50 protein-coding genes and 1 pseudogene (2 of these 51 cut by a window edge) are annotated in these 57,671 nt (G+C 55.9%); 21 read left to right on the forward strand and 30 right to left on the reverse strand.

The genetic code is table 11. The features are described from left to right. Window positions 1–1,102, reverse strand: partial view of an alpha-2-macroglobulin family protein gene (locus tag HMPREF0201_RS15755; protein ID WP_016537744.1) — the 5' end (the start) only. It extends 3,866 nt beyond the left edge of the window; 1,102 of the gene's 4,968 nt are visible here — the first part of the coding sequence; its start codon is at window positions 1,100–1,102; its stop codon lies off the left edge, out of view. A 317-nt stretch (window positions 1,103–1,419) separates the two neighbouring features. Between HMPREF0201_RS15755 and HMPREF0201_RS15760 the strand changes: the two genes are divergently transcribed. From HMPREF0201_RS15760 to HMPREF0201_RS15775, 4 genes are all read left to right on the forward strand, one after another. Then, window positions 1,420–2,964 (forward strand): PTS transporter subunit EIIC, encoded by a 1,545-nt coding sequence (locus HMPREF0201_RS15760; RefSeq protein ID WP_039898628.1) that lies wholly within the window; start codon window positions 1,420–1,422, stop codon window positions 2,962–2,964. Window positions 2,965–2,975: 11 nt separating this feature from the next. Continuing rightward, window positions 2,976–4,340: a 6-phospho-alpha-glucosidase gene (locus HMPREF0201_RS15765; protein ID WP_016537747.1), complete on the forward strand. Its 1,365-nt coding sequence runs from the start codon at window positions 2,976–2,978 to the stop codon at window positions 4,338–4,340. 101 nt (window positions 4,341–4,441) lie between these two features. Then, window positions 4,442–5,287 (forward strand): 3-mercaptopyruvate sulfurtransferase, encoded by an 846-nt coding sequence (gene sseA / locus HMPREF0201_RS15770; protein WP_016537748.1) that lies wholly within the window; start codon window positions 4,442–4,444, stop codon window positions 5,285–5,287. Next, on the forward strand, window positions 5,287–6,060 hold the full coding sequence (locus HMPREF0201_RS15775) for a MurR/RpiR family transcriptional regulator (protein ID WP_016537749.1): 774 nt from the start codon (window positions 5,287–5,289) through the stop codon (window positions 6,058–6,060). The genes sseA and HMPREF0201_RS15775 overlap by 1 nt, the downstream gene beginning before the upstream one ends. Before the next feature lie 25 nt (window positions 6,061–6,085). Here HMPREF0201_RS15775 and sseB read toward each other — a convergent pair whose 3' ends face one another. The 11 genes from sseB to trmJ form a co-directional block, all read right to left on the reverse strand. Beyond that, window positions 6,086–6,865 carry an enhanced serine sensitivity protein SseB gene (gene sseB / locus HMPREF0201_RS15780; RefSeq protein WP_016537750.1) on the reverse strand — a complete coding sequence of 260 codons (780 nt, stop codon included), beginning with the start codon at window positions 6,863–6,865 and terminating at the stop codon, window positions 6,086–6,088. A 179-nt stretch (window positions 6,866–7,044) separates the two neighbouring features. After that, the gene (gene pepB, locus HMPREF0201_RS15785; protein ID WP_039898631.1) at window positions 7,045–8,331 is read right to left on the reverse strand and encodes an aminopeptidase PepB; all 1,287 of its coding nucleotides are present in this window, start codon (window positions 8,329–8,331) and stop codon (window positions 7,045–7,047) included. A gap of 66 nt (window positions 8,332–8,397) precedes the next feature. Then, on the reverse strand, window positions 8,398–8,598 hold the full coding sequence (gene iscX / locus HMPREF0201_RS15790) for a Fe-S cluster assembly protein IscX (RefSeq protein ID WP_016537752.1): 201 nt from the start codon (window positions 8,596–8,598) through the stop codon (window positions 8,398–8,400). Between the two features lie 10 nt (window positions 8,599–8,608). Further along, a complete protein-coding gene (fdx, locus tag HMPREF0201_RS15795; RefSeq protein ID WP_016537753.1) occupies window positions 8,609–8,944 on the reverse strand; it encodes an ISC system 2Fe-2S type ferredoxin in 336 nt (111 codons plus the stop codon). A gap of 1 nt (window position 8,945) precedes the next feature. Then, complete coding sequence (gene hscA / locus HMPREF0201_RS15800) at window positions 8,946–10,796, reverse strand: Fe-S protein assembly chaperone HscA (RefSeq protein ID WP_016537754.1); 1,851 nt, start codon at window positions 10,794–10,796, stop codon at window positions 8,946–8,948. Between the two features lie 35 nt (window positions 10,797–10,831). Further along, window positions 10,832–11,347 carry a co-chaperone HscB gene (hscB, locus tag HMPREF0201_RS15805; RefSeq protein WP_016537755.1) on the reverse strand — a complete coding sequence of 172 codons (516 nt, stop codon included), beginning with the start codon at window positions 11,345–11,347 and terminating at the stop codon, window positions 10,832–10,834. Window positions 11,348–11,433: 86 nt separating this feature from the next. Then, window positions 11,434–11,757, reverse strand: a complete 324-nt coding sequence (iscA, locus tag HMPREF0201_RS15810) for an iron-sulfur cluster assembly protein IscA (RefSeq protein ID WP_016537756.1) — start codon at window positions 11,755–11,757, stop codon at window positions 11,434–11,436. A gap of 69 nt (window positions 11,758–11,826) precedes the next feature. After that, entirely contained in the window at window positions 11,827–12,219 is a 393-nt protein-coding gene (gene iscU / locus HMPREF0201_RS15815) for a Fe-S cluster assembly scaffold IscU (protein ID WP_016537757.1), read from the reverse strand. A 41-nt stretch (window positions 12,220–12,260) separates the two neighbouring features. Next, window positions 12,261–13,475, reverse strand: a complete 1,215-nt coding sequence (gene iscS / locus HMPREF0201_RS15820; protein WP_016537758.1) for a cysteine desulfurase — start codon at window positions 13,473–13,475, stop codon at window positions 12,261–12,263. A gap of 116 nt (window positions 13,476–13,591) precedes the next feature. Beyond that, window positions 13,592–14,080 (reverse strand): Fe-S cluster assembly transcriptional regulator IscR, encoded by a 489-nt coding sequence (gene iscR, locus HMPREF0201_RS15825; RefSeq protein ID WP_016537759.1) that lies wholly within the window; start codon window positions 14,078–14,080, stop codon window positions 13,592–13,594. 130 nt (window positions 14,081–14,210) lie between these two features. Then, complete coding sequence (gene trmJ / locus HMPREF0201_RS15830; RefSeq protein WP_039899389.1) at window positions 14,211–14,948, reverse strand: tRNA (cytosine(32)/uridine(32)-2'-O)-methyltransferase TrmJ; 738 nt, start codon at window positions 14,946–14,948, stop codon at window positions 14,211–14,213. A 119-nt stretch (window positions 14,949–15,067) separates the two neighbouring features. On the opposite strand from trmJ, the gene suhB reads away from it, so the two are divergent. Continuing rightward, window positions 15,068–15,874 carry an inositol-1-monophosphatase gene (suhB, locus tag HMPREF0201_RS15835; RefSeq protein ID WP_115586338.1) on the forward strand — a complete coding sequence of 269 codons (807 nt, stop codon included), beginning with the start codon at window positions 15,068–15,070 and terminating at the stop codon, window positions 15,872–15,874. Between the two features lie 56 nt (window positions 15,875–15,930). Here suhB and HMPREF0201_RS15840 read toward each other — a convergent pair whose 3' ends face one another. Both HMPREF0201_RS15840 and HMPREF0201_RS15845 read right to left on the reverse strand, forming a co-directional pair. Continuing rightward, complete coding sequence (locus tag HMPREF0201_RS15840) at window positions 15,931–16,914, reverse strand: nickel/cobalt transporter (RefSeq protein ID WP_016537762.1); 984 nt, start codon at window positions 16,912–16,914, stop codon at window positions 15,931–15,933. Then, complete coding sequence (locus HMPREF0201_RS15845) at window positions 16,905–17,528, reverse strand: DUF1007 family protein (RefSeq protein WP_115586381.1); 624 nt, start codon at window positions 17,526–17,528, stop codon at window positions 16,905–16,907. The genes HMPREF0201_RS15840 and HMPREF0201_RS15845 overlap by 10 nt, the downstream gene beginning before the upstream one ends. A 149-nt stretch (window positions 17,529–17,677) precedes the next feature. Between HMPREF0201_RS15845 and csiE the strand changes: the two genes are divergently transcribed. Next, complete coding sequence (csiE, locus tag HMPREF0201_RS15850; protein ID WP_039898634.1) at window positions 17,678–18,958, forward strand: stationary phase inducible protein CsiE; 1,281 nt, start codon at window positions 17,678–17,680, stop codon at window positions 18,956–18,958. On the opposite strand, the gene HMPREF0201_RS15855 is transcribed toward csiE, so the two are convergent. The 4 genes from HMPREF0201_RS15855 to HMPREF0201_RS15870 form a co-directional block, all read right to left on the reverse strand. Further along, a complete protein-coding gene (locus HMPREF0201_RS15855; protein ID WP_016537765.1) occupies window positions 18,955–20,094 on the reverse strand; it encodes a 3-phenylpropionate MFS transporter in 1,140 nt (379 codons plus the stop codon). The two genes, csiE and HMPREF0201_RS15855, sit on opposite strands and share 4 nt — an antisense overlap. A gap of 93 nt (window positions 20,095–20,187) precedes the next feature. Further along, window positions 20,188–21,009, reverse strand: a complete 822-nt coding sequence (locus HMPREF0201_RS15860) for an aldose 1-epimerase (protein WP_016537766.1) — start codon at window positions 21,007–21,009, stop codon at window positions 20,188–20,190. Next, on the reverse strand, window positions 21,009–22,448 hold the full coding sequence (locus HMPREF0201_RS15865) for a sugar porter family MFS transporter (RefSeq protein ID WP_016537767.1): 1,440 nt from the start codon (window positions 22,446–22,448) through the stop codon (window positions 21,009–21,011). Before HMPREF0201_RS15865 ends, HMPREF0201_RS15860 begins: the two co-directional genes overlap by 1 nt. A gap of 66 nt (window positions 22,449–22,514) precedes the next feature. Next, window positions 22,515–25,787: a DUF5107 domain-containing protein gene (locus HMPREF0201_RS15870; protein WP_016537768.1), complete on the reverse strand. Its 3,273-nt coding sequence runs from the start codon at window positions 25,785–25,787 to the stop codon at window positions 22,515–22,517. A gap of 115 nt (window positions 25,788–25,902) precedes the next feature. Between HMPREF0201_RS15870 and HMPREF0201_RS15875 the strand changes: the two genes are divergently transcribed. From HMPREF0201_RS15875 to HMPREF0201_RS15925, 11 genes are all read left to right on the forward strand, one after another. Continuing rightward, complete coding sequence (locus HMPREF0201_RS15875; RefSeq protein WP_016537769.1) at window positions 25,903–27,099, forward strand: ROK family protein; 1,197 nt, start codon at window positions 25,903–25,905, stop codon at window positions 27,097–27,099. A 244-nt stretch (window positions 27,100–27,343) separates the two neighbouring features. Next, on the forward strand, window positions 27,344–28,735 hold the full coding sequence (locus HMPREF0201_RS15880; protein ID WP_055696371.1) for an MFS transporter: 1,392 nt from the start codon (window positions 27,344–27,346) through the stop codon (window positions 28,733–28,735). Continuing rightward, on the forward strand, window positions 28,732–30,930 hold the full coding sequence (locus HMPREF0201_RS15885; protein ID WP_016537771.1) for an alpha-galactosidase: 2,199 nt from the start codon (window positions 28,732–28,734) through the stop codon (window positions 30,928–30,930). The genes HMPREF0201_RS15880 and HMPREF0201_RS15885 overlap by 4 nt, the downstream gene beginning before the upstream one ends. A gap of 112 nt (window positions 30,931–31,042) precedes the next feature. Continuing rightward, a complete protein-coding gene (locus HMPREF0201_RS15890) occupies window positions 31,043–32,461 on the forward strand; it encodes an OprD family outer membrane porin (protein WP_016537772.1) in 1,419 nt (472 codons plus the stop codon). Between the two features lie 100 nt (window positions 32,462–32,561). Beyond that, complete coding sequence (locus HMPREF0201_RS15895) at window positions 32,562–32,984, forward strand: DoxX family protein (protein WP_039898637.1); 423 nt, start codon at window positions 32,562–32,564, stop codon at window positions 32,982–32,984. A 396-nt stretch (window positions 32,985–33,380) separates the two neighbouring features. Then, window positions 33,381–34,364, forward strand: coding sequence for an autoinducer 2 ABC transporter substrate-binding protein (locus HMPREF0201_RS15900; RefSeq protein WP_016537774.1), 984 nt, complete (start codon window positions 33,381–33,383; stop codon window positions 34,362–34,364). Window positions 34,365–34,470: 106 nt separating this feature from the next. Further along, window positions 34,471–35,970, forward strand: a complete 1,500-nt coding sequence (locus tag HMPREF0201_RS15905) for a sugar ABC transporter ATP-binding protein (RefSeq protein ID WP_016537775.1) — start codon at window positions 34,471–34,473, stop codon at window positions 35,968–35,970. After that, complete coding sequence (locus HMPREF0201_RS15910; RefSeq protein ID WP_016537776.1) at window positions 35,963–36,952, forward strand: ABC transporter permease; 990 nt, start codon at window positions 35,963–35,965, stop codon at window positions 36,950–36,952. The genes HMPREF0201_RS15905 and HMPREF0201_RS15910 overlap by 8 nt, the downstream gene beginning before the upstream one ends. Before the next feature lies 1 nt (window position 36,953). After that, window positions 36,954–37,907 carry an ABC transporter permease gene (locus HMPREF0201_RS15915; RefSeq protein ID WP_039898644.1) on the forward strand — a complete coding sequence of 318 codons (954 nt, stop codon included), beginning with the start codon at window positions 36,954–36,956 and terminating at the stop codon, window positions 37,905–37,907. 16 nt (window positions 37,908–37,923) lie between these two features. Then, window positions 37,924–39,561: an FGGY-family carbohydrate kinase gene (locus HMPREF0201_RS15920; protein ID WP_016537778.1), complete on the forward strand. Its 1,638-nt coding sequence runs from the start codon at window positions 37,924–37,926 to the stop codon at window positions 39,559–39,561. Further along, window positions 39,558–40,157: a KpsF/GutQ family sugar-phosphate isomerase gene (locus tag HMPREF0201_RS15925; protein WP_016537779.1), complete on the forward strand. Its 600-nt coding sequence runs from the start codon at window positions 39,558–39,560 to the stop codon at window positions 40,155–40,157. The genes HMPREF0201_RS15920 and HMPREF0201_RS15925 overlap by 4 nt, the downstream gene beginning before the upstream one ends. A 48-nt stretch (window positions 40,158–40,205) precedes the next feature. Here HMPREF0201_RS15925 and glyA read toward each other — a convergent pair whose 3' ends face one another. Next, window positions 40,206–41,459, reverse strand: coding sequence for a serine hydroxymethyltransferase (gene glyA, locus HMPREF0201_RS15930; protein ID WP_016537780.1), 1,254 nt, complete (start codon window positions 41,457–41,459; stop codon window positions 40,206–40,208). 329 nt (window positions 41,460–41,788) lie between these two features. Here glyA and hmpA point away from each other — a divergent pair, with 329 nt between their 5' ends. Beyond that, a complete protein-coding gene (hmpA, locus tag HMPREF0201_RS15935) occupies window positions 41,789–42,979 on the forward strand; it encodes an NO-inducible flavohemoprotein (RefSeq protein ID WP_039898647.1) in 1,191 nt (396 codons plus the stop codon). A gap of 83 nt (window positions 42,980–43,062) precedes the next feature. Here the strand turns inward: hmpA and glnB are convergent, their stop codons facing one another. The 5 genes from glnB to purL all read right to left on the reverse strand — a co-directional run bounded on the left by glnB (window position 43,063) and on the right by purL (window position 51,532). Further along, the gene (gene glnB, locus HMPREF0201_RS15940) at window positions 43,063–43,401 is read right to left on the reverse strand and encodes a nitrogen regulatory protein P-II (protein ID WP_002438074.1); all 339 of its coding nucleotides are present in this window, start codon (window positions 43,399–43,401) and stop codon (window positions 43,063–43,065) included. A 65-nt stretch (window positions 43,402–43,466) separates the two neighbouring features. Further along, a complete protein-coding gene (gene glrR, locus HMPREF0201_RS15945) occupies window positions 43,467–44,804 on the reverse strand; it encodes a two-component system response regulator GlrR (RefSeq protein WP_016537783.1) in 1,338 nt (445 codons plus the stop codon). Continuing rightward, window positions 44,801–45,559, reverse strand: a complete 759-nt coding sequence (gene qseG / locus HMPREF0201_RS15950) for a two-component system QseEF-associated lipoprotein QseG (protein WP_016537784.1) — start codon at window positions 45,557–45,559, stop codon at window positions 44,801–44,803. The genes glrR and qseG overlap by 4 nt, the downstream gene beginning before the upstream one ends. Continuing rightward, window positions 45,552–46,988 (reverse strand): sensor histidine kinase, encoded by a 1,437-nt coding sequence (locus HMPREF0201_RS15955; RefSeq protein WP_016537785.1) that lies wholly within the window; start codon window positions 46,986–46,988, stop codon window positions 45,552–45,554. The genes qseG and HMPREF0201_RS15955 overlap by 8 nt, the downstream gene beginning before the upstream one ends. A 656-nt stretch (window positions 46,989–47,644) precedes the next feature. Further along, window positions 47,645–51,532, reverse strand: a complete 3,888-nt coding sequence (purL, locus tag HMPREF0201_RS15960; protein WP_016537786.1) for a phosphoribosylformylglycinamidine synthase — start codon at window positions 51,530–51,532, stop codon at window positions 47,645–47,647. A 248-nt stretch (window positions 51,533–51,780) separates the two neighbouring features. Between purL and mltF the strand changes: the two genes are divergently transcribed. Beyond that, entirely contained in the window at window positions 51,781–53,331 is a 1,551-nt protein-coding gene (gene mltF / locus HMPREF0201_RS15965; RefSeq protein WP_016537787.1) for a membrane-bound lytic murein transglycosylase MltF, read from the forward strand. Here the strand turns inward: mltF and tadA are convergent. Beyond that, a complete protein-coding gene (gene tadA / locus HMPREF0201_RS22635; protein WP_071704108.1) occupies window positions 53,222–53,725 on the reverse strand; it encodes a tRNA adenosine(34) deaminase TadA in 504 nt (167 codons plus the stop codon). The genes mltF and tadA overlap by 110 nt on opposite strands. Before the next feature lie 64 nt (window positions 53,726–53,789). Next, window positions 53,790–54,461 (reverse strand): phosphatidylglycerophosphatase C, encoded by a 672-nt coding sequence (gene yfhb, locus HMPREF0201_RS15975; protein WP_016537789.1) that lies wholly within the window; start codon window positions 54,459–54,461, stop codon window positions 53,790–53,792. A 184-nt stretch (window positions 54,462–54,645) separates the two neighbouring features. On the opposite strand from yfhb, the gene HMPREF0201_RS15980 reads away from it, so the two are divergent. Continuing rightward, on the forward strand, window positions 54,646–55,494 hold the full coding sequence (locus HMPREF0201_RS15980; protein ID WP_039898653.1) for a MurR/RpiR family transcriptional regulator: 849 nt from the start codon (window positions 54,646–54,648) through the stop codon (window positions 55,492–55,494). Window positions 55,495–55,588: 94 nt separating this feature from the next. Continuing rightward, a pseudogene (locus tag HMPREF0201_RS22640) lies at window positions 55,589–55,744 on the forward strand (tail fiber assembly protein); the annotation flags it as partial. A gap of 1 nt (window position 55,745) precedes the next feature. Here the strand turns inward: HMPREF0201_RS22640 and HMPREF0201_RS15985 are convergent. The 4 genes in view from HMPREF0201_RS15985 to HMPREF0201_RS16000 are tightly spaced (at most 1 nt apart) and all read right to left on the reverse strand, a layout consistent with a single transcriptional unit that may run on beyond the window. After that, the gene (locus HMPREF0201_RS15985) at window positions 55,746–56,177 is read right to left on the reverse strand and encodes a tail fiber assembly protein (protein ID WP_016537791.1); all 432 of its coding nucleotides are present in this window, start codon (window positions 56,175–56,177) and stop codon (window positions 55,746–55,748) included. Window position 56,178: 1 nt separating this feature from the next. Next, window positions 56,179–56,838, reverse strand: coding sequence for a gp53-like domain-containing protein (locus HMPREF0201_RS15990; RefSeq protein WP_016537792.1), 660 nt, complete (start codon window positions 56,836–56,838; stop codon window positions 56,179–56,181). Continuing rightward, a complete protein-coding gene (locus HMPREF0201_RS15995) occupies window positions 56,838–57,518 on the reverse strand; it encodes a DUF2612 domain-containing protein (RefSeq protein WP_016537793.1) in 681 nt (226 codons plus the stop codon). Before HMPREF0201_RS15995 ends, HMPREF0201_RS15990 begins: the two co-directional genes overlap by 1 nt. Next, window positions 57,515–57,671: the 3' portion of a baseplate J/gp47 family protein gene (locus HMPREF0201_RS16000; protein WP_016537794.1), read on the reverse strand. Its footprint extends 1,043 nt past the window's final position; only the last 157 of its 1,200 coding nucleotides appear in the window; the start codon falls outside the window, past its right edge; the stop codon is at window positions 57,515–57,517. Before HMPREF0201_RS16000 ends, HMPREF0201_RS15995 begins: the two co-directional genes overlap by 4 nt.

The raw sequence follows: 57,671 nt of genomic DNA on the forward strand, positions 1-57,671 counted from the left end.
GGCGGCTAAGGTCGAGCAAAGAGGTTTGCTCTCCGCTACGGGCGAGCAGCAGCGTTCCTTTATTGAGTTTCTCCAGCGTTGCGTGGCCGTCACCGTCGCTCTTACCCTGGCCAACCGCCTGCCCTTTCTCATTTAGCAGCACGATCTCTACGCCGGCCTGAGCCGCGCCGTTTTCAAGGCTCTGGGTAAAAACATCCAGCCTGTCGTGGTAGCGGTGAACGGAGAGGCCAATATCGCTAAGCGTGAATAGCGTTGCGGCATTGCTGTAGGCGTAGTGGCCCGCCTGATTCATCACGGCAAGATAAACGCCTGGCTGCTGAAGCGGCTTGATATCCCCCAGCGGCAGCAGCAGCTTTTCACGCGTGTTGCGGGCAGGATTAAGGTCGAACCGGCCGGTATACACCAGGTCCGCCAGCTTCAGCAGGTTGTCGGACTCCCAGTTAGAGACTGAATTGCGGTACTGCCACTGGCTAACAAACGAGCTTAACGAGCTTTCTTTTACGCGATAGAAGTTAACGTCCACCTTATCGACGTTAAGCGCCATCACCGGCAGCCCGGCAATCACTTTGGTTGGCAGGAGCGAACCGCGGCTGGCAAAGCCCACGCTCGGCTGTACATCACGAGTGGTAATTTGCTTTTCAAAGTTAGCCTCAAGCGTCGCTTTGTTTAGCGCGACCAGGCCGCTGTCTACGGAGACAATCAGGCTTCGTTTCGGCTCAAGATGGCGCAGGCGCAGCTCTTTTAACGAGCCGGAAAGCTCCCAGGCACCGTCCACTTTACCGCTGGTTTTATCCACCAGATGGGCGACTTTATTGAAGTCCTGATTGGGGTCCAGGGGAATAGAAAAGGTTAAAACCAGCGTACTGGCACCGTCCAGCTGCACTTCAGAGGCATCCAGCAGCTTAAGCGGTTTACCGGCGGACTGCTGCGCCAGCTTCTCAAGCTGCGAGGCATCCGGCTTTGCTTCAGGTGCGCCGTTTTTTGCCACCGCAGCAGCAGAGTCTGGTGCTGCCGTCTGCTGCTTGCTTTTATCGTCACAACCCCAGAGTGCCAGCATGCCGCACACCAGCGCAGCAAGGCCAGCAAAACGTAGTGAATTCATTGTTTCATCCCTGGCCAACAAGGCCCGCTAAACATTACGTAGAGCAAGTATTATGCGGATTAGCGAGAAAAGCGAAAGTCCAACCTCCAGTCTTGCGTGGCACCTCGAAAATTTCGCCCGGCTCCGGGGAAAAATCCGTCTTCAACACGCGCCTGATTTGCCGCAGATCACACTCTAAAAGGTTACATGTAACCTTCCGGGTTATTTGTTTTTAAAACAATCGCATAGTTAGCAAACGCCGGGGAACTGCTGTTACCTTTTAAGCCTGCCGCAGCGGTAATGCGATGTCTGTGAAATCAATAATAAGAGACAGCCAAATGAAGAATGCCGTCAATGCCCTACAAAATTTCGGAAAATCACTCTACGGCCCGGTGCTCATTCTGCCCATCGTTGGGCTGTTTATTGCCTTCGGTAACGTCTTAGGCAACGGTAACCTGGCTGAATACCTGCCGTTTCTCGGCCACTCCGCCATTCAGCACTCAGGCCAGCTGATTGCTAAGTCGGCGGTTTCGGTGCTGGCTAACCTGGCGCTGATTTTTGCCGTCGGTATTCCCATCGGGCTTGCCAGCCGCGACAAGGGCTACGCCGCACTTATCGGCCTGGTGACGTTTATCGTCTTTATCAACGCCATGAGCGTGGTGCTTCAGCTACAGGGCAAGCTGGTGCCCGTAGAGCAGATGCGTACGGCCGGTCAAAGCATGGTGCTGGGCGTTCAGGTGCTGGAGATGGGCGTGTTCGCCGGGATCCTCACGGGCGCGCTTTCCGGCTATTTATACAATCGCTATTCAGGCGTGCAATTTTCCGGGGCCATGGCTATCTATTCCGGGCACTGTTTCGTGGCCATCATCATGCTGCCTGTATCCATGCTGCTGGGCGTAATAATGAGCGAGCTGTGGCCTTTTGCTCAGCAGGGTATCAGCGCCCTCGCGCTGGCGATAAAAGGGGCAGGAGCCTTTGGCGTGGCTATTTACGGCTTTCTTGAGCGTATTTTAGTCCCGACCGGTCTGCATCATCTTGTCTACACCCCGTTCCTTTATACCGAGCTGGGCGGCACCGCCGACGTCTGCGGGAACGTCTACCAGGGTGCACGCAATATTTATTTCGCCGAAATGGCCTGCCCAACCGTGCGCCAGCTAAGCGACACGGTAGTCTGGGATGCGCGCGGCATCAGCAAAATGTTCGGCCTGCCCGCCGCCGCCCTCGCTATGTACATGACGGCCAAACCCGAGCGCAAGGCCGCCGCTAAAGCCATTCTGATCCCGGCAGCTCTCACCTCATTATTAGTTGGCGTGACCGAGCCGCTGGAGTTCTCTTTCCTGTTTGTCGCCCCGATGCTGTTCGGCGTTCATGCCGTGCTGACCGGTCTGGGGATGATGCTGTTTTATCTGCTGGGCGTTCACGCTATCGGCGCTAACGGCCTGATTGACTTCATTCTTTACAACCTGCCGTTGGGCACGACCAAATCCAACTGGCCGATGTACATCGTGGTCGGGCTCACGATGTCGGTCATCTACTTCCTGGTGTTCCGTTTCCTGATCCGCAAGTTCGATATGAAAACGCCGGGCCGCGAGGATGAAAGCCAGGAAACCCGCCTCTACAGCAAGCAGGAATACCAGGCGCAGGGCAATAACGACGGGCTGGGTGAGGCCATTATCAAAGGATTAGGCGGCCGCGCCAATATTGAGGTGGTCGATAACTGCTACACCCGCCTGCGCGTCACGGTTCTCGACGTAACCACGATAGATGAGCCACGCCTGAAGGCCACTGGAGCCAAAGGGGTGATCAAGCAAGGCAATAATGTTCAGGTGGTCTACGGGCTGCATGTCAAAAAAATGCGTGAAGCCGTAGAAGCCTTTCTCTAAAGGAGCCAAAAATGTTTAAACCCCCGTTTATTTTGTCCATCGCCGGTGGCGGCAGCACCTATACCCCCGGCATCGTTAAGAGCCTGATGGTGCGCCTGGAGGATTTCCCGCTGGCCGAAATTCGTCTGTACGATATTGACGGCGAGCGCCAGGCCATCATTGCTCCGGTGGTAGAGAAAGTCATTCGTGACCATAGCCAAAGCATCAAATTCACCGTTACCACCGACCCGGAAGTGGCCTTCAGCGGAGCGCATTTTGTCTTCGCCCAGATGCGCGTCGGCCAGTATAAAATGCGTGAGCAGGACGAAAAAATCCCCCTGCGCCACGGCGTTGTTGGCCAGGAGACCTGCGGCCCTGGCGGGCTGGCCTACGGGCTGCGTACAATTCTGCCGATGGTCGAGCTGTGCGATCTCGTTGAACGCTATGCCCACCGGAAGGCATGGATAGTGAACTACTCCAACCCGGCAGCTATCGTCGCCGAAGGCGTGCGCCGCCTGCGCCCGAATGCCAGAGTGCTGAATATCTGCGATATGCCGGTGGCGGCGATGCGTAATATGGGCGCCATTTTAGGCGTCGATCGCCATAAGCTTGAGGTTGACTACTTCGGCCTCAACCACTTCGGCTGGTTTACCCGCGTACTGGTTGACGGCGAAGATCGTCTGCCGGAGCTTCGTCGGCATATCGCGAAATTTGGCCTGCTGACCGAAGATGCCGCGCAAACCGATCCTCAGCATTCCGATCCGTCATGGGTTAAAACCTGGCGTAATATCAAACCGATAATGGATCACTTCCCGGATTACCTGCCGAACCCTTATTTGCAGTATTACCTGATGCCCAATGACATCGTCGGGCATCAGGATCCTGACTATACCCGCGCCAACGAGGTGATGGATGGCCGGGAGAAAAAACTGTTCGCCGCAGCCGCTGAGTACCAGCGCACGGGAATATTGCCGGATGCTTTCCACGTCGGAGTACACGGCGCATTTATTGTCGATGTCGCCTGCTCGCTGGCCTTCGACCTGCGCCAGCGCCATCTGGTTATCGTGGAGAACAAAGGGGCTATCGCCAATCTGCCTTATGACGCAATGGTTGAAGTCCCCGCCTATATCACCAGCGAAGGGCCGGAGCCGGTTCGTATGGGAGCCGCACCGCTATTCCAGCAGACGCTTCTGATGCAGCAGCTCGCCAGCGAACAGCTGCTGGTGGAGGCGACAATTGAGGGGTGTTACGAAAAGGCGCTTCAGGCCTTTACCCTCAACCGCACCGTGCCCACCATGCAGCACGCCAAAGCCATTCTCGATGAAATGATTGAGGCAAACCGGGATTACTGGCCGCAGCTCCAGCAAGCGTGGCGCAACGGTGAGTCGGTGGATTAAATCAGTTTTAAGAAGTAACTCGCGGCGTGAAAGAAGGTTGCTTGCTGGCTGGCGGAAAAACACCGACAATCCGATTTTCCTTGATGAATCGGAGACCTAACATGTCTACCTCTTTCTTCGTCGCGGGCGACTGGCTCGCAGAACATATTAACGATGACGATATCCAGATTCTGGATGCCCGCATGGCTCCTCCGGGGCAGGAACACCGTGACCTGCCGGGCGAGTACCGTTCAGGGCATCTGCCCGGTGCCGTTTATTTTGATATTGAGGCGCTCTCCGATCACACCAGCCCGCTGCCCCACATGATGCCGCGCGCCGAAGCGTTCGCCGTGGCAATGCGCGAGCTGGGCGTCAGCAGCGACAAACATCTGGTAGTTTACGACGAAGGTAACCTGTTCTCCGCCCCGCGCGCGTGGTGGATGCTGCGTACTTTTGGCGTGCAAAAAGTATCAATTCTTGCCGGAGGCCTCGCAGACTGGCAGCGCGAAGAGCTGCCGCTGGAACAGGGCGATGTTGTTTTGCCGGAAGGCGAGTTCGAGGTGAACTTCGATCCTATGGTCATCAAACGTCTGACCGACGTGCTGCTGGTCAGCCACGAAGGCACGGCGCAGATTGTGGATGCCCGCCCGGCACCACGTTTCAATGCCGAGGCCGATGAACCGCGCCCGGGTCTGAAACGCGGCCATATTCCCGGAGCGCTTAACGTCCCCTGGGTGGAGCTGGTTGAAAACGGCCAGTTGAAAACAACCGAAGAGCTGAGCGCAATTTTTGAACGCCAGGGCGTGAGCTTTGAGCAACCTATTATTGCCAGCTGCGGTTCCGGCGTAACGGCGGCGGTCGTGGTGTTGGCATTAACCACTCTCGGGGTGAACGGAGTTTCGCTTTACGACGGCTCGTGGAGTGAATGGGGCGCACGCGCCGATTTGCCGGTTGAACCCGCGCAATAATGGATAACCGGCTGGCCGGATTGCTGGAGCGCGGGGAAGCATTGACCCGCGCTGAATATCGGGTTCTCTCGCATCTGACTGCCCATCCGCTGCTGGTGGGCAACATTACGGTACGCGCCCTTGCGCAGGCCACCTTTGTCTCCAGCGCGACCATTATGCGGCTGTGCCATAAGCTGGGGTTTAGCGGCTATAGCGAATTTATCTGGCATTGCAAACAGCTGCTGTCCGGCACCCCACGCATCGCCAGCCAGCCGGTAAATCCACAGGCCGCTCCGCCGCAGCTCTTCGAACGTTTTATCGCCAACTATCAGCAAACCTTTCGCTGGGTGACGCCCGAGCTAATGGCCCGTTTTACCGAGCTTCTGCGGGAAAAAGAGAGCTTTTATCTCTACGGGGCCGGTTTTTCCTATCTTTTTGCCGAGTACCTGACTAAAAAACTGCAAGTTCTGGGAAAGACGGCGTTTATCTCAGGCCCGGGAGACAGCAGAGGCATATTTCTCAGCAATGCCGCTAAATATCAGGTTTTTATCGCTATTTCACGCAGCGGTGAGACAGAACAGGTTCTGGACAAAGCAAGAATTGCCCAAAACGTGGGGATGACAATAGTCGCCTTTACCCGCGCCTCGCCAAACCCGTTGGCGGAGATGGCCGATCTGCATTTCCCACTCTATGACGAAGCAGTGCACTACGCAGCCGAAGCGGCGGACATTACGTCATTTGAATCAAATCTGGTGATGCTGATAGATTTGCTGTTATTGCAGGCAACAGAGTAGCCCCTCCAGGCAGAGGGGAAACTCATCAGATAATGCGGTTTTGTTTGAAATCGCGCAGGAAACTGCCCCAGCGGCGCTCATAAAACGGCGTGATGTGGGCAATCATAAAGTGGCTGATACCCTTCTCACCTTCCACTACCTGGCAGATATCAACCGGCTCGTCGCCCGGTAAGGTATCCGTGGCCACGCTTCCGGCCTGGCGAATAATCGCTTCAATCTCACAGCCCTCGGCCTCGATGCCGATCAGCAAGTTTGGCTCTTCATCCGCCTGCTCTTTGATGGAGCAGATAAACGCCCGCTTCACCGTTTTCAGGTTTTTAAACAGCGTGGTCAGAGAGTCAACCATCTGCGCCGGGGGGTCGGCAACTTCGGAAAGCAGCAGCGAAGCCCCACCTTCCAGGACTTCCTGCTGGCTCAGCGGATCGCTTTCCGCGCTTACCAGATGGCTTATCTCGTTCGGGGTAAACTCTTTGCCGGTCGGCAGCTTCGCATTGAGGAACAGCGCTTCGCCCAGCGTCATTTCAAACAAGGTGCGTACGGGCATGACCACAAACGCCTGCTCGTGGCTAACGGCTTCCTGCAAAGCTTCCAGCGACGTAAAGAATGGAATAACCGAAGTGCCGTCTTCTTTTTCCCAGTGCTGTAATTCGACCGCGCTATCGGCGTCGATGGCTTCACCTTCTGCGGCATTGCCTGGCACCCAAACGGTGGACTCCAGCAGGGTACGGAAAAAGGCCGGGCGATGCGCCGGTTCGTTTGCCGCCTGCTCAAGCAGGGTTTCTAGTTCGTTTTTTGGTTCTGACATTGTGGTTCCGGGATAAAGCTAAAGAGGTTTTACCCTCACCCTAACCCTCTCCCTGGAAGGGAGAGGGGACTGTTCGGCGTTCGCTCTCCCTGGAAGAGAGAGGACCGTTCGGCGTTCACTCTATCCGAACTCTTTTCCCCCTCTCCCCTATGGGGAGAGGGCCGGGGTGAGGGGCAGTATTACTTAGCCAGTAACAGGTTGGCAATCGCACGTACGCCCAAACCGGTCGCACCCGCAGACCACTGCTCAACCGCACCTTTACGGTAGGTTGCGGAGCAGTCTACGTGCACCCAACCCTGGTGGTAGTTTTCAACGAAGTGGGACAGGAAGCCCGCAGCGGTGCTTGCGCCAGCCGGGTAAGAGGCATTGGCGGTGTTGTTCAGCTCGGCAAAGTTAGAGGGCAGCTGGCTGCGGTGGAATTCGGCCAGCGGCAGGCGCCAGAACGGCTCGTTTTCTTCAGCGGCGCTTGCCAGCAGGCGAGCAGCCAGCTTGTCGTCGAAGCTGAACACGGCATGATAATCATTGCCCAGAGCGGTCTTCGCCGCGCCGGTCAGGGTGGCGCAGTCGATAATCAGCTCTGGTTTCTGAGCCGCAGCGTCAATCAGGCCGTCGGCCAGCACCAGGCGCCCTTCCGCATCGGTGTTCATCACTTCAACGGTTTTGCCGTTGCGGTAGGTGATGATGTCGCCGAGTTTCATGGCGTTGCCGCTGATCATATTGTCCGCGCAGCACAGGTAGAGCTTCACGCGTTTGTCCAGACCGCGAGCGATAGCAAAGGCCAGCGCGCCGGTAATGGTGGCCGCGCCGCCCATATCTGATTTCATCGAGTCCATGAAAGCGGTCTGTTTGATGCTGTAGCCACCGGAATCAAAGGTGATACCCTTCCCGACAAGACATGCATACACCGGAGCTTCCGGGTTGCCGGTTGGGTTATAGTCCAGCGCCAGCAGAACCGGCGCGCGGTCAGAACCACGGCCAACGGTATGGATCCCGGCGTAGTTTTGCTCGCGCAGGTCTTCGCCTTTGGTAATACGGTAGGAAACATGGTCGCAGGCTACGTCACACAGAAGATCGACAGCGCGGGAAGCCAGCTGCTCAGGGCCCAGCTCTTCTGCCGGAGTGTTAATAGTGTGGCGAACCCAGTCGATGACTTTCAGGCGCGTATCCAGCTCTTTCTGCTCAGACTCGCTCAGTACCGCCCAGTCAACTTTACGGCTGCCTTTCGGAGCGCGATAGCCCTGCCAGAAGGCCCAGCTCTTATCAACGTCCCAGCCTTCACCGGCCAACTGAACATGTTTCAGCCCCTGGCCGTCAATTTTGCGCGCCGCGCGCTGAATAAGACCGAGGTCGTCTTTACCGGTCAGGTGTAGGGTAATGCCGTCGTTATTGATGCTATACGTCGCCTTTTCGCCCCAGCGTGCGTCCGCTGGCTGCGTGGAAAGGGTGATTTTCATGGCTTCAGTCATTTTCCAATCCTTCATTGTTCAGCACAGGCAAAATGCAAAAACGGGCCGCTCAGGGCGGCCCGTCTGTTATTCTGCTTCATCTAACCAGACAAGCAAAATCGCTTCCAGCACTTTTTCGTTAGAAGCGTTTGGATCGTCATCAAACTCTTCCAGTTCGCAGATCCACTGGTGCATATCGGTGAAACGCACCGTCTTCGGATCGAGATCCGGGCGGCTGTCATACAGCGCTTCGCCGATTTCGCGGCTGTCAGTCCACTTCAGTCCCATGCGGCTCCCGTTAGTGTTCGCGTGCGTGGTTGATGGTATAACGCGGCATCTCAACCACCAGGTCTTCGTCGCTGACGCGAGCCTGGCAGCTCAGGCGGCTCTCAGGCTCCAGACCCCATGCTTTATCCAGCATGTCGTCTTCATCCTCGGTGCTTTCCGCAAGGGAATCGAAGCCTTCACGCACCACACAGTGGCAGGTGGTGCAGGCACAGGACTTCTCACAGGCGTGCTCAATTTCGATACCGTTGCGCAGGGCAACGTCGAGAATGGTTTCACCTTTTTGCGCTTCCAGAACTGCGCCATCCGGACAGAGGTCCTGATGAGGCAGAAAAACAATCTTTGGCATATTAAACCTCGTCCACGGAGTGGCCGGTCAGCGCGGTACGGATCGATTGATCCATGCGGCGTGCGGCAAACTCCTGGGTTTGCTTGTCTACGTTTTTGATTTCATTTTGAATAGCGTCGGCATCGTCACCGGCCGCGGCAGCGCTTAAGGCAGCCATGGCGTTGTCGATGTCGGAACGCTCTGCGGCGCTTAGCAGCGCGGCATCCGCCGTCAGTGCGCTGTTCAAACTCTCCAGCACGCGGGCAGCTTCGACTTTTTGCTCCGCCAGCATACGTGCCTGCACGTCATGCTCGGCGTAACTCATGGAGTCCTGAATCATACCGGCAATTTCGCCGTCGCTCAGGCCATAAGAAGGTTTAACCTGGATAGAGGATTCCACGCCGGTGGATTTCTCCATCGCCGTTACGCTCAACAGGCCATCGGCATCTACCTGGAAGGTTACGCGAATATGCGCCCCGCCGGCGGACATTGCCGGAATACCGCGCAGGGTAAAACGAGCCAGAGAGCGGCAATCCTGCACCAGCTCGCGCTCGCCCTGCAATACGTGGATAGACATCGCGGTCTGCCCATCTTTGAAAGTGGTGAATTCCTGAGCACGCGCCACCGGGATCGTGGTATTACGCGGAATAACCTTCTCGACCAGGCCGCCCATGGTTTCCAGGCCAAGCGACAGCGGGATAACGTCCAGCAGCAGCATTTCGCTGTCAGGCTTGTTGCCAACCAGGATATCGGCCTGAATAGCCGCCCCAATCGCCACAACTTTATCCGGGTCGATGGAGGTCAGCGGGGTGCGGCCGAAGAATTCGCCTACGCGCTCACGCACCAGAGGTACGCGGGTTGAGCCGCCGACCATCACCACTTCCAGCACTTCTTCTGCTTCCACGCCCGCATCTTTCAACGCGCGACGGCAGGCCAGCAGCGTGCGCTTAACCAGGGAAGCAATCAGCTCGTTGAACTGGTCACGGGTGACTTCGCCTTTCCAGCCAGCCACTTCTACGCTGGCAGTTGCGGCATCGCTCAGCGCAATTTTTGCAGCAATAGCGGCATCCAGCAGCTGGCGCTGTACCCGGTCGTCGCTGCGGTCGGCAATACCGGCCTGTTCGCGCAGCCAGTCGGCAAGCAGGTGATCGAAGTCGTCGCCGCCCAGGGCAGAGTCACCGCCGGTCGCCAGCACTTCAAACACGCCGCGGCTAAGGCGCAGGATAGAAATGTCAAAGGTGCCGCCGCCCAGGTCGTAAACGGCAATTACGCCTTCTTTACCCGAGTCCAGGCCGTAGGCAATTGCCGCCGCCGTTGGCTCGTTGAGCAGGCGCAAAACGTGCAGGCCCGCGAGGCGAGCGGCATCTTTAGTGCCCTGGCGCTGCGCGTCGTCGAAATAGGCCGGAACGGTAATCACCACGCCGTCCAGCTCTCCGGCCAGCGCTTCGGTTGCGCGCGCAGCAAGCGTTTTGAGGATATCGGCAGAAACGCGAACGGGGTTTAACAGCCCCGCCGGGGTGTTAATCATCGGCAGACCGTTTTCACTCGCCTGCAAATGGTAAGGAAGATGCGGGTAGCGCGCCTGGATGTCCGCCAGAGAGCGGCCCATCATGCGTTTTACCGAGCTAATGGTGTTCGCGGGGTCCTGTGCTGCCTGCGCACGGGCTTCCCAGCCAACCAGGTGACCCTGCTGCTGGTAATGGACAACGGAAGGCAGCAGCGCGCGGCCTTCGTGGTCGACCAGGGCTTGTGCCTGCCCGCTGCGCACGGTGGCAACCAGCGAGTTGGTGGTGCCAAGATCGATACCTGCGGCCAGCCTGCGCTGGTGCGGCGCAGCCATCATGCCGGGCTCACTAATTTGTAATAAGGCCATGTTTCGCTTCCAAAAATCGGGCCTGAGTTCAGGCGTTAAAAGTCGAGCAGTTTTTCTTCTAGTTGTTCTATTTGGCTCTGTAATTTGTCGAGGAAACGCAGCTTGCGAACGGTGTCCGCCGCCTGTTCCCACTGCTGGTCATCCAGTTGCTGTACCATCTGCGCGCTGCGGTTTTTCACCATCGTTTTTACGCGCCCGGCAAAGCTTTCCAGCCCGTCGCCGTCTTTTTTCTGTTCGATTTCGTCCAGCTCTTCGCGCAGCTCAAGTTGTTCCATCAGGAACGCGGTATCGCGCACGGTATGCTGTTCATTAGCCAGATCGAAGCCGTTCAGGGAGAGGAGATATTCGGCGCGGGCAAGCGGGTGGCGCAGCGTCTGCCAGGCCTGGTTGATGGTTGCGGATTGGCTTACCGCCAGCAATTGCTCCGCCTGAGGGCGGCTGGCGTATTTGTCCGGATGGAACTGGCGCTGCAGCTCCTGGTAACGGGTAGCCAGATGCTGAAGGTCAAGGGTATAGCCTGGCGTTAGCCCAAACAGGGTAAAGTAATCCATAACAGACTCGGGTACATGTCAGGTTAGTGCTGTGTGGTAAAGCAAAATCCCCCACGGGCCGAAGCCGGTGGGGGTGATAAGCGGGATCAGACGTGGAAGCTTTCGCCGCAGCCACACTCGTCCTTAACGTTAGGGTTAGTGAATTTAAACCCTTCGTTAAGACCTTCTTTGACGAAGTCGAGCTCGGTCCCGTTTAAGAATTGCAGGCTTTTACCATCGATAACTACCTTCACACCTTTGTCTTCGAACACGGTGTCATCCGCCATCGGTTCGTCAACAAATTCCAGAACGTAAGCCATCCCGGAGCAGCCTGAAGTACGCACGCCCAGACGCAAACCAAACCCTTTACCGCGGTTGGTCAGGAAGGCATTTACGCGGGCAGCAGCGCTGTCGCTAAGGGTAATCGACATACAACAACCTCAATCAGAATATTAACTCGTCATACTTCGAGCCGCTGCCGGGCAGCAGGCTCGAATTATTTAGAGTTGTTTTGTTTCACGTTTGCTTTTGTAATCCGCGATAGCCGCCTTAATAGCGTCCTCAGCAAGGATTGAGCAGTGAATTTTCACCGGCGGCAGTTCGAGCTCGTCTGCGATGTCGGTGTTTTTAATCGCCTGCGCTTCGTCCAGGGACTTGCCCTTCACCCACTCGGTTACCAGCGAGCTGGAAGCAATCGCCGAGCCGCAGCCGTAGGTTTTGAAACGCGCGTCTTCAATAATACCGTCATTGTTGACTTTGATCTGCAACTTCATCACGTCGCCGCACGCAGGTGCACCCACCATGCCAGAGCCAACGCTGTCGTCGCTGTTGTCGAAAGAACCGACGTTGCGCGGGTTTTCGTAGTGATCAATTACTTTTTCGCTGTAAGCCATTTTACTTCTCCAGAATCTGAAATCGACGTCTCTACAGACGATTAATGGTGAGCCCATTCGATGGAATTAATATCCACGCCCTGCTTGAACATTTCCCACAGCGGAGAAAGGTCGCGCAGACGGCCGATGGACTTACGTACCAGCTCGATGGTGTAGTCGATCTCTTCTTCAGTGGTAAAACGACCCAGAGAGAAACGGATGGAGCTGTGAGCCAGTTCGTCACTCATCCCCAGCGCGCGCAGCACGTAAGACGGCTCAAGGCTGGCAGAAGTACAGGCGGAACCTGAGGAAACCGCGAGGTCTTTCAGCGCCATAATCAGTGACTCACCTTCAACGTAGTTGAAGCTTACGTTGAGGATGTTAGGCGCGCCGTGTTCCAGGTCGCCGTTCAGGTAAACTTCTTCCATATCCTTCACGCCGTTCCACAAACGGTTACGCAGCGTGCGCAGACGGGCCATTTCGGTCTCCATCTCCACTTTCGCGATACGGTAAGCTTCACCCATGCCGACAATCTGGTGAACAGGCAGAGTACCAGAACGCATGCCGCGCTCGTGGCCGCCGCCGTGGATCTGGGCTTCAATGCGGATACGTGGCTTACGGCGCACGTAAAGCGCACCAATGCCTTTCGGGCCATAAATTTTGTGGCCGGAGAAGGACATCAGGTCAACTTTCAGCTGGCTCAGATCGATAGGCAGTTTGCCCACGCTCTGGGTCGCATCAACGTGGAAGATAATCCCGCGGGAACGGCACATTTCGCCGATAGCAGCGATATCCTGCACCACGCCGATTTCGTTGTTCACGTGCATGATGGAAACCAGGATGGTGTCATCACGCATGGCGGCTTCCAGCGCCTTCAGGTCAACGATGCCGTTGCTCTGCGGGGCCAGATAAGTCACGTCGAAACCTTCACGTTCCAGCTGACGACAGGTGTCCAGCACGGCTTTGTGTTCGGTTTTGACGGTGATGATGTGCTTGCCTTTCTTCTGGTAGAAGTTAGCGGCACCTTTAATCGCCAGGTTGTCAGACTCGGTCGCGCCGGAGGTGAAAACAATTTCACGCGGGTCAGCGCCAACCAGCTCTGCGATTTGGTTACGGGCGATATCAACGGCTTCTTCAGCCTGCCAGCCAAAGCGGTGGGAACGGGAGGCCGGGTTACCGAAGGTTCCGTCCATTGTCAAAAACTGCATCATCTTCTCGGCAACACGCGGGTCAACCGGCGTAGTAGCAGAGTAGTCGAGGTAAATCGGTAATTTCATTGCTCTTAAGCTCCGTACATCACTTCAATACGAAGAATCAGGCTTAAAATATGCTGCCGTTATAGACAGGGAGCGTCGCTCCCCCAACCTGATTCTAAAAATTCGTGTTCTTCTGCTTATGCGCGCAGTTTGACGTCAATAGCGTCCTGAGAACGGGTGCTGCGATGGTTTTCGTTGTGCTGACGGTCGGCCACATCCAGAACTTCCTGGTTGTTCACCAGTTCACCGAGGGTAATGTTGTTCAGGAAGCCGGTCAGACGATCGCTCAGGTCGCGCCACAGCGCATGGGTCAGGCATTTATCGCCGCCCTGGCAGCCGCCTTTACCCTGACAACGGGTCGCGTCCACGGACTCATCAACGGCGCTGATCACTTCGCCAACGGCGATGCTGCTCGCATCTTTACCCAGCAGATAACCACCGCCAGGACCGCGCACGCTGGCAACCAGGCCATTTTTACGCAGGCGGGAGAACAGCTGCTCCAGATAGGAGAGCGAAATACCCTGACGTTCAGAAATATCGGCCAGCGGAACCGGGCCAGATTCAGAGTTCAGCGCAACGTCAAGCATCGCGGTTACGGCATAGCGCCCTTTTGATGTCAGTCTCATGTCTTACTTAACCTCAAATAGCCCCTCGAGCCGGGGGTTTTTTAAAAGTGTGATTGTCACATAGCAGGTCGCAAGTCTGACATTCCTGAGTAAATTGGTCAACTATTTAACCTACCAATTTACTCAAGTATTATTGGCCCGATTTTTTGGGGTTTTCCAGCGACGCCAGCATGCCGCGCAGGATGTTTAATTCCTGACTTTCCGGGCGGGCGCGGGTGAATAAGCGGCGCAGTCTGTTCATCACCTGGCCTGGGTGAGTCGGACGGATAAAGCCGCTTTCCTGCAGCGCCTTTTCGAGGTGGCCATAGAAGCGCTCTAAATCATCCACCAGCGGGTATGGCGCATCTTCCTCTTCTTTAGAGGCTTCTGGCTGTTCCTGAGTGGCAAGCCAGGCAATGCGCACTTCATAGGCGAGGATTTGCACCGCCATCGCGAGGTTAAGGGAGCTGTATTCCGGGTTAGCCTGAATAGCCACATGATAGTGGCACTTTTGCAGCTCTTCGTTGGTCAGGCCAACGCGCTCGCGGCCAAAGACGATAGCAACCGGCGCATGCTGCGCTTCGCTGATGCTTTTCAGGCCGCATTCACGCGGGTCGAGCATCGGCCACGGTAATGTGCGGGAGCGGGCGCTGGTGCCAACCACCAGGCTGCATCCTGCCAGCGCTTCATCAAGCGTATCGACAATTTTAGCGTCGCCGATAACATCGCTGGCGCCAGCCGCCAGGGCAATAGCCTGAGAGTCAGGTTTTACCAGCGGATTCACCAGCCACAGGTTAGTTAAGCCCATGGTTTTCATAGCACGGGCCACGGAGCCCATGTTGCCGGTATGCGAAGTTTCGACCAGCACGATTCGTACGTTTTGCAGCATTATCATTCACAGCCTGGGAAGAATATCGCAATATCTTATCATATCCCTGAGACATATTCCGAACGCTCTGCTATACTCCGCCGCGATTTCCGTTCTTTAACATCCAGCGAGAGAGACCGATGCAACATCCTATGTTGACCATCGCCGTGCGTGCTGCGCGCAAGGCGGGTAATGTAATTGCCAAACACTACGAAACTCCTGATTCCGTAGAAACCAGTCAGAAAGGCAGTAATGACTTTGTGACCAACGTCGATAAAGCCGCCGAAGCGATGATTATCGAAACAATCCGCAAATCTTACCCGCAGCACACCATTATCACCGAAGAAAGCGGTGAACATGCAGGCGAAGATACGGATGTGCAATGGGTTATCGATCCGCTGGATGGCACCACCAACTTCATCAAACGTCTGCCACACTTCGCCGTCTCTATCGCTGTTCGCATTAAAGGCCGCACCGAAGTTGCCGTGGTCTACGATCCAATGCGTAATGAACTGTTTACCGCTACCCGTGGCCAGGGCGCACAGCTCAACGGCTACCGTCTGCGCGGCAGCACCGCTCGCGACCTGGATGGCACCATCCTGGCGACCGGTTTCCCGTTCAAACAGAAACAACACGCAACCACCTACATCAATCTCGTTGGCAAGCTGTTCACCCAGTGCGCGGACTTCCGCCGTACCGGTTCTGCCGCGCTGGACCTGGCCTACGTTGCCGCTGGCCGCGTAGACGGTTTCTTCGAAATTGGCCTGAAGCCGTGGGATTTTGCCGCTGGCGAACTGCTGGCTCGTGAAGCGGGCAGCCTGGTTTGCGATTTCACCGGCGGCCACAACTACCTGCTGACCGGTAACATCGTTGCGGGTAACCCACGCGTAGTTAAGGCGATGCTGTCTACTATGCGTGAAGAGCTGAGCGACGCGCTGAAGCGCTAAGTTTTGCTGTACCCTCCCCCGCTTACCGCAAGCGAGGGAGGGTTAATTTTCAAACATCAAAAAGGCCGAATTCCTCGCGCCATCGGCTGCACGCTCAGCCACATAATCACCGCCGCAGCTATCAAAATAACGCCCCCAGCCAGAGCAAGCGTTGACCAGCCAACCTGCCGCCACAATACCGGCGCCTGATTGCCGCTCAATCTTACGGCCAGCGTACGGAAGCTATGCACCAGCAACGCCAGCCCTGAAATCGTTATTGAGGTACCCGCCGCCATTGCCAGCGCCGACAGCACGCCCCAGCCAAACACGCCGATAACTTTGCTGAACAGCAGCACCATAATCGCGCCTGAACACGGCCTCATTCCCATCGAGAGCACAATCATCAGCCGCGCACGCCAGTCGCTCCCGGCAGCCAGCTGCTTTTCGTCCGGCATATGCTGATGCCCGCAGCCGCAATGAGCATGATGAACATGGTGCGGGGTAAACGAGGTGAATTTGGGTTTGCGTTTCAGCAACACGCCCAGCCTTCGCAGAGCCCGCCAGCTCAGCATTCCCCCGAGCACGCCCACCAGTAAATAGCTTCCTTTTTCCAGCCAGAAGCTGCTCAGGTGCAGCTGGCGTGAGGGCAGCGCCAGGACGACCAGCACAACCACCACCAGCAATATTGCCACCAGCCCCTGGAGCAGAGAGGCGGCAAACGTCAACCGCAGGCTGCTTGCTATCTTTGAAGGATGAGTGGCAAGCCAGGTGGTTATCACAATCTTGCCGTGCCCCGGCCCCAGGGCATGCAGCACGCCGTACACAAAGCTAAATGAAAGCAACGACCAGCCAGCGCGGGTCGGGTTTTCCGCTACCTGCCGCAGCAGCCCGCTCAGCTCCTGGTTGATTGCACGCTGCCAGCTGGCGGAATTTAGTAAAATCTGCGGCCAGTAAATCCACAGGCTATAGAGCCCGGCAGCGGCGAATAAAAGAAACAGCGCCAGCGGCCAGAGGTGAACCCATCGGCGGGAAGCGGCGGAAGAAGAGGCAATTACTGACATGCTAACGTCACCTCCTGGGCAAACTGCTTCCCGAGATCCATATCCTCCGGCGGCGCGTCGGCTTTATCCAGCGACTGCGCAAACAGCAGCGTCTCTTCGTTCGGTTTTGGCGTGTGAACGGAAACTTTGCAGCTCGCAGCCAGCTCCTGCGGCAGGTGAACATCCTGAGGGTGGTCGTAGCTCATATCGACAAAATAAGTCGGGTCGAAGGTTGAGAAACGGTAGGTCTGCCCTTTCAGCGGCTGCGGGTGCGCCAGCGGCAGAATAAAGGTTAAAACGGCCTGGTGATTAGCCCGGCTAAGGCCGTATTCCGGCGGTAAATTGTTGAACTTCACTTTTTCACCGTTGTGCCAGAACTCGGTGAAATAGTGCTGGCCGAGCACGTTGGCCATGACATCTGCCGCCAGCTTTTTCCAGACCGGCGAGCCGGGTTTAGCGTCTCCTGCGTCATACAACAGATCTGCTGAAGTAATATCGTCCATCGTCCACTGCATTTTAAGGCCGGTTAACTGCCCGTCTGCCGCCACCGGCGTCGTGACGAGAGAGATAAAACTGTGGGGATGAGCCTGCACGCATGCGGCAGAAAACCCTGTTAATAGTGCAACTACTCCCATCAGGCTGATTCTTTTGTCGCCCATGCTTCCCTCAAGATTTAAATTCTGTGAGCCAGCCGTAATTCCGTGATGAAAAACTAAAAATGGCGATATATTCGCCGAAAGCTTTAGCTATTCTTATCATCTGACACCAAATTCAGGACTGCCAGATGATGACACTGCTGACTCCGCCGCCATCTGTGCTTTCCAGTTCGCAGCGCCGCTGCCACCTGCTTTTGATGCTTTACCTTCCGGAGCAGGACGTTACGCCGGAGGCGATTGCCAGCATCAACGGCGTGGACCAGACGCAAACCCTGCAAGATATAGCCGACACGGGCCTCGAGATCCAGAGTTATCACCGTCTCTCTCTGGCTCAGCAGCAGGACGGCAGCTATCGGATTGAAGGCACGGCGCTCGACCGCCGTCTCTGCCTGCTGCACTGGCTGCGCAGGTCGCTGCGTCTTTGCCCGCAGTTTGTGCTGCACCATTTCAGCCCGGCGCTGAAGGCTCAGCTCAAAGAGCTCGGGATAATCAAAGCCCTTTATGATGAAACCAACTTACGTGCGCTGGTCAACCTGTGCGCTCGCCGCCTGCAAAGGCAGTACGACAGCCGTGACAGCCAGTTTCTGACGCTGTTCTTGCAGTACTGCCTTTATCAACATCATTCCGGTAGTTCCCCGCAGCTCTCTGCACGCCAGCGGGAATGGAGCCAATTGCGCCCGGAGTTTTCCGTGGCCCGGGAAATTGCCCGCCACTGGCAGCGGCGCGTCATGCAGCCCGCAGACCAGGACGAGCAACACTTCCTGGCGCTGCTGTTTCAACTGTTAAGGATCCCCGACCCGCTCAATGACCAGCATCCCCAGGACACGCGCCTGCGCGGCGAAATTGGCCTGATGATTGAGCGTTTTCACCGCCTCGCCGGGCTCTCTTTTAGCGACGAACAAGGGCTAAGCGACCAGCTTTATATTCACCTGGCCCAGGCGCTGAACCGCTGCCAGTTTGATATCGGTATCGACCATAGCCTGCCGGAGGAGATAACCCGCCTCTACCCGCGCCTGATGCGCACCTCACGGGAGGCGCTGGCCAGTTTAGAGCAGCATTATGAGATTCGTTTTTCGGATGCGGAAGCGGGTCTGGTCGCGGTGATATTTGGCGCCTGGCTGATGCAGGAAAGCGATATTCAGGAAAAACAGGTACTTCTGCTTACCGGCGACGACAAAGCGCTGGAGCAGCAAATAGAGCAACAGCTGCGTGAGCTAACGTTGCTGCCCCTCAATATTAAACACCTTGCGGTTCAGGAGTTTCAGAGTCGGGGCGCGCCGCGAGAGGTGGTGCTGGTTATCACGCCCTACGCCACCTCTTTGCCGCTGTTCTCGCCGCCGCTTATCCACGCCACGCTGCCGCTGGGAGAGCATCAGCAATTGCGGATAAAACAGCTGCTCGAATCCTAGCTGCTAGGGGCGACTTTCGGCCTCAGGAATAGAGCCGGGAGTGCCACCAGAGCCATTACCCAGAACATCCCGCCCTGCAAATGCTGGTACAGGAAGCCGGAGAAAATCGTCATCACGGCTATTCCACCGCCCATTGCCACCGCAGAATAGACGGCCTGAAGGCGAATAACTTCCCCACCTTTGCGGGCGGAGATATAACGCATCGCCGCAAGATGGCAAATAGTAAAGCTGCCGCAGTGCAGGATCTGGGCAACAATAAGCCACGGCAGATCGGTGGTTGAGGCCATCAGGCCCCAGCGGATCACTCCGGTGACGGTAGAGAGCAGCAGTAAATCGCGGGCGCTCCAGCGGCGGAACAGCTTATTGCTAAGCGCAAAGATAACGATTTCAGCCACTACGCCAAGCGACCACAGATAGCCGACCACCGAAGCGGAATATCCCGCTCCCTGCCAGTAAATGGCGCTGAAACCGTAATAAGCAGCATGCGCCCCCTGGAGCAGAGAAACGCAGGCCAGAAAACGCCAGGCGCTGATTATCAACCCTTTCCATGCAGGCCAGCCCGCCGACTCCTGATGCCGGGCTTCGCCCTGGGGCATAATAGAAGGCCGCAGCATCATGCCGATTAACATCGACGCCGCACCGATAGTCAGCAGCACCTGAATCGCCTGATAGCTAAACTCGCTCACCAGCTTCCCGGTAAGAGCCGAGCCAATCACAAACGCCAGCGAACCCCAGAGCCGCACGCGCCCGTAGTCCATGGTGATTTGCCGCTGCCAGGTTCCGGCTAATGCGTCGGTCAGCGGCACCAGCGGCGAAAAGAACAGGTTAAAACCGACCATCGTCAGCAGCAGCCAGAGCGAAGCATGGCCCAGCCAGAAACCGGCGGCAAAGATAAGGGTAACGAGGGCTAACAGGCGGAGAGCAAAAACAAGGCGGGAAGGATCGGTCACTCGGGGGGCTAACAGTAAACTACCGAGGAAACGGGCGATTAAACCAGACCCCAGCAGCAACCCGATGGTTTCGGGGGGAAGCCCTACGCCTTTGAGCCAGACGCTCCAGAAAGGCAAAAACACGCCATAACTAAAGAAATAGGTAAAGTAGCTGAGCGCCAGCCAGCGCGTGGAATGCAAAACCATGATCCCTCCCGTTTTGGAGGCGTTAGTGTCGGGGATAGCCGGCCGGCATGCAAGTAAACATTAACAGAGCAATAACACATATCAAAACAAAGGTTAATCGACCTCAACTACCATTTCCAGACGGGTTGTCTCTGCTCGCCCCAGCCTCACTAAACCCGGCATCCCCGGCAGGTTATGGGCGTTGACCGGATGCGTTTGCGGCTCCAGGCAGATAAACGGTTGGTTCTGCATTCGGAACACCATCAGATAAGGCGTTGGGCATGAAAGGCGCACCCGCATGGCGCCGCTTTCAATCAGCGCATTCCCGTTCCAGCCCGAATAACCCACGTTCAGCCATCCATCGGCAGGAACCTGTCCCGAAGAAAAATCCGTTTGCTCCGTTAGCTCCCCTTGCCACTCGAGAGGCAGATGGTGCTCGCCTTCCGGCCAGTAGCCGCTGGCCAGAAACTGCACCCGGCTTTGCGGTTCAAGCGCAAAGTATGGATGCAGTCCCAGACCGTATACCATGGCTTTATCGCCCAGATGCGTTAGCTCTAGACTTACCCGAAGCTGGTTTTCCACCAGCTTGTAGGTTAAGTGCGCAAGGTAATCAAACCCGCAGGCATGGCGGCTTTCCAGGCTCAGGGTCAGTTGCTGCGGATGATGCTTCTCAACCTGCCAACGCTTTATCCAGCCGTCGCCGTGCAGGAAAAAGCGCTCGTCGACGGGGCTTTGGGGCAAAGCTATCTGCTCGCCGCCCAGCCGAAATTGATTCCCTTCCACCCGGTTAGCCAGGGGCAACATCGGGAACAGCGCCGGTTCGGCAGGATAGAAAACCGGCTTGTTGTGTTTAAGCGACTCGAAGCTGAAGACTGAAGCCCCCTGAGGGGCAACAGTTAAACTCAGAGAGGCATTTTGCAGTCGCAAAATATCCATCAGCGCAGCGCCTTTGCAGCAGATGCGGGAGCAGAATGAATACGCCCGGACGCCAGCTGCTGTTCCAGAGCCTCCAGGCTAACGCCTTTGGTTTCAGGCACGAAGCGGCGCACATAGATAAAGCCTGCGGCACAGATAGCGCCATACAGCAGGAAGCTCCCGGCAGCACCCAGCCCGGCGTTCAGCAGCGGGAAGGTGTAGGTCAGCAGGAAACAGGCCACCCAAAGCGCCAGCGTCCCCAGCGACATCGCCAGACCGCGCACGCGGTTAGGGAAAATTTCCGACAGCAGAACCCAGGTCACCGGAGCAAGCGTCAGCGCATAAGTAGCAATCGCGGCCAGCACCAGAATGAGAACCGGCAGGCCGAGTATGCCCAACCCATAGGCTGCGCCAATCAACGCATAGATAATGGTCAGCCCGGACGCGCCAAACAGCATCAGCTTGCGGCGGCCGATTTTATCCACCAGCGGCAATGCAGCGATGGTGAACACCAAGTTGATAAGACCCGTAGCCACAATGGATTTTAATGTGCTGTTAATATCAAACCCGGCGGAGGCAAAAATCTCCTGCGCGTAGTTGAAAATGACGTTGATCCCGCACCACTGCTGGAACACCGCCAGCACCATGCCGATGATAATTATCGGACGAACCTTCGGCTCCCACAGCGCCGACCACGACACTTTCTGAGTATCCTGGCTTAGGGTTTTCTGAATATCCTTCAGCGTTTCGTCGGCGTAGCTTTTGCTGCCGATGCGGCTGAGCATCTGGTGAGCCCGTTCGCTCTTCCCGGCGCGAACCAGCCAGCGCGGAGATTCAGGCACAAAGAACATCAGAATCAAAAACGCCGCGGCCGGTACCACGCCTGAGCCAAACATCCAGCGCCAGCCAACCTGCCCGTTCCAGCTGGCGCTAATCTCCTGCAAAGTGGCGTGGCTGGCGACGGGTTCAGCAATCATCAGGTTAACAAGTTGGGCGGCCAGCACCCCGATAACGATAGTCAGCTGGTTTACCGCCACAAAACGCCCACGCTGGGCCGCCGGGCTGATTTCTGCGATGTACATCGGGCTAAGGGCGGAGGCAAGTCCAATCCCCACTCCGCCGACAATGCGCCAGGCCACAAACAGATCGAAATGACTCGCCATCGCGGTTCCCCAGGCCGATAAGGTAAACAATAACGCCGCGATAATAAGCGGAATCTTGCGGCCATATTTGTCGGCACACCAGCCGGAGAGCAGCGCACCAACCACGCAGCCCACCAGCGCGGAACTCATCGCCCAGCCGGAAATGGCCGGGTCGGTAATCGAGAAATAAGCTTCGTAGAAGGGTTTTGCCCCGCCGATAACCACCCAGTCATAGCCGAACAGCAGCCCGCCGCAGGCCGCGACCAGACAGATGGTCCAGACGTAGCCCATGCGTAATTGCGATTGCATACGATCCATGGTCGATCCTCATCTTGCATTTGTAGGGTAAGAGAGCGGGCGCTCATCGTCGCCCGCTGGTTATTTTCACAACATGCCGATGCTCAGGGCCTGACGAAGCAGATGCGCTTTGTCGTGGGCCGGGTTAAGCGCCAGTAACTCATCAATAAGCCGGTTGAACGCGAGGGTATCGCCGAGGCCGAGATGACCAAGCGCCTCGACAAAAAGGCAGTGCTGGAGATGCGCCCTGAGTGGGTTACCATCCAGCGCAATCAGGTCAGGCAACGAGACGGCAAAGAAATCAGGTTCTACCGCATCGTCGCGGTGCTGCCGCGCCCACTCGATAAAGGCGCTGAACTTCTGCTGCGCCGCTTCAGGCTCGCCAAGCTGCTTTTGTGCCATGGCCTGGTAAAAGAGATAATCCACCGGCTGGTCGTTGTAATAGCGCCCGGCCTCAAGCGTAGAGCCACCCTTCAGAGCCTCGCGATAGCAAGCCTTAGCGGCATCGGCACGCTGCTGCTGTTGGGCGCAGCGGCCAAGCAGATACCAGATATCGTTATCGCTCTGGCCCACCAGGCGGCCTTCCCCGAGGTTTTCCGGGTAGCGCAGCGCCTGCTGGAGCAACTCTTCAGCAAGGCCCGGTTCGCCTTTTTCGATATGCGCCAGAGCACGCAGCTGCTGGTTAATCAGATACTGTCCGGTCACTTTCCCTTCCCCACCTTCCCACGGGTGGAACTTACGTTCGGCCAGCACGCGAGCTGCCTGCTCATGTTTGCCATGCTGATGCCAGAGGCTAAGCAGTTCGGCGGTGAGATCGTCGCGCTTCAGGGCTACGTCACGCTGCGCTTCAAGCCGGGCAAGACGTTCTGCCGTTGGGCGGGCATTCAGCTTTAACAGGAAGTCGAGTTCAAACAGGAAGCGGCCGTTGTCTGGCTCAAGCTCAACGGCGCGCTGGAGCAGGGCTTCGGCACGCCGGGCGTCCTGCTGCTTATTCCAGGCGTGGATCGCCAGGACGCGCTGTACCGCAGCAAATTCAGGCATCTCCTGAGCACAGAACTCCCAGCAAGCCAGCGCTTCAGCGTAGCGGCGTTTGCTGTACCAGAAGCAGCCCAGCAGATATTGAGCAAAGCCGTCCTGCGGCAGACGCATCAGCATCTGAACCTCATCAAGCGTGTTGGGGAAGCGAACCCGCAGGGCAAATTGCTGCTGAGCCAGGGAAAGATAGCGGGCCTGCCGCTGAGGGTCGGTTTCCAGCGAGGCCTGCCAAAGCAGCGGCATTGACTCTTTTGAAGCCAGCACCTCAAGCAGCTCGCGGGCGGCATGCTCTGCGCCAAAGCTCATCAGCCAGCCCGCCAGCACGCTGGCGTTGGTGCCGCGCTGCCCGGTGACCCGCAGCAGTTCGAGTTTGTCTTGCTCCTCGCCGGTGATTGCCCAGCGGGCGTAATGCAGGGCGTAACTTAGCGGCCAGCTTGCAAGCTGCTGCGTTACCCACTCCAGCGCCTGCCCCCGCTCTCCGCTTTGTTGCAGGACCAGCGCCTTCAGCCCCATCGCCAGATTGTTGGAAGCATTGAATTGCAGACTTTGTGAAACCAGAGTCAGCGCTCGGCCCGTGTCGCCTTTACGCATCGCCAGCCGGGCCAGAGCATAGAACGCCGCATCCCGGCAATTGCCGCTCCAGCTTGCCTTGTAATAGTCGTCGAAAGCGCCGTCATAATCGCCGAGACGCTCTTTTGCCGCCCCGCGCAGCTGGCTGGCATCGCCGTTCTGCGGATTTTTATTCAGGCGATGGGCTCTCAGCAGAGCCGCATCCGCATATTCCTGAGCCTTTTGCCAGTTGCCGCGGTTAAATTCGAGCGTTCCAAGCGCAACGTTGCAGCGGTAGTCGAGCGGGTCAATTTCCAGCGCGCGCAGGTAATAGTCGAAGGCGGAGCGGCTGGCGTGCAGGTACTGCTCCAGATGCTGGCCGATGAAGTACAGCTCGTCGCAATTATCAATCTGCTGCGGCCTGGCCGGAGCCTGCGCGGCCTGAGGCAGGGGCAGCTCTTTAGCAATGTGCTCGCAGTAATCAAGCACCACCGCGCCGGAAGCATCAATCAGCGAGAGCGTCAGGCGTTGCGGCCAGCTTTCTTCCAGCCGCTGCTGCCAGACTTCCGCCGGAGCCAGAGAAAGAGATGTCTGCCAAAGTGGGTTATCGCCATCGCTAATTACCAGCGTCATATCGGCCAGCGGGGCAATCGCATATACGCCGAGCGCCAGCGCATCGCCATCCCGCTCCAGCTTGATTGCCGCCTGAGTGTTGGCATTTTGTACAGTACCGAGCCCGCTGTAAGGCAGGAAGTTCTGCACAAATACTTTCTCTTCGTACGGCGCAATCCAGGTGAAATCCGGCTGGTTGTCGGTGAACACGCCGGTCATCAGCTCGATATAAGGGCCGTTGCTGTCGGTCAGGTTGCGATCCCAGGCCAGGCCAAAATCACAATTGCCCCAGGTCCACTGCTTTTTGCCCGGCGAAACGTGGTGATCGGCAATATGCAGCAGCCCGCCCTGCTCGCCGTGGTGGTAAGCACCAACGAAGTCATAATCGGACTTGTCCGCCATATAAGAAGTCGGCACCGGGATATTTTTGTAGCGCGAGATATCAACCCCGGCGGAATAATCCACTTTGTAGTAGGTGCCGTGGGCAATCGGGAAAGCCGAAACATCGCGTTTGCCGTGGTCGAACACCGCCGTTACGTCAGGCGGGAATACGCTTTGATGCTCGTCGCCGCCCTTCACCGCCGGATTGGCCCACCACAGGAAATGGCGCGGCGTGGCGTTGCCGTTAAACACTTTGCCGGTGATTTCGATCAGCGCTTTTTCCGGGTACAGCGTAAATCCGGTCATCACCTGCAGGCCACGCATCGGCTCAACTTCACCCAGCCAGACGGTTTGCGCCCCGCTGTCGTGCTGCTGGAAGGTCACATCCACCGGCATAAACGTGGTCGGGCGGTGGTGCTGCGGCCAGTTAAATTCAATCCCGCCGGAGATCCACGGCCCTACCAGGCCAACCAGCGCGGGCTTAACGACCTCGTTGTAGTAAACGAAGTCACGCTGCATCACTTTGTCCCAGGCGCGGTGGATGCGCCCACCCAGCTCCGGCAGCAGCATGACGCGAATAAAATCATTCTCCAGCCATACCGCCTGGTACTCACGAATTTCACGTTTTCCGGTCAGGGTGTCTATCACGCCGTAGGGATAAACCGCGCCGGAAGATCCCTGATACACGCGATTTTCCAGGAACATCGGGTTCGGATCTTCTGCTCCGGTGGTCCAGGTGGGAAGTGAGATCGTTTCCTGCCAGACTTTAACGGCTCCGTACATAGCAACTCTCCAGTAAACAAATAATAGTGAATGGGGTGTTGCCGACAGTTTGAAACAGCCGCTTATGATTTAATCGCTTAATGCTCACGCAATATAGTTAACGAGGTTTAGTGAAATGCAGGAGTCGGGTCTCAACAATCAGCGGGTGCGCCAGCTCAACCGGCAAACCCTGATGAAGCTGGTATGGCGGCACAAGCGGCTGAGTAAATCGCAGTTTGCCCAGCATACCGGGCTGTCTATTCCGGCAGTCAGCAATATTCTTGAGGAGCTGGTGGATGAGGGCAAACTCAGCCACTCCAGCGAAAACCTCAGCAGCCGCGGGCTAAATAGCGGCAGCTATCAGATACCGCCGGACGGCGACTACATTCTCTGCATGAACGTGACGCCCACCAGCATTGAAAGCCAGCTATGCAGCGCGCAGCTCACGCCGCAGGGCGATTTTGAACGACGGTCGATTGTCGCCCCCACGCCGCAGGCCCTGCTCTCGGCAATAGAAGCCATCTGGCACCAGCAGCGCAAAAGCTGGCCGCAAAAGAAAATCAATCTGGCGCTCGGCATTCACGGTCAGGTCGACCCGGTTACCGGCGTGTCGCAGACCATGCCTCAGGCCCCGTGGCGCGAGGCGGTTGAGATTAAATATCTGCTGGAAGAGAAGCTGGACGTCGAAGTACTGCTGGATAACGACTGCGTAATGCTGGCCCTGGCGGAGAAGTGGCAAAACGCCGGAAACCGCGAGGATTTTTGCGTACTCAACGTCGATTATGGCATCGGCTCTTCGTTCGTCATCAACGGGCAAATTTATCGCGGCAATCTCTACGGCAGCGGGCAAATTGGCCACACCATCGTCAACCCCGACGGCATGGCCTGCGACTGCGGCCGCTACGGCTGCCTGGAAACCGTTGCCTCATTAAGTGCGCTAAAAAAGCAGGCCCGTATCTGGCTAAAAACGCACCCGGAGGCGCAGCATCATGACCCGGAAAAACTCACCTCGCGCCAGCTTGTGCAGGCGCTACATGCGGGTGATGAAAGGGTCGCTCGCTGGGTTGAAGACTCGGCCAATGCCATTGGGCTTAGCCTGTATAACTTCCTTAATATCCTCAACATCAACCAAATCTGGTTCTATGGCCGCAGCTGCGAATTTGGCGATAACTGGCTGAACGCCATTAAACAGCGCATCGGCTTTAATCCCTTCGACCATGGCGATGCGTTAAAAAGCAATGCCACGCAAATAAACTTCGGCCAGCTCACGCGCGCCCAGCAGGTCATGGGGATTGGCTATGTATATGTAGAGTCCGGGCTGGGTAATGAATAATTCAGGTTAAATTAAAGTTTATTTTACTTTCATTCAAAACCCAGAAACCAAACCCATAAACACATTATGGCTAATTGATTAATTAGCCAGTTAGTAATTTATGTTTACTGAATTATAAATCCTCGCGCAAAGTCTGGCTCAAGGCGGGCACCTACAATGAGCCTGGTTTGCTATTGCTCATTTTAATGTGAAAAGAATCCGAATTTACCGCGATTAACAATTCCTATACTCAGGAGAGCTCCAAATGGAATTAGCCCGCGCATGTGAAGAAAGGGAACCGGAACGAACAGCCTTGCCCCGCGATAAAGTTTCATGGTCTACCGCCATCTCTTATGGCATGGGTAGCTTCGGCGCCAACGTGATGTATGCATTTATCGCTATTTACCTGATGCTCTATTACACCGACAGCTTCGGCATTAAAGCCGCCGCCGTTGGTTTATTATTTCTGATTGCACGGCTGGTTGATGGCGCGACAGATATTGCGCTCGGTATATTGGTTGATAATACCAACACCCGCCTCGGAAAATTTCGCCCGTGGATTTTAGTGGGCAGTATTTTAGTCTCATTGACCACCGTAGCCTGCTTTCTCAGCCCTGATTTATCGGAAGCTGGGAAGCTGGTTTATGCCTATTCAACCTATATTTTGTGGAGCATTTGCTTTGCCATTATCGACATTCCTTATTGGTCATTATCGGCGGCAATAACGCAAAACCCCACGGAACGAACCAAGGTTATTACTATCCCGCGGACGATTGCCACATTTGGCTTTTTATCGGTCAGTGCCGCCACGCTGTGGCTGGTAAAATTCGTCGGCAGCTGGTGGGGTGTGGCGCTAATTTATAGCCTTATTTTTCTCGCCTGTATGCTGATTACCTTTTTTGGCGTTAAGGAAAAACATGTTGTCCCACGCAAGGAGCGACAGAGCTTTAAGGGTTTCTGGACGCTGCTAAAACAGCATCGCCCGCTGCGTTTATTGCTTATAGGCATGTTCTTACTGGAAATGATTGGCGTTATTCGCGGCACCTTCCAGCTCTATTTCTTTATTTATAATCTGAATGCCGAAATGATGCTCGGCGCATTCCTCACGGTCTCCATGGTGGCCCAGGTGCTGGGCGCGATTTGCTCGCCTTTTATCTCGGCAAAAATAGGCAAAAAGAATACCGCTCTTTATAGCAGCGCGCTGATGGGCCTGGCCTGTATGACGCTTTTCTTTTTCCAGAGCAATATTATTTTGATTTTTGCCGTCGGCGCTCTGGCACCGTTCTGCGGCGGGATTGGTCAAATATCTCTTTATTCTATGGTGGCGGACTGCGTCGAATACGGTGAATGGCGCAGCGGCAACCGTTCGGAAGGGATGGTTTTCTCGCTCAATATATTCAAAACCAAACTGTCAGGCGCCATTGGCGGTGCTATTGGCGGTTTTATGCTCTCCTGGGCTGACTACATTCCCCATCAGGTTCAGGCCGTTGAAACGGCGATGTGGATTGGACTGCTGTTTACCTTAATCCCCGGACTGCTAACCCTGGTTAGTCTGATCCCACTCGCGCGCTACGAAATAACCGAGAAGCGCTTCTACGAAATCCTCGACGATATTCACCAACGTAATGCCACATCTTCCCCGGAGGCAAAAGTATGATTAGCTGGAATGCTGAGCAGCAGAGTTTTCATCTGCATAACGACCATATCAGTTACGTGCTGGGCATTGTGCACCAACGCTATCTGGTTCATTGCTACTGGGGCAAGCGCATTGCCACCTGCACCAACGTGCACGACTATCCGAAACTGGATCGTTCTTCATTTTCACCAACACCTTCCGGCTGGCCTGACAGAACCTTTTCTCTGGATACCGTTCTGCAGGAGTACCCGGGGCACGGAGCGGGAGATTACCGCGAACCGGCTTTCGAAGTGCGCTACGCGGACGGTAATCAGGTCAGCAACCTGCATTACTTTTCCCACCGCATCGTTGCCGGAAAAACGGCCCTTGAAGGTCTTCCCGCCACCTGGGCTACCGCGCAGGAGGATGTGGAAACGCTAGCGATCACGCTCGCCGACCCGATCACAGATTTGCAGGTAGAGTTGAGTTACACCATTTTTCGCGACCAGCCAATTATCACCCGCAGCGCACGCATCACTAACAAAGCCGGGGCTCCCCTGCGCCTGATTCGCGCCCTGAGCTGTGCTCTGGATTTCCCGGACGCCGATTTTGAGCAAATCCAGTTCCCCGGAGCCTGGGCCAGAGAGCGCCAGCTTCACCGCCAGCCGCTGCACCCCGGCATAACGGTGCTGGACAGTAAACGCGGCGCAAGCAGCACACACCAGCAGCCGTTTATCGGCCTGGTTCGCCCGGAAACCACCGAAATGCAGGGCGAAGCCTGGGGGTTACATCTGGTCTATAGCGGTAATTTTACCGCCCGTACAGAGGTTGACGCCTATAGTCAGACCCGCGTTCTACTGGGTATTAATCCACACGGTTTTGGCTGGCAGTTAGCGCCGGGTGAGACATTCCAGACGCCGGAAGCGGTGCTGGCATGGTCGGATAAAGGCTTGAATGGCCTGTCGCAGTCGCTGCATCGGCTGTACCGCGATAATCTGGTACGCGGTGAACATCGGCACCGGACTCGCCCTATCCTCGCCAACAACTGGGAGTCCACCTACTTTGATTTTGACCAGCAGGAGTTGCTGCACTTTGCCGAAAATGCGAAACGGCTCGGTGTGGAGTTACTGATGCTGGACGACGGCTGGTTCGGCCAGCGCGACGCCGATACCTCATCGCTGGGTGACTGGTTTGTCAATCGCCAGAAATTCCCGGACGGGCTGCGCCCGCTAATCGACAAAGTGCATCATCTGGGGATGAAATTCGGCCTGTGGTTTGAACCAGAGATGATCTCACGGCGTAGCGAGCTGTTTGCCAGCCACCCGGACTGGGTGATTCATGCAGGAGAGCAGCCGCTGTCAGAAGGCCGCAATCAGTACATTTTAGATTTAGGCCGCAAGGAAGTACGTGACAATATCCTTGCCCAGCTCAGCACATTCCTGGACGCCCACCCGGTGGATTACATCAAGTGGGATATGAACCGAAATATGACAGAAGTCGGCTCCGCCGCCGCCCAACCAGGACAGCAGCAGGAAACGGCCCACCGCTACATGCTGGGCCTTTATGCCCTGCTCGAAGCCCTGACCGCGCGCTACCCGCACATTCTTTTTGAATGCTGCGCCGGAGGCGGTGGCCGCTTCGATCCGGGCATGCTGTATTACATGCCTCAGGCCTGGGTGAGCGATAATACCGACGCCGCCTCACGGGTCCATATCCAATATTCAACCAGCCTACTCTACCCGCCGGTTGTGCAGTGCGCCCATGTCTCAGAAGTGCCAAATCACCAGATGGGGCGCTCGACCAGCATGGAGATGCGCGGTGCAGTTGCCATGAGCGGCAACTACGGGCTGATGCTCGACCTGATGCGCAATGATAGCGAGCGTGACCAGGCCGTGATGCAGCAAATCGCCTTCTATAAAACGCATCGCCAGTTGCTGCAATTCGGCACCTTCTGGCGGCTGGTCAGCCCCTGGGAAAACGCCGATTTTGCAGCATGGATGTTCGTCTCACCGGACAAAAGCGAAGCCCTGCTGATGGCATTCTCCCTCGTCAGCCAGGCCTCGGCTCCGCTGCGTAAACTCCGCCTCGCCGGGTTGGATCCCTCCGCCCGGTATCAGATAGACCAGACCGATAGCCCAAGGGGCGGCGACGAGCTGATGTACAGGGGCATCTATATCGATCCTCCGCTCTGCCGCGACTACATTAGCCGCATCTGGCATCTGACACGCCTCCCATAGCCTGCGGGGGCTAACGCCCCCGGTTTTCACGCGTTGTTTAGTTATCTTCACAAGGAAGAGGAACTTCCCTATGCGCAATTTAAGCTGCCGTTCTCTGCCGCTCGCGGTACTGATGGCGACCGTTGTTATTCCTGTTTTTACCCCGGCCAGAGCCGCAGGCTTTGTGGATGACTCTATTTTGACCGGCGGCGTCTACTACTCTCAGCGCTACCGCGATAAGCGAGATATGACGCCGGGCAGCCCGAATTATGGCCAGTACGTCGAAGACCTTCATCACGCCACATTTAACGCCAACCTCGATTTTAGCTCGGGCTTTATTGGCGACACTTTCGGCTTCGATGTTGCCGGTTTTGTCGCTGAAAATCTGGCAACCGGTAATGCCGCACACCCAAATGAGATCGGCTTAAGTTCGGCCAACCAGCGCTGGGGCGAGCACTGGGCGGGTGATAAAGGCGGCTTCAATCTCTACAAAGCGTCGCTGAAATTTAAATATGACAATTATTGGGCGCGCGCGGGCTACATTCAGCCTACCGGCCAGACGCTGCTCGGCGTCCACTGGGGCTTCGTTCCCGGCGCTTATCAAGGCGCTGAGATAGGCGGCAACTGGGACTTCGGCGAATCGGGTGCGCTTTCCAGCTCTTACTTCTGGGCCAATAAATACAAGGCGCCGTGGTATACGGAAATGTACGAATTCCGCGCCGCCGATAACACAAGCAAAGTCGATTACGTGCACGCCCTTGGCCTGCGTTACGACTTTAAAAACAAACTTGTCCTGGAAGCCTCCTGGGCGCAGGCCGCTGATTTTATGGATCAGTATATGGGCAAAGTGTCCTATAGCTTCCCGGTGGCGGAGCGTGACCTGCGCATCAGCTATCAGTTTTACGGCGCAAAGGATAAAGTTGGTAGCAATACTCACGCCGCCTACGGTTCGGTGAATGATGAATACGACGGACTGGCGTGGTTACAGGGTATTACGCTTGGCTACACCGTCGATCCTCTGGATTTTCGTCTTGAGGCCCAAACGGTCAGGGCTCCGGGGAATCAGGGCTTCTTTCTCCAGCGCATCACCCCGGCCTACGCCAGCTCTAACGGGCGCATGGACATCTGGTGGGATGCCGCCTCCGACTTCAACGCCAACGGTGAAACGTCGGTTTTCGGCGGCGTGACATACGACCTGAAAAACTACGATTTAGCCGGTTGGGCCGTTGGCGCGGGTTATGTCTATGCCTGGGGCGCAAAGCCCTGCACTACCTGCACAGTGAACGGAGAACAGGCCGACCAAAGCCAGCGTATCAATGAATCAGCATGGACGTTGAACATCGCCCATACCGTGCAAACAGGCCGCCTCAAAGGCACCTTGTTTAACCTGCACTACATCAATTACGACAACCACGGTAACAACCCGAACTACGGCGGTGGCTACAACAACATGTTCCAGGATGAAATCGACATTAAATTCAACGTCATCGCACCGTTTACCATTTTTTTATACGGGCCTGTATGTGAGGAGAAAATAAGAAAACACAAATGACAGGCTTTATCCGTACCTGTTTTTTGTTTACATCTGGCAATGGCGAGTTTTGTGGTTGTGTATTAGCTTTATGTTAATTCCCCCACAAAACGAGCCACTTATGAATACGCTGCGCTATTTTGAGTTCGGTCAGTCACGTTCTTTGGTTTTGCTCATTGCCCGTATTGCGCTGGTGCTGCTGTTTATTATTTTCGGCTTTCCCAAAATCAGCGGCTTTAGCGGCACCGTTGAGTATATGGCCCATCTTGGTGCGCCGCTGCCGATGCTGTCCGCGATTATTGCGGTGCTGATGGAAGTGGTGGCTGCGCTGTTAGTTGTGCTTGGCTTCTTTACCCGTCCGCTGGCCATTTTGTTTGTGTTTTATACCCTCGGCACCGCGGTTATCGGCCACCATTTCTGGAATTTGACCGGCGATGCCGTGCTGCCGAACATGATTAACTTCTACAAAAACGTCAGTATTGCCGCAGGGTTCCTGCTGCTGGCGGTGGTCGGCCCGGGCGCTATCTCACTCGATAAACGCTAAACATTTCCCTGTTAAAAAGGCCGCAGTTCAGATGTGCGGCTTTTTTATTGCTCCCCCCTCTTTCAGCAATAAACCCTGACTCGCTTCAGCTCACAATTTCATAACATTTTTTCGGCGCATTCCCACCCAGACTCACCTCCAAAAGCTTCGCTCAACGCAAATTGTTTATTAATTGTTATTTATTTGTATGTAAAAACAACAAAAATTAACACTACCATTCCTGATAAAGTTAAAAAAACATCATATATTTAACATAAAATTAACTAAATTATATCTAAAAACAAACAATAATGGGCGTAAATCACAATTAAAAAAACTGCGATTCATTCCCTCTTCCCTTCGTTGCTAGTCTGCTGTGCGTGACATGCCTCAGTCCCTAATAAAAAAGGTACACCTATGAAATTCAAACTCGCCTTACTCAGTGCAACCCTGATTTCTGCATGCATGTTGTCCGGAACGGCCGCCGCGGCGGAAAAATATGAAATCGCGGTGGTGGCGAAAGTCACCGGCATTCCGTGGTTCAACCGCATGGAAACCGGCGTCAATGAAGCCGCTAAAAAACTGAACGTTAACGCCTACCAGACCGGCGCTGCAACGCCGGATCCTGCCCAGCAGGTTAAGGTGATTGAGGATCTGATCGCCAAAAAAGTGAACGCCATTATCGTGGTGCCTAACGACGCTAAAGTGCTGGAGCCCGTGCTGAAGAAAGCCCGCGACCAGGGCATCGTGGTGCTAACTCACGAATCGCCTGACCAGCAAATTGGCCAGTGGGATATCGAAACCATCGACAGCGAAAAATACGCTCAGGCCAATATGGACGAGCTGGCAAAAGATATGGGCGGGAAAGGCGGCTATGCCATTTACGTCGGCTCGCTGACCGTGCCGCTGCACAACGCCTGGGCAGACTCCGCCATCAAGTACCAGAAAGAGAAATACCCGGACATGTTCGAAGTGACCTCGCGCCTGCCGGTGGCGGAAAGCATTGATAAATCCTACTCCACGACGCTTGATCTGATGAAAACCTATCCGCAGATGAAAGGCGTGATCGGCTTTGGTTCACTCGGCCCGATCGGCGCAGGGCAGGCGGTACAGAAAAAACGTGCGAAGGATAAGCTGGCGGTTGTCGGTATCGCAATGCCGGGCCAGGCAGCGCCTTACCTGATGCGCGGTGACATCAAGAAAGCGCTGCTCTGGGATCCTAAAGATGCCGGTTACGCTCTGGTAACGGTGGCAGACCAGCTGTTACAGGGTAAAGCCGTGACTAAAGATCTGACCATTGACGGTTTGGGCAAGGCAGATGTCGACATGGATAAGAAAGTGATCCGTTTTAATAAGATCCTCGAAGTCACCAAAGATAACGCTCAGTCTCTCGGTTTCTAAGGCACTTAAGCCAACACCACGGAATCGGAACGCCGGTCATTCGGCCGGCTTTCTCGTAAAGATTATTTTCTGGTGCCCATTCCGGGCGCCGGCAGGGGTATGACCCATGACCGACACTTCCGCATTTATCACTCTTGAGAATATCAGCAAGCAATTCCCGGGCGTGCGGGCGCTGGATAACGTCAATCTGACGCTCAAAAAAGGCGAAGTCCACTGTCTGGCCGGGCAAAACGGCTGCGGTAAGAGCACGATTATTAAAGTGATTTCCGGCGTTTACCACCCGGAAAAAGGGGCGCAAATTGCCCTCGACGGCAAGCTGTTTCATCACCTGACGCCGACGCTGTCGGCGCATTACGGCATCCAGGTTATTTACCAGGATCTTTCGCTATTCCCGAACTTCAGCGTGGCCGAGAACATTACCATTCACCGCTACCAGCCGGGCGGCAGCCTGTGGGTAAACCGCAGCGCGATGAGAGAGCAGGCCATGGCGGCCATGCAGCGTATCGGCGTGGCGCTCGATCCCGACAAAAAGGTCGAAAAGCTCTCAATAGCCGACCGCCAGCTGGTTGCCATTTGCCGCGCCATTGCCGCCGACGCCAGGCTGGTGATTATGGATGAACCCACCGCCTCGCTGACACGTCAGGAGGTGAATGGCCTGCTGCGCGTGGTTAATGAACTCAAAGCAGACGGCATCTGCGTGGTGTTTGTCAGCCACCGCCTGGACGAAGTAATGGAAGTCGCCGACCGAATCAGCGTGATGCGCGACGGCAAGCTGGTCGGCACCTGGCAGGCCAGCGAGCTGGACAGCCACGAGCTGGCTTACCTGATGACCGGCCAGCGCTTCCACTACAGCCCGCTGCCGGAAAAACCACCGCTCGACAGGCAACCCATGCTGGAGCTGCGCGGTTTAAGCCGCAAGGGGAAATACCACAACGTAAACCTGGCGCTGCGCGGCGGCGAAATTGTCTCGATAGTCGGCCTGCTTGGTTCCGGCCGTACCGAGCTATGCATGAGCCTGTTCGGTATGACCCAGCCGCAAAGTGGAGAGATGCTGATCGATGGCAAACCGGTGAAGCTGCGCAGTAACCATGATGCGATCAAACAGGGTATTGGCTATGTCTCGGAAGATCGCATGACCCAGGGGCTTATTATGGAGCAGTCGATCTACGACAACACTATCGTCACCGTTTTCGACCAGCTCCACACCCGCAGCGGCCTGCTGGATCATGCCAAAGCGCGCGAGCTGGTTGCCACGCTGATCCGCGAACTCAACATCAAAGTGTCCGATCCCGATTTACCGGTAAAAACCCTTTCAGGCGGTAACGCCCAAAGGATCGCCATTGCTAAATGGGTAGCCACTCGCCCGCAGATATTAATTCTCGACTCGCCAACGGTTGGGGTCGATATCGCCAACAAAGAGGGCATTTACCAGATTGCCCGTGACCTCGCAGAACAGGGGATGGCGGTATTAATGATTTGCGATGAGATCCCGGAAGCTTACTACAACAGCCACCGCGTGCTGGTGATGCGCCGGGGCGAGCTGGTAGCGGAGTTTAATCCTCACCGCTGTAGCGAACAGGAAATTGCTGAGGTAGTCAATGAATAGCCCTCGTCTCTCCCGCCTGGCCGGGCAACATGAATTCTGGCTGGGGCTTCTGGTCGTCGCCCTGGCCGTGGGTCTTAGCATCAGTACCGACGAGTTTTTATCGCTGGGTAACCTGACGGACGTTGCCACCAGCTACGCCATTCTCGGCATTCTGGCCTGCGGCCTGTTTGTGGTGCTTATCTCCGGGGGGATTGATATTTCCTTCCCGGCGATGACCGCAATCGCGCAGTACGTGATGGCGAGTTGGGTTATCGCCCACGGCGGTAACTTTGCGCTGGCGCTGGTCCTCTCGATTGCCGTCGGGCTACTGCTCGGGCTTATCAACGGCTTCCTGGTTTACTGGCTCCGTGTGCCGGCGATTATTATTACCATCGCCACGCTGAACCTCTATTACGGCCTGCTGGTTTATCTCACGAAAGGGACGTGGCTTTACGGCTTCCCGGACTGGTTTATGAACGGCATCAACTGGTTCTCTTTCACCGCCAAAGACGGCTATCAGTACGGGCTTACTCTGCCGCTCTTGTGCCTCGCAGCGGTGATTATCTTTACCGCCATATTGATGAACTACACGCGCCCTGGCCGCCAGATTTATGCCATGGGCGGTAACCGCGAGGCGGCTTCTCGGCTGGGGATGAACCTGCTGAAACTGCATTTTTATGTCTACGGATATATGGGCATTCTCGCCGGGGTTGCCGCGGTGGTTCAGGCGCAGATTACCCAGTCCGTTGCGCCTAATTCGCTGCTCGGTTTTGAGCTGACCGTGTTGGCGGCGGTAGTGCTGGGCGGAACCAGCATGACGGGCGGGCGCGGCACACTAACCGGCACGCTGCTGGGCGTTATCCTGCTGGCCTTCCTGCAAAACGGCCTGACGCTGCTTAGCGTCTCTTCATACTGGCATGCCGTATTCAGCGGCGTAATTATCCTGGTCAGCATCAGCGCAACGGCCTGGAATGAAAAACGCAAACTCGCAAGGGAGCTTTAAGATGAAGACCTTCGCCAGATTTTTACCCGGTGACGCCATCATCCGGCTGCAGTGCGCAATCATTATTGCGGTGGCCCTGGCCTTCTCCCTGCTGCTTGGCGGGCGCTTCTTTAGCCTCGCTAACTTCCAGTCCATCGGCTCACAATTGCCGATCCTCGGGATGCTGGCGCTGGGCATGGGAATGACGATGCTCACCGGCGGCATTAACCTGTCGATTATCGCCGGGGCTAACGCCTGCTCGCTGGCAATGGCGGCGGTTATCGTCAGCCATCCTGATAATCCTCTGTTTTTTGCTCTGGCAATGCTGGCCGGTATAGCGGTCGCCGTGGCTATCGGCACGCTGAACGGGGCGCTGATTGCGTGGGTTGGCGTCTCGCCTATCCTCGCCACGCTGGGGACCATGACGCTGATTTCCGGCCTCAATATTTTGCTCTCTAACGGGACGGTGATTTCCGGCTTCCCGGCGGCGATTCAGTATCTTGGCAACGCCTCAATTCTTGGTATTCCCGTCGCCCTGCTGCTGTTCCTGCTGGTGGCGGTTCTGCTTTGGGTGCTGCTTGAGCACACCACGCTCGGCCGCAGCCTCTATCTTGTCGGCTCAAACGAACAGGCTACGCGCTTTAGCGGCGTAAACACCGTGCGGGTGCAGATTTCTGTGTACATCATTTCCGCGCTGCTCGGCTGGGTCGCCGCCATTTTGATGATGGCAAAATTCAACTCGGCTAAGGCCGGGTACGGCGAATCTTACCTGCTGGTGACCATCCTTGCTTCGGTGCTGGGCGGCATCAATCCGGACGGCGGCTTTGGCCGCATCATCGGCCTGGTGCTGGCGCTGATTGTGCTGCAAATGCTGGAAAGCGGCTTTAACTTGCTGGGGATCAGCAGCTATCTGACCATGGCGCTCTGGGGCGCGGTGCTGATCCTCTTTATCGCATTACAGAATCGTAAAGCCTGAATTCAGGAGAATAATTATGGCGAGTTACTTCATTGGGGTGGACGTTGGAACGGGAAGCGCCCGGGCGGGCGTGTTTGACCTGAACGGCAGAATGGTGGGCGAGGCAAGCCGGAGCATCGAAATTTTCCGCCCGCAGGCTGATTTTGTTGAGCAATCCTCAGACAACATCTGGCAGGCTGTGTGTAACGCAGTCCGCGACGCGGTGAACCAGGCGGACATCAACCCGATTCAGGTTAAAGGCCTTGGCTTCGACGCCACCTGTTCGCTGGTGGTGCTGGATAAAGAAGGTAAACCGCTGACCGTTAGCCCGTCCGGGCGCAGCGAGCAGAACATCATCGTCTGGATGGATCACCGCGCGATCGCCCAGGCCGATCGCATTAATGCCCTGCACCACCGGGTGCTGGACTACGTTGGCGGCATTATCTCGCCGGAAATGCAGACGCCGAAGCTACTGTGGCTGAAGCAGCATATGCCGAACAGCTGGTCGAATGCCGGTTACTATTTTGACCTGCCGGACTTTCTGACCTGGCGAGCCACCGGGGACGATACCCGCTCGCTCTGCTCGACGGTCTGCAAATGGACCTATATGGGCCACGAAGATAAATGGGACAGCAGCTATTTCCGCCAGATCGGGCTGGAAGACCTGCTGGAACACGATGCGGAAAAAATCGGCCGCTACGTCAAAACCATGGGTGAGCCGCTGGGCCACGGTCTGACCCAGCGCGCCGCCAGCGAAATGGGTCTGATTGCCGGGACCGCCGTCAGCGTATCGATTATTGATGCCCACGCGGGCACGCTCGGCACGCTGGGCGCCTGCGGCGTAACGGGTGAAGTAGCTGATTTTGACCGCCGCGTCGCGCTGATTGGCGGAACGTCAACCGGCCATATGGCTATCTCAAAAGAGGCGCGTTTTATCAACGGCGTCTGGGGGCCTTACTATTCGGCGGTGCTGCCCGGCTACTGGCTTAACGAAGGCGGCCAGTCGGCTACCGGGGCGCTTATCGACCATATTATTCAGTCGCACCCTTGCTATGACGCAATGCAGGCGCAGGCCAAAGCCCAGGGGCATACCATTTATGAGCAGCTGAACGCCCTGCTGCGGAAAATGGCCGGAGAGCCGGAGAACATCGCCTTTCTGACCCGCGATATGCATATCCTGCCCTACTTCCACGGCAACCGTTCGCCGCGCGCCAACCCAACGCTGACCGGCGTTATCAGCGGGCTTAAACTTTCCCGCACGCCGGAGGACATGGCGCTTCAGTATCTGGCAACTATTCAGGCCATCGCGCTCGGCACGCGCCATATTATTGAGACCATGAACCAAAGCGGTTACACCATCGACACCATTATGGCGAGCGGCGGCGGCACTAAAAACCCAATTTTCGTCCAGGAACACGCCAATGCGACCGGGTGCGCCATGTTACTGCCGGAAGAGAGCGAGGCCATGCTGCTGGGCAGTGCCATGATGGGCACCGTGGCTGCGGGCGTGTTCGACTCGTTCCCTGAAGCCATGTCGGTGATGAGCCGCATCGGCAAAACGGTTACGCCGCAGACCAACCGCATCAAGCAATATTACGACCGCAAATATAAGGTGTTCCACGAGATGTATCTCGACCATATGAAATACCGCCAGCTGATGCAGGAGGAAGCATGAGCGAGTCCTGGCAGCAGGCAACCCAGGCCTGGAGCGTTTGCAGCCGGGAGCTGGCGGCGCTGGAGCAGCATCTGAGTGAGTCGCTATGGCAGGCTTTGCTGGCGGAGATCAGAAACTGCAAAGGCAAGATAGTGGTCACCGGCGTCGGCACGTCCGGCATTGCGGCGCGAAAAATTGCCCATATGCTGGCCTGCGTTGAGCGCCCGGCTATTTACCTCAACGCCACCGACGCGGCCCACGGCGATCTCGGGTTTTTACGTGAAGATGACCTGATGATAATGCTTTCCCGCGGCGGGAATTCAGACGAGCTGACCCGCCTATTGCCGGGGCTGGCTTCCAGAAATGTGCCGCTTGTTAGCGTGACCGAAAATCCGGGTTCAGCTATAGCCAAAGCGTCCAGGCTAGTTATCTCCACCGGGGTAAAGAACGAAATGGACCCGCTTAACATGCTGGCGACGACCTCGATTATTCTGGTGCTGGCCATTTTTGATGCGGCCTGCGCCTGCCTGATGAGCGAGAGCGGCTATTCGAAGGAGAGGTTGCTGGCGGTGCATCCCGGCGGAGACGTCGGGCTGACGCTGCGAAAGCAGCAGTAAATAAAAAAGGCTTCCCGAAGGAAGCCTTTTCTCAATCCAGTTTAGCGATTACGCGTAAACCGGGAAACGAGCGCAGATATCCAGCACTTTCTGTTTAGTGCGTTCAATCACGGCTTCGTCGTTGATGCTGTCCAGGATGTCACACATCCAGCCAGCCAGCTCTTTCACTTCCGCTTCTTTGAAGCCGCGGCGGGTGACGGACGGGCTGCCGATACGGATACCGGAGGTCACAAACGGGCTCTTAGGATCGTTCGGCACGCTGTTTTTGTTCACGGTGATGTTGGCGCGGCCCAGGGCAGCGTCAGCTTCTTTACCGGTCAGGTTTTTATCAACCAGATCCAGCAGGAACAGGTGGTTTTCAGTGCCGCCGGAGACCACTTTGTAGCCACGGTCGAGGAACACTTCAACCATAGCTTTAGCGTTCTTAGCAACCTGCTGCTGGTAAACTTTGAACTCTGGCTCCATCGCTTCTTTCAGCGCTACGGCTTTCGCCGCGATAACGTGCATCAGCGGGCCGCCCTGCGCGCTTGGGAATACGGCAGAGTTCAGTTTTTTGTAGAGATCTTCGTCGCCGCCCTTCGCCAGGATCAGGCCACCGCGTGGGCCCGCCAGGGTTTTGTGGGTGGTCGTGGTCACAACGTGAGCGTGTGGAACCGGGTTCGGGTAAACGTCTGCGGCGATCAGACCCGCAACGTGCGCCATATCAACGAACAGGTAAGCACCAATGCTGTCTGCGATTTCACGCATTTTTGCCCAGTCAACAATGCCGGAATAAGCCGAGAAGCCGCCGATGATCATCTTCGGCTTGTGCTCTTTAGCCTGCTTCGCCATGTCTTCGTAGTCAATTTTACCGGACTCATCAATACCGTAAGGGATGATGTTGTACAGCTTGCCGGAGAAGTTAACCGGGGAGCCGTGAGTCAGGTGGCCGCCCTGCGCCAGGTTCATACCCAGAACGGTATCGCCCGGTTGCAGCAGCGCGGTGTACACCGCGAAGTTAGCCTGGGAGCCAGAATGCGGCTGTACGTTGGCGTAATCGGCGCCAAACAGCTCTTTCGCACGGTCAATGGCCAGTTGCTCAACGATATCAACGTATTCGCAGCCGCCGTAGTAACGTTTACCCGGATAGCCTTCAGCGTACTTGTTGGTCAGCTGAGAACCCTGCGCCTGCATAACGCGCGGGCTGGTGTAGTTTTCGGAGGCGATCAGTTCAATGTGCTCTTCCTGACGTACTTTTTCTTGCTCCATGGCCTGCCACAATTCTGGATCGTAATCGGCAATGTTCATTTCACGCTTTAACATTCGCATCTCCTGACTCAGCTAACGGTAAAAATTTTTACGGCAATGAGGGTGCCCTTTTGGGCGACGGGCAACAGTGTAAACCGAAACCCTTCCCGGTGATAGGGCTTGATTGAGGTTTTTACGCAAACGATTACCCAGGCATGAGATAAGGGTTTCAGGCAATAAAATAAGCGCCATTTAGCCGGATATTTCTTCATCAGCAAGATGCGCATTTTTCATGTTCTGTGACGCCAGTCGTTAACAACGATAACCCATTTACAACATAGGTCTATTTCTATAACATGCATTTTAAATGCAATTTATAAATCCCGCTGTTTATGGAGAACGCCATGCTAGATGCACAAACCATCGCCGTTGTTAAATCTACTATCCCATTGCTGGCCGCAACCGGGCCGAAACTTACCGCACATTTTTACGACCGGATGTTCAGCCATAACCCGGAGCTGAAAGAGATTTTTAACATGAGCAACCAGCGCAACGGCGACCAGCGTGAAGCGCTGTTCAACGCTATTTGCGCCTACGCTGCAAATATTGAGAACCTTGCCACCCTGCTGCCTGCGGTAGAAAAAATCGCCCAGAAGCACACCACATTCCAGATTAAACCTGAGCAATACGACATTGTTGGCGGCCACCTGCTGGCAACGCTGGACGAGCTGTTCAGCCCGGGCCAGGAAGTGCTGGACGCCTGGGGCAAAGCTTACGGCGTGCTGGCCGGGGTGTTTATTACCCGCGAGTCAGAGATTTATCAGGATAACGCCGCTAAAAAAGGCGGCTGGGAAGGCACTCGTCCGTTTACCATCGTGGCTAAGGAGCCGCAAAGCTCGCTTATCACCAGCTTTGAGCTGGCTCCGGCAGACGGCGGCCCGGTGGCGGACTATCAACCGGGCCAGTATCTGGGCATCTGGCTGAAGCCGGAAGGTTTCCCGCATCAGGAAATTCGCCAGTATTCATTAACCCGCCAGCCGAACGGTAAAAGTTATCGCATCGCCGTTAAGCGCGAAGACAAAGGCATGGTTTCTAACTGGCTGCACAATCATGCTCAGCCCGGCGATAAAGTTCATCTGGCCGCCCCGGCCGGTGATTTCTTTATGAGCGTGGAGAGCGGCACGCCGGTGACGCTGATTTCCGCGGGTGTGGGCCAAACGCCGATGCTGGCAATGCTCGACACGCTGGCGGGTAGCGGCCATCAGGCGCAGGTTAACTGGCTGCATGCCGCCGAACATGGCGACGTACATGCTTTTAGCGACGAGGTAGCGGCGCTGGGTGCAAAACTGCCGCGTTTTGAAAGCCACGTTTGGTATCGCGAGCCGTCGGATAAAGACCGCGAACAGGCCCGTTTTACCCGTGAAGGCTTAATGGATTTGCTGGCCGAGGAAGGAAAACTAAGCGACCCGGCAATGCAGTTTTACCTCTGCGGCCCGATCAACTTTATGCGTTTTGCCGCTGAACAGCTGGTGAAAATTGGCGTGGATAAAGACCGCATTCACTATGAATGTTTTGGCCCGCATAAAGTGATGTAACCCTACCCTTACAGTCCCCTCTCCCCAAAGGGGCGAGGGGGCAAAGGACAGGACCTGCCCAGGAGTGAGGGTAAAAATTTACATCAAATCGCCGCGTCGTCTTCTTCGCCGGTACGGATACGCACCACGCGCGCCACGTCGAACACAAAAATCTTACCGTCGCCAATTTTACCGGTCTGCGCGGTACGGATAATGGTGTCCACGCAGGTATCGACGATATCGTCGGTGACCACGATTTCAATTTTTACTTTCGGCAGGAAGTCCACCATATACTCGGCACCGCGGTACAGCTCGGTGTGCCCTTTCTGACGGCCAAAGCCTTTAACTTCGGTTACCGTCATGCCGGTAATGCCAACTTCAGCCAGCGCTTCACGTACATCGTCCAGTTTGAACGGTTTAATAATCGCATCAATTTTTTTCATGGTATTACTGGTTTCCCCGCGCCGGTCTTATCGTGTTAGTAATCGGTTGCTCACACTATCACAGCCTACTCTTTAAAGTCATTGGCCTCTAGTTCATGCCTGGCCAGTAATTTATAAAATTCGGTCCGGTTACGGCCTGCCATTCTCGCCGCATGGGTCACGTTGCCCCTGGTGATTTGCAGCAGCTTACGCAGATAGTTTAGCTCGAACTGGTTACGCGCCTCGACAAAGGTCGGGAGCGCGGTGTTTTCGCCTTCCAGCGCCTGTTCCACCAGCGCTTCGCTGATGACGGGAGCCGAGGTCAGCGCCACGCACTGCTCAATCACGTTGACCAGCTGGCGCACGTTACCGGGCCAGCTTGCCGCCATCAGGCGCTTCATCGCATCGGTGGAAAAGCTGCGAACAAAGGGTTTATGTCTGTCCGCCGACTGGCGCAATAGATGGTTAGCCAGCAGCGGGATGTCTTCCCCACGCTCGTGCAGCGCCGGTATTTTCAGGTTCACCACGTTCAGGCGGTAGAACAAATCTTCACGGAATTCGCCGCGTTCCATCGCCTTCGGCAAATCACGGTGGGTTGCAGAAATAATTCGCACGTCGATATCCAGGTCGCGGTTGCTGCCCAGCGGGCGAACCTTGCGCTCCTGTAGAACGCGCAGCAGTTTGACCTGCAGCGGGATCGGCATATCGCCAATTTCGTCGAGGAACAGCGTACCGCCTTCAGCAGCCTGGAACAGCCCTTCACGGCTGCTGACCGCGCCGGTAAAGGCTCCCCGGGCATGGCCGAAAAGCTCGGACTCCAGCAGTTGCTCCGGCAGCGCTCCGCAGTTAATAGCGATAAAGGCTTTTTTGCTGCGCGGGCTGGCATTGTGTATTGCCTGGGCGAGGATCTCTTTCCCGGTGCCGCTCTGGCCGTTAATCAGCACGCTAACGTCGGACTGCGCCACCATGCGCGCCTGCTCCAGCAGCCGCTGCATTATCGGGCTGCGGGTGACGATGGTATCGCGCCACATGTCATCCCCGGCGATGACCGTGTGCTCCAGAGCATTGTCTATCGCCTGGTAGAGCGCGTCTTTATCCACCGGTTTGGTGAGGAAGCTGAACACGCCCTGCTGCGTGGCGGCTACTGCGTCAGGAATCGAACCGTGAGCGGTGAGAATGATAACCGGCATGCCGGGCTGCCCCTTTTGGATCTCCGCGAACAGCGCCATGCCGTCCATTTCGTCCATCCTCAGGTCGCTTATCACCAGGTCTATTTTTTCACGCCCCAGCACTTTCAGGCCTTCGGCTCCGCTTTCAGCGGTTGTAACGGTGTAGCCCTCGCTGGAAAGGCGCATGCCCAGAAGCTTTAACAGGCCGGGGTCGTCGTCCACCAGCAATAAGCGCGCGGGTTTCCTCTGCGTCATGGTTTTGCCTCCTGCTGCGGTTTGTCTGTTGCGCTGCTGCCGTCGTCATTGTCATCGTTGCTGTGAGTGTCCGGCGCGAGGCTGCTACCCGGTTTGCGGCTGGAAAGCTGACGTTCTATGTCGGTCAGGTTTTCCAGCTTGCGGGTGGTCAGGTCCAGCTGGCCTCGCAGGCGCTGCTGCTGCTCGCGCAGCGTATCCAGTTCGCCGTCGGTGGACTGTTGCAGCTTGCTGTAGCGGGTGCGCTCATCGGAAAGCTTCAACAAAGAGGACTGGCCGTCGCGCCAGATTTCATACAAGGAACGAACCTGGAGCGGCACTTCGTGAGTCATTGTGTCGAGCTGCGTCATATAACGACGGCGTTCGGTGGGGGTAATTTTCGCGGTTGAAAGCAGGATGCCGCGCTTAAAGGTATCCTGCCAGGTTTCCGCAGGCCAACGCCGGGCTTCGGCTCGCGCTTCAGCTGGGGGCAGACGCTGGGCACAATCCATACCCCGCAGCCAATAAAGCGGGTTGGTAATGACATCATGCCCCGTCAGTTCCCAGATTTCACTGCAATCCGTGGACAGGTAGTCGGGGATTTGTTGTTCCGGGATATGCGCATTGTGAACCTCGTCGTGGCTGTTCGACACCTTCGCCGGGGCACATCCGGTTAATAATACCGCACCTGCCAGCATGCCGGAAACCCAATAAATAAGGCGAGGCAAAGCCCCGCGGCGCGGCTCACGCAATAAAAGTGTTTTCATCGTTTTAATCATTCTCAGGGAAAACCGGTAATTCGATGCGGAAGCAGACTTCCGCGCTGTTATCGCTAATCAGGCTAAGCTGGCCGTTCATGCGCCGGATACAATCTCTGGCGATGCTCAACCCCAATCCGCTGCCTTTTACCGACCCCTTACGCTGATGGCTGCCCTGGTAGAACGGCTCAAAGATCATTTCGCGCTCCGTCTCGGGGATCGGCTGGCCGGTATTCGCCACTTCGATATAAAGCATCGCTCCTGACTGCGAGCTTCTTAGATAAATGTTACCGGATTCACTCCCATAGTGCACCGCATTGGAGTAGAGATTGTCCAGCACGCTCATCAGCAGCGTTGGTTCGGCAAGGCAGGCTTTAGGGCTGAGATTTAACTCGGTATGCATCATTTTAGCTCGCGCCGGAAGACTGTGAGCGGAAATAACCATTTCCGCTATCGGCCCCACATCAACCCTGTCGAGCGTAACCGCCCCGTCCGCCAGCTTGCGGTTGTAATCCAACAGTTGCTCAATCAATTTTTGTAGATGACGGCTGCTGTTATCGAGGATTTCGACCACTTCTTTTTGGTCGGCATTAAGCGGCCCGGCGACCTGGTCTGCCAGCAGCTCGGTTCCCTCCCGCATACTGGCAAGCGGGGTTTTTAATTCGTGAGAAAGGTGGCGCAAAAACTCGTGTCGCTGGGATTCAAGCCAGGCCAGGCGCTCGCTGAGCCAGACAATACGCTGCCCTACCGAGCGCAGCTCTTTTGGCCCCTTGAACACTTCGCTATTGCCGAGCGTTCTTCCCTCACCGAGGCGGTTGATCATCCGCTCAATCCCCTTAACCGGGCCGATAATCATACGGGTAAAGATAATCACCAGCCCGAGGCTGAGCAGGAACAGCACCAGCGCCTGCCAGCCGAAGAACTGCCCGCGTTCGGCAATTTCCTGCTGTAGCTGCTGCCCGCGTGAGAACACGACGGTACGGGTAGCCTGCACCATTTCTGCGTTAGCGGCGGCGAACTGTTCAAGCTGGCCTGCCGCCTGAGCCTCCGGTCCGCTGTTTTTGCACTTCAGCGTAGCGAGGTCGCTCAATGACTGGCTGAGTGACTGATAAAGTTTTGGGTCAGGTAATACCGAGGAGTGGGCTTCCAGCATCTGGGCATAGCGCTGCCGCTGCTCCTGGTAAAGCTGCGCCAGGCGAGCATCGTCAAGCACGCAGTATTGTCTGTAGCTGCGTTCCATTTCCAACGCGATATTGGTCATCGCTTCGCTGCGGCGGGCATCAATCAGCGTGGTGCGGTTGGTGAGCGCGGCCTGGGCGCTAAGGGCGTTCAGACTCTGCCACGCCTGCCAGGCGAGGACCAGCAGCGGCACGAGCACCAGTAAAAAGGCCATCATGACGAGCTGGCGCAGAGAGCGCGGGAAAAAATGCCACTGGTTCAATAGCTTCATCTCACATTACCTGTATGACACGATGCTAGCCGCGATTGCGAATGGTTGGAAGGCACGTTTATCAGAAACGACAAAGGCAGGGTAAAAAACCCTGCCTTTGCTGTGAAATTAGGCGGCGCCTTACTCAACGTTTCGCCCGGAGCATGATAAGCCAGAAGGCATTTATCAAAAGTCGGACGGCAGGCACCTTTTTGTGCGTCATTCGGCGGTTTATGTAGTCTGTCTGAAAAGACGCTGACATAAGAAATTGAATGAGCCACTGGTCGTTATATAGCAGGAATTATGCCAACATTGATGGATGTAAATTAATGCATTGTTTTTAAATGCAATTAAAGATTTAAATCGAAGATATATTCTGGTGTTTTTTTCACCTCAATGTCGCCAATCCACAACACCTTAATGATTTATTTTTTATAGCACTTAAAATCAACAAGTTAAATGTCTCTAATTGGAGACACAATAAAAGCGCAGGTGTCGGGATTTAGTGACAAAAAAAGCCCCTCACCCTAACCCTCTCCCCAAAGGGGCGAGGGAACTGGATCGGAGCTTTTGCTTGGTACCTGCCTCACAAAAGCAAGGGAACTGGATCGGAGCTTTAGCTTGTTCCCCTTCTTTTCCCCCTCTCCCTTTCAGGGAGAGGGTCGGGGTGAGGGTAATCAGCCCAGTTGCTTACGTGCGTTGCGGAAAATACGCATCCACGGGCTATCTTCGCCCCACTCAGCCGGATGCCAGGAGTTGCTCACGGTGCGGAACACACGTTCAGGGTGCGGCATCATAATGGTGACGCGCCCGTTTTCGCTGCTCACCGCGGTTATCCCGTTTGGCGACCCGTTCGGGTTTGCCGGGTAGGTTTCGGTCGCGTTGCCGAAGTTGTCCACAAAGCGCAGCGCCACCAGGCCTTTGCTCTCCAGCGCGGCCAGATGCGCCGCATCACGCACCTCCACATGCCCCTCACCGTGAGAAACGGCAATCGGCATATGAGAACCGGCCATGCCCTGCAACAGCAGCGACGGGCTGGAGGTGACTTCTACCAGGCTGAAACGCGCCTCGAAGCGGTCCGATAGGTTGCGTACAAAGCGAGGCCACAGGCTGCTGCCCGGGATCAGCTCACGCAGGTTGGACATCATCTGGCAGCCGTTGCACACGCCCAGCGCCAACGTTTCCGGACGGTGGAAGAAGGTTTCAAACTCGTCGCGAACGCGCTGGTTAAACAGAATGGACTTCGCCCAGCCTTCACCCGCGCCCAGCACGTCTCCGTAAGAGAAGCCGCCGCACGCTACCAGCGTATGGAAGTCCTCAAGGCCGGTACGGCCGGCCAGCAGGTCGCTCATATGAACGTCGATGGCGTCGAAGCCCGCGCGATGGAAAGCGGCAGCCATCTCAACGTGGGAGTTAACGCCCTGCTCGCGCAGAATCGCGACTTTAGGCCGTGCGCCGGTGGCGATGTACGGTGCGGCGATGTCTTCTTTAATATCGAAGCTCAGCTTCACGTTCAGGCCAGGATCGTTTTCATTCGCCTTGGCTTTATGTTCTTCATCCGCGCAGTCCGGGTTATCACGCAGGCGCTGCATCTGCCAGGTTGTTTCCGCCCACCACATACGCAGCGTACTGCGGCTTTCGCTAAACACCGCATGGCCGTCGGCACTAATGTTGAAGCGGTCACCCGCAACGGCTTTGCCGAGGTAATGCACGCAGTTTGCCAGGCCGTTCTCCGCCAGCAGAGCTTCCACCGCCGCGCGATCTTCGGCGCGAACCTGGATAACCCCGCCCAGTTCTTCATTGAACAGCGCGGCCAGACGGTCCGCACCCAGGCTCGCGATATCAACATCCACGCCGCAGTGGCCGGTAAAGGCCATTTCAGCCAGCGTAACCAGCAGGCCACCGTCAGAGCGGTCGTGCCAGGCCAGCAGTTTGCGTTCGGCTACCAGCGCCTGCATCGCATTCCAGAAGCCTTTCAGTTGCTCAACGCTGCGAACATCAGCAGGTTTATCACCCAGTTGGCGGTAAACCTGGGCCAGCGCGGTAGCGCCCAGGGCATTGTGGCCAGCGCCTAAGTCAATCAACAGCAGGGCGTTGTCTTCGGTGCTTAGTTGAGGAGTCACGGTAGCACGCACGTCTTCCACGCGGGCAAAGGCGGTAATAACCAGCGACAGCGGAGAGGTCATTTCGCGCTGCTCGTTACCTTCCTGCCAGCGGGTTTTCATCGACATAGAGTCTTTGCCCACCGGAATGGTGATACCCAGCGCCGGGCAAAGCTCTTCGCCTACGGCTTTAACGGCTTCATACAGGCCAGCATCTTCGCCAGGGTGGCCTGCGGCGGCCATCCAGTTGGCGGACAGTTTAATGCGTTTCAGGGAACCGATTTGGGTCGCTGCGATGTTGGTCAGCGCTTCGCCAACCGCCAGGCGGGCGGAGGCGGCAAAGTCCAGCAGGGCCACAGGAGCACGTTCGCCGAGAGACATTGCCTCACCGTAGTAGCTGTCGAGGCTGGCGGTAGTCACCGCGCAGTTCGCGACAGGAATCTGCCACGGGCCAACCATCTGGTCACGGGAAACCATGCCGGTAACGGTGCGGTCGCCAATGGTAACCAGGAAGGTTTTTTCCGCCACGGTTGGCAGGTGCAGCACGCGGTTTACCGCGTCGGCAATGGAAATGGCGCTGCTATCGAAGGCATCACCCTTCGCTTTTAGCGTCTCAACGTTACGCTCCATTTTCGGCGTTTTACCCAGCAGCACGTCCAGCGGCATGTCGATTGGCTGGTTGTCGAAATGGCTGTCGTTGAGGGTCAGATGCTGTTCGGTGGTGGCTTCGCCGATAACCGCATAAGGCGCACGTTCGCGGCGGCACAGTTCATCGAACAATGGCAGCTGTTCAGGCGCAACGGCCAGCACATAGCGTTCCTGGGATTCGTTACACCAGACTTCCAGCGGGCTCATGCCCGGCTCGTCGTTAAGGATATCACGCAGCTCAAAGCGGCCGCCGCGACCGCCATCGCTCACCAGTTCCGGCATGGCGTTAGACAAGCCGCCCGCGCCCACATCGTGGATAAAGAGAATCGGGTTGTCTTCGCCCAACTGCCAGCAGCGGTCGATAACTTCCTGGCAACGACGTTCCATTTCCGGGTTGTCGCGCTGTACGGAGGCAAAGTCCAGATCCGCGTCGGACTGGCCGGATGCCATAGAAGAAGCCGCCCCGCCGCCGAGGCCGATATTCATCGCCGGTCCGCCGAGGACGATAAGTTTGGCGCCCGGGGTGATTTCACCTTTCTGAACGTGGTCGGCGCGGATATTGCCGATGCCGCCAGCCAACATAATAGGTTTGTGGTAGCCACGCAGCTCCACGCCGTTATGGCTGTTCACCTGCTCTTCGTAGGTACGGAAGTATCCGGTCAGCGCCGGGCGACCGAATTCGTTATTAAACGCGGCTCCGCCAAGCGGGCCTTCGGTCATAATATCCAGCGCGGTGACGATACGGTCAGGTTTGCCAAAATCCTGCTCCCACGGCTGTTCAAAGCCGGGAATACGCAGGTTGGATACGGAGAAGCCCACCAGGCCTGCTTTCGGTTTAGCGCCGCGCCCGGTTGCACCTTCATCGCGGATTTCGCCGCCGGAGCCGGTTGCGGCCCCCGGCCATGGAGAAATGGCGGTCGGGTGGTTGTGGGTTTCTACCTTCATCAGGATATGCGCTTCTTCCTGATGGAAGTCGTAGCGCCCTGCTTCGCGGTCGGCAAAGAAGCGGCCAACGGCGGAACCTTCCATTACCGCGGCGTTGTCTTTGTAGGCAGACAGCACGTAATCCGGCGTTTTCTCGAAGGTGTTTTTTATCATCTTAAACAGCGATTTCGGCTGTTTTTCACCGTCGATAACCCAATCGGCGTTAAAGATTTTGTGACGACAGTGCTCGGAGTTCGCCTGAGCAAACATATAAAGCTCGATGTCGTTCGGGTTGCGGCCAAGCTTGTTGAACGCAGCCTGTAAATAGTCGATTTCGTCTTCCGCCAGCGCCAGGCCAAGGCGTAGGTTAGCCTCCACCAGCGCTTCACGCCCCTGCCCCAGCAGGTCAACGCTCTGAACCGGAGCCGGCTGATGTTGGGCGAACAGCTGTTGCGCGTCGTCCAGAGAACCGAATACGCTCTCCATCATGCGGTCGTGCAGCAGAGCGGCAACATCCTGCCACTGTGCGGCGGTCAGCGTGCTGCCGGTAACATACCAGGCCACGCCGCGCTCGAGGCGTTTTACCTGAGGCAAGTCACAGTTATGGGCGATGTCGGTCGCTTTAGAAGACCACGGGGAGATAGTGCCCGGGCGTGGCGTAACCAGCAGCAGGGTGCCGGTTGGCGCGTGTTCTGCGAGGGTTGGGCCATACTTCAACAGCCGTTGCAGACGCGCGAGCTCATCCGAGTTCAGCGGCGCATCGAGGTCGGCAAAATGAACATACTCGGCATAAATATCGCTTACCGGAAGGTTAGCATCGTTAAAACGGGCCAGGAGTTTGTTGATACGAAATGCCGAAAGAGCAGGCGAACCACGCAGAATTTCCATCATTAAAGATCTCTCGTCTTCAGGGCGAAGGGGGGAAAACGGGCGGTATTATAGAGAATCCTCCGCCCTGACGAAACCGTTTGCGTATAAATAACAGCAGAAGTTTTTATTGTGCGAAAACTAAACGATATATTCTTAAAAGTTGCTTACTGGCGTTTTCTTACGCAAAATGCGCCTCATCTACACACGAGGTTCATATAAATCATGTTTATTGTTGGCTGAGACTTAACCCGCTGCAGAATGTTATCTATTTGAAAAGAATAAAGATTAATTATCTGCTTATCGGTATCGTCACCTTGTTGCTGGCAGTGGCATTATGGCCCTCCATTCCAGGTTTCAATCAGACCGAAAACCGCATCGCCGCGATTAAAGCGCGGGGGGTTTTGCGCGTCAGTACAATCTCATCTCCGCTGACCTATACATTGATTAACGGTAAGGCGTCCGGGCTGGATTATGAGCTGGCGAGCCAGTTTGCCGATTACCTGGGCGTAAAGCTCAAAATTACCGTACGCCCGGATATCAACGTGCTGTTTGATGACCTGGACAACGATAAAGCCGACCTGCTTGCCGCCGGGCTGGTGTACAACTCGCGCCGCAGCAGCAATTACCAGGCAGGGCCTACTTACTATTCCGTCTCTCAGCAAATGGTGTATCGCGTGGGCAGCCCGCGCCCAAAAACGCTGGCTGGCGTGAAGGACAATCAGCTGGTGCTCTCTTCAGGCCAGGCCGTGGTAAGCGATCTTCAGAAACTGAAAGAGAGCCAGTATCCTGACCTTAGCTGGAGCATTGCGGCCAAACAGACCAGCAACCAGCTGTTGCAGCAGGTCGTTGACGGCACCATCGCTTTTACTATTTCTGACTCCATCGCCATCAGTATTTTCCAGCGCGTCCATCCGCAGCTGGCCGTTGCGCTGGACGTTACCGACGAGCAACCCGTCACCTGGTTTTCAACCCGCGACAGCGACGACAGCATGAGCGCCGCCCTGCTCGATTTTTATAATCAAATCAGCAGCGACGGCACGCTGGCGCGGCTTGAGGAAAAATACCTCGGCCACGTCGGCGATTTTGATTATGTCGATACCCGTACTTTCCTTAACGCGGTGGACTCCGTCTTGCCAGACCTGCAGCCGCTATTTGAAAAGTACGCCGACGAAATAGACTGGCCTCTGCTGGCGGCAATCTCTTACCAGGAATCACACTGGGACACCCACGCCACTTCGCCGACCGGGGTGCGCGGCTTAATGATGCTGACCAAAAATACCGCCCAAAGCCTCGGTATCACCGACCGACTGGATGCTGAGCAGAGCATAAGCGGCGGCAGCCGGTATTTGAAAGATATGATGAGCAAAGTGCCGGACACGGTGCCTGAATATGAACGCATCTGGTTTGCGCTGGCGGCCTACAACATGGGCTATGCCCATATGCTCGATGCCCGCCAGCTGACGGCGAAGCAAAAAGGCAACCCGGACAGCTGGGCGGATGTTAAAACCCGCCTGCCCCTGCTGAGCCTGAAGCCTTATTACAGCAAAACGACCTATGGTTATGCTCGTGGACACGAGGCTTATGCGTACGTGGAGAATATCCGCAAGTATCAGTTAAGTCTGGAAGGGTATTTGCAGGAAAAAGAGCGGCAGGCGGCGCAGGAAGAGAAGTTTGCCGAGGCTTACCCGGTGGTAGCCCCGGTGGAGCTGTCTACTCCGCCTTACGGTCCTTTTCCTTTAGGGCCTTTTTCTCAAGACGACGGGCGCGAAAAAAATCACTCAGCATGGCCGAGCACTCTGACGCCAGTACGCCCTCAGTAACCTCAACCTGATGGTTCATACCGGGGTGACCGAGAACGTCCATCAGCGAGCCAATAGCGCCAGTTTTTGCGTCACGCGCGCCAAACACCAGCCTGCCGATACGACTGTGTACCATCGCGCCCGCGCACATCACGCAGGGTTCGAGAGTGACATAAAGCGTGGTGTCGAGCAGGCGGTAGTTTTGCAACACCAGCCCTCCCTGCCGCAGCGCCATTATCTCGGCGTGTGCGGTAGGATCGTGGCGGCCAATCGGTCGGTTCCAGCCTTCACCAATCACCTGATTGTTATGCACCAATACCGCGCCAACCGGCACTTCGCCCTCATCCCAGGCGCGCTGTGCCAGCGTTAAAGCATGGCGCATCCAGTGTTCATGGGTAAATTCTGTCTCAGACACAAGGCTCTCCGCGGGATAAGTGGGCGGCGCATTATACACACCGCATACCGGATGCGAAACGACCTCACTCGAGCTGCTGTAGCTGCCCCTGCGGGGTGACGCGCCAGCGATGCTGGCAAAAATAGAGCAGCGGGTTGTCCTGGTGGCTGTCGCTGTAGCCGCTATAGAGGCAAAGCGGAGCGCCAATTTTCTGCTCCAACTGCACGACTTTTTCGTGGCCGAGGCAGCGCAGCGTTAGCACCCAGCCGCCGTTAGCCCGCGCAATCTGGCTGGCGATAATCTTTACTCTCGGCAGCCACGGCGTATCGAAGTAAACCTGCTCCACCAGCGGCTGCGGCGAGCCGGTTATCAGCCAGACATCGGCATCCGGGCTGCTGAGATAGCCGGTAAGCCGCTGCTGAACAACAGGAAATGCCGTTACCTTATTGCGAAACCAGGCAACGAACTCCTTTTGTAACCGCTGGAGGCGAGCTTCGCTGCGGCCAAAAGTCGCTCCCCACAGCAGCACGCTCATCGGCCAGCGCGCCGCGCTTCCTTTAACCAGCATTCCCACGCCGACTATCGGCAATAACAGCGTAACCAGCAGAATATTCAGCGGCAGCCGCCGCAGAAGATAGATCAGAAAGCTGCCAAACATGTCCTGCTGATGTAAGGTGCCATCCAAATCGAAAAAAACGACGCGGCGCGAGTTGTGGATCGTCAAAGCTGGCTCCTTTAATGTTCTGGTTCCCGACATAGTCCTCGTCAAAGCCTAACAGATAGCGTGGCGCTTTTCCGCGCCCAATCCGCCCGGTGGCCTGGCAGTAGTTGAAAAAAACCAGAATATTTAATTCGGTAACATTGCTCTATAATGGAATTTATAATTCGCTCAGACGCTTATAATGGCGACCTGTCATCGAAATTGCCGTTTCGGAGGTGAAATGAACTGTTTACTGCGCATCAGAAGTCGTTACGCCATGCTGGCCCAGAGTGACCGCAAGCTGGCCGACTTCCTGCTCTCTGAACCCGACCGTGCACGCCATCTTAGCTCTCAGCAGTTGGCGGAGGAAGCCGGTGTCAGTCAGTCCAGCGTAGTAAAATTTGCGCAGAAACTGGGGTTCAAAGGCTTTCCGGCGATGAAGCTCGCGATTAGCGAAGCCTTAGCCAGCGGCCAGAATCCTAACTCCGTGCCGGTACATAACCATATTTTGGGTGACGATCCGCTGCGCCTGGTTGGGGAAAAACTGATCAAAGAGAATATCGCGGCGATGCACGCCACGCTGGATATCAATGCGGAAGAGAAACTGCTGGCGAGCGTGGCGCTGCTGCGTAACGCGCGGCGCGTGCTGCTGGTGGGAATAGGCGCATCTGGCCTGGTTGCGAAGAATTTTTCGTGGAAGTTGATGAAGATCGGCATTCATGCCGTAGCTGAGCAGGATATGCACGCCCTGCTGGCGACGGTACAAGCCATGACGCCGGAAGATGTACTGCTCGCGGTATCATACTCTGGTGAACGCCGCGAAATTAATCTGGCGGCCGATGAAGCCCTGAACGCCGGGGCAAAGATTCTCGCCATCACCGGGTTCACGCCCAATGCGCTACAGCAGCGCGCCAGCCTGTGTCTGTATACCATCGCGGAGGAGCAGGCTACCCGCAGCGCGGCAATCTCCTCCACCAGCGCCCAGATGATGCTCACCGACCTGTTGTTTATGGCGCTGGTGCAGCAGGATCTGGAAAACGCCCCGGAGAGAATTCGCCAGAGCGAGGCTTTGGTTAAGAAGCTGGTTTAGTGTGATACAGAGGTGCAGTTAAGATGCGCGGCGGCTAATCCTGTCCTCGTGCGTTCGACAATAAGCGCACGCTCCATTTCCGCCTGCGTGTTGTCTTCGCTGGATTATAGATATTGAAATCACATGGTCACAGGATGCTGTTGATGTAGAAAGAGCTACGAAAGAAGAAATACATACTTTGACTAAGTGGAAAAAATATCGGGTTCTTTTAATGCGTATTGATACATCAAAAGCGCCCGATATCAAGTGACCTACTCCACCGGTTTATCCGGCCAGTTAATATCCGGGGCATTAGAAACATCTACTGCTTCCAATGCATCCAGATAATCAAGCCACAGATTATATTGCACAAGTTCATGGCTATTCAGACGGCCAATTGCTGCCTTACCTGGCCACTGTTTGCTATTAATATAAATATTAACGCAATCAACTTTGTACTTAATTTCATTTAGTGCAAGGTTAATCAATACCTCTTTACCTGGCGGAGGAATCTCTTTCCATTCCGGTAGTCCATCTTTCCCGGCAACCCGACACTTTCCCTCTGGTGGTGGGGCTGTATATTTCTCAAAATCTCCGCTGGATATATTCACTCCATCGGCAGGCCACCCACCTGCTAATTCATATGATTCCTGCAAAGACACAGGGTAAAATGCATTCTGTGACTTACTATATACATATATCATTTTAACATCCTATTGCCAGCCAAAAACACCCCCAACCATCTACAGTATTGGAGGTTGAAAGGCTATTTGTTACGAGAAGTGTTACCTTATTTTTATCCATCCCTGAACTTGTTTTTACAACAAATGCTGGGCCAGCCGTAGTATTTTGAAATCCATGTATACCAGAAACACAAAATAAAGCTGTGGGGAATGGAATTGGAAACGTAACTGAAACAACCCCGTTGAGTACGACGTTATATCCCCATTGTAAAATCAGCCCAGAGGGAAATCTCTGCCAACCATTTTGAGCCAGACTGGCTGATGTCGCCCCCAAACCAAGGTTTGCGAGAGCCGAAGAAACCGCAGCAGCACCGTCCGCTTTAATATCGGCGAAAGGGTTCTGGCGGCTGAGATACTGCTTGCCAAATCCGCCGGTGAGTTTTGCCAGGAATGCGGCAATATCACCGTCGTCCAATACATCCTGACCGCTTTTATCGCTCACAAACTGCGCCAGTGCGGCGGCGATAAACGAGGTTTGACGCAGGACTTTATTTACCTGAGCGCTGCTGGCCTTGCCTCCGGCAAAGCCGGTTAACAGCGCGGGTAAATCCTGCCACTCCTGCTGAGGCATGACGTTGGCGCCTGCCCCGGTTGCAAAGGGTTTAAAATCATTTGTAGCCATTAAAGTTTCCTCTCCCATGCGCCGTCATCAAACCCGGCGATATAGTGATTGTTGATATCAAAACCAAAAAACTTACCGCCCTGCGACGGCGCTTCTACCGATGGAGTCTGAATGTCTCCCGCCCAAACCCCCGCTGCCTTTACCGTCAGGTAGCCCTGCTTAATGGCCGCAATGAGTTCGAGCGAGACGTTCGAGATATCCGTTTCCGGCAGGACCCATACAGAAATGGTCATGTCCTGGTTATCGACGATTTGCATTCTCAGGCCGGAGCCCGCCGTTGCTGCGTCGAGGATCGCGGGCAGCGTATCGTTCTGCCCGTTCCAGTTATTGATGGCGATTTTTGCTTTCAGAATGACTCGGTAAGTTTCGTCGCTCAGCGAGGTGTAGCCCGAGTCCGGATCGTAAGGTCCCTGCCACACGCCCTGGTCATAGCCCAGGCCGGTTGAGTCCCAGCTAAAGTAGACATTGGAAATGGGCTGGCTGACGATGCGGCTGCGTCCAATCCATTGCCCAAGCGTGTCCAGCTGGGCGCCAACGCCGGTGTCGATGTCAAACGCGCTGACAAAGCTATCCACGCTGTTGGACACATCAGTAAACGGGCGGGAACTCAGATCGACATGGGCAAAAAACAGAGGTTTGCTGGCGTGGTAGCTGGTAATTAGCTCGGTATATTTACTCATGAGCTCACCGTTATAGCGATGTTGTCCACGCCGCAGGAGGCTGCTTCGTTATAGGCGATGCCGATATTCCCCGCGTTCAGCGCAGCGGCTGACTTGCCGAGCAATAGCTCATTGATGTCGTAATAGCGAGCCTTTCCGCCGCTAACAACGCCG

Origin of the sequence: Cedecea davisae DSM 4568, assembly GCF_000412335.2 — a bacterium.
In the GTDB taxonomy this organism is placed as follows: Bacteria; Pseudomonadota; Gammaproteobacteria; order Enterobacterales; family Enterobacteriaceae; genus Cedecea; species Cedecea davisae.

Bases quoted from the DNA above. Each gene is read 5' to 3' on its own strand.
- HMPREF0201_RS15885 (WP_016537771.1), top strand. From the start codon at position 28,732: ATGATTAGCTGGAATGCTGAGCAGCAGAGTTTTCATCTGCATAACGAC.
- pepB (WP_039898631.1), bottom strand. From the start codon at position 8,331: ATGACTGAAGCCATGAAAATCACCCTTTCCACGCAGCCAGCGGACGCA.
- HMPREF0201_RS15985 (WP_016537791.1), bottom strand. From the start codon at position 56,177: ATGATATATGTATATAGTAAGTCACAGAATGCATTTTACCCTGTGTCT.
- hscB (WP_016537755.1), bottom strand. From the start codon at position 11,347: ATGGATTACTTTACCCTGTTTGGGCTAACGCCAGGCTATACCCTTGAC.
- qseG (WP_016537784.1), bottom strand. From the start codon at position 45,559: ATGATTAAAACGATGAAAACACTTTTATTGCGTGAGCCGCGCCGCGGG.
- suhB (WP_115586338.1), top strand. From the start codon at position 15,068: ATGCAACATCCTATGTTGACCATCGCCGTGCGTGCTGCGCGCAAGGCG.
- trmJ (WP_039899389.1), bottom strand. From the start codon at position 14,948: ATGCTGCAAAACGTACGAATCGTGCTGGTCGAAACTTCGCATACCGGC.
- HMPREF0201_RS15855 (WP_016537765.1), bottom strand. From the start codon at position 20,094: ATGGTTTTGCATTCCACGCGCTGGCTGGCGCTCAGCTACTTTACCTAT.
- HMPREF0201_RS15860 (WP_016537766.1), bottom strand. From the start codon at position 21,009: ATGGATATTTTGCGACTGCAAAATGCCTCTCTGAGTTTAACTGTTGCC.
- fdx (WP_016537753.1), bottom strand. From the start codon at position 8,944: ATGCCAAAGATTGTTTTTCTGCCTCATCAGGACCTCTGTCCGGATGGC.
- HMPREF0201_RS15915 (WP_039898644.1), top strand. From the start codon at position 36,954: ATGAAGACCTTCGCCAGATTTTTACCCGGTGACGCCATCATCCGGCTG.
- hmpA (WP_039898647.1), top strand. From the start codon at position 41,789: ATGCTAGATGCACAAACCATCGCCGTTGTTAAATCTACTATCCCATTG.
- HMPREF0201_RS15895 (WP_039898637.1), top strand. From the start codon at position 32,562: ATGAATACGCTGCGCTATTTTGAGTTCGGTCAGTCACGTTCTTTGGTT.
- HMPREF0201_RS15865 (WP_016537767.1), bottom strand. From the start codon at position 22,448: ATGGATCGTATGCAATCGCAATTACGCATGGGCTACGTCTGGACCATC.
- sseB (WP_016537750.1), bottom strand. From the start codon at position 6,865: ATGTCAGAACCAAAAAACGAACTAGAAACCCTGCTTGAGCAGGCGGCA.
- glyA (WP_016537780.1), bottom strand. From the start codon at position 41,459: ATGTTAAAGCGTGAAATGAACATTGCCGATTACGATCCAGAATTGTGG.
- iscR (WP_016537759.1), bottom strand. From the start codon at position 14,080: ATGAGACTGACATCAAAAGGGCGCTATGCCGTAACCGCGATGCTTGAC.
- glrR (WP_016537783.1), bottom strand. From the start codon at position 44,804: ATGACGCAGAGGAAACCCGCGCGCTTATTGCTGGTGGACGACGACCCC.
- iscU (WP_016537757.1), bottom strand. From the start codon at position 12,219: ATGGCTTACAGCGAAAAAGTAATTGATCACTACGAAAACCCGCGCAAC.
- HMPREF0201_RS15900 (WP_016537774.1), top strand. From the start codon at position 33,381: ATGAAATTCAAACTCGCCTTACTCAGTGCAACCCTGATTTCTGCATGC.
- HMPREF0201_RS15765 (WP_016537747.1), top strand. From the start codon at position 2,976: ATGTTTAAACCCCCGTTTATTTTGTCCATCGCCGGTGGCGGCAGCACC.
- HMPREF0201_RS15840 (WP_016537762.1), bottom strand. From the start codon at position 16,914: ATGTCAGTAATTGCCTCTTCTTCCGCCGCTTCCCGCCGATGGGTTCAC.
- HMPREF0201_RS15910 (WP_016537776.1), top strand. From the start codon at position 35,963: ATGAATAGCCCTCGTCTCTCCCGCCTGGCCGGGCAACATGAATTCTGG.
- HMPREF0201_RS15845 (WP_115586381.1), bottom strand. From the start codon at position 17,528: ATGGGAGTAGTTGCACTATTAACAGGGTTTTCTGCCGCATGCGTGCAG.
- csiE (WP_039898634.1), top strand. From the start codon at position 17,678: ATGATGACACTGCTGACTCCGCCGCCATCTGTGCTTTCCAGTTCGCAG.
- HMPREF0201_RS15990 (WP_016537792.1), bottom strand. From the start codon at position 56,838: ATGGCTACAAATGATTTTAAACCCTTTGCAACCGGGGCAGGCGCCAAC.
- HMPREF0201_RS15870 (WP_016537768.1), bottom strand. From the start codon at position 25,787: ATGTACGGAGCCGTTAAAGTCTGGCAGGAAACGATCTCACTTCCCACC.
- iscS (WP_016537758.1), bottom strand. From the start codon at position 13,475: ATGAAATTACCGATTTACCTCGACTACTCTGCTACTACGCCGGTTGAC.
- glnB (WP_002438074.1), bottom strand. From the start codon at position 43,401: ATGAAAAAAATTGATGCGATTATTAAACCGTTCAAACTGGACGATGTA.
- HMPREF0201_RS15875 (WP_016537769.1), top strand. From the start codon at position 25,903: ATGCAGGAGTCGGGTCTCAACAATCAGCGGGTGCGCCAGCTCAACCGG.
- purL (WP_016537786.1), bottom strand. From the start codon at position 51,532: ATGATGGAAATTCTGCGTGGTTCGCCTGCTCTTTCGGCATTTCGTATC.
- iscA (WP_016537756.1), bottom strand. From the start codon at position 11,757: ATGTCGATTACCCTTAGCGACAGCGCTGCTGCCCGCGTAAATGCCTTC.
- HMPREF0201_RS15955 (WP_016537785.1), bottom strand. From the start codon at position 46,988: ATGAAGCTATTGAACCAGTGGCATTTTTTCCCGCGCTCTCTGCGCCAG.
- HMPREF0201_RS15920 (WP_016537778.1), top strand. From the start codon at position 37,924: ATGGCGAGTTACTTCATTGGGGTGGACGTTGGAACGGGAAGCGCCCGG.
- HMPREF0201_RS15880 (WP_055696371.1), top strand. From the start codon at position 27,344: ATGGAATTAGCCCGCGCATGTGAAGAAAGGGAACCGGAACGAACAGCC.
- HMPREF0201_RS15925 (WP_016537779.1), top strand. From the start codon at position 39,558: ATGAGCGAGTCCTGGCAGCAGGCAACCCAGGCCTGGAGCGTTTGCAGC.
- sseA (WP_016537748.1), top strand. From the start codon at position 4,442: ATGTCTACCTCTTTCTTCGTCGCGGGCGACTGGCTCGCAGAACATATT.
- HMPREF0201_RS15995 (WP_016537793.1), bottom strand. From the start codon at position 57,518: ATGAGTAAATATACCGAGCTAATTACCAGCTACCACGCCAGCAAACCT.
- HMPREF0201_RS15905 (WP_016537775.1), top strand. From the start codon at position 34,471: ATGACCGACACTTCCGCATTTATCACTCTTGAGAATATCAGCAAGCAA.
- HMPREF0201_RS15980 (WP_039898653.1), top strand. From the start codon at position 54,646: ATGAACTGTTTACTGCGCATCAGAAGTCGTTACGCCATGCTGGCCCAG.
- iscX (WP_016537752.1), bottom strand. From the start codon at position 8,598: ATGGGACTGAAGTGGACTGACAGCCGCGAAATCGGCGAAGCGCTGTAT.
- hscA (WP_016537754.1), bottom strand. From the start codon at position 10,796: ATGGCCTTATTACAAATTAGTGAGCCCGGCATGATGGCTGCGCCGCAC.
- yfhb (WP_016537789.1), bottom strand. From the start codon at position 54,461: ATGTCGGGAACCAGAACATTAAAGGAGCCAGCTTTGACGATCCACAAC.
- HMPREF0201_RS15760 (WP_039898628.1), top strand. From the start codon at position 1,420: ATGAAGAATGCCGTCAATGCCCTACAAAATTTCGGAAAATCACTCTAC.
- HMPREF0201_RS15890 (WP_016537772.1), top strand. From the start codon at position 31,043: ATGGCGACCGTTGTTATTCCTGTTTTTACCCCGGCCAGAGCCGCAGGC.
- HMPREF0201_RS15775 (WP_016537749.1), top strand. From the start codon at position 5,287: ATGGATAACCGGCTGGCCGGATTGCTGGAGCGCGGGGAAGCATTGACC.